The following is a 57,671-nucleotide window of genomic DNA, read 5'->3' as shown; positions in this document are numbered from 1 at the left end:
CAGAAATCAGTGTAAGTTGGTGGCAGATCCGCAGGAAACCATGTTTGAAGTGGCACTCTATAGTGTGAATGGAACCGGTAGTACAGCAGGGATGATTGGTACCTGGAATTCGCCGGCTTCTGATGCCGGTAACCAGTATGGCAGGGCGAATGGATATATAAAAACAACTCCTCTGTTCAGGAACAGTTTTAAAACAGGTGACCTTAGAAAAGATGTGGCAACTGTCACTTATCGCCTGGATGCCTCCGGCGCCAAAGTAGAATACACCGGCAAAAATGACTGGCAATGGACGCCCGGTAAGTGGCGCCGGGATTGGCAGAATTTACCGCCCAAAGATTTGAATAACACAGATGTCAACTGGGTGATTTTGCGTTATGCAGATGTATTGTTGATGAGAGCAGAAGCGGAGAATGAATTGAATGATGGGCCTAACGCAGATGCATATAATGCTATCAACATGGTAAGGAGAAGGGCGTACGGGAAGCCGATAAATACTGCAGATGCTTCAGTAGATCTGCCGCAGGGGCTCAGCAAAGCTGATTTCTTTGACAGACTGAAAGATGAACGTGCATGGGAGCTTTGCTTTGAAGGTACCAGGAGGGCTGACCTGATTCGCTGGAACCTGCTGGGTTCCAGCCTGAAAGCTACGCAGGATGCACTTACTGCGTATCGTGCAGGTTATCCATATATTGCAGGCACCCAATTTGTCCCTAACAAACATGAGTTATATCCTATACCATTGAGAGATATGGACCTTAATCCAAAGTTGGTGCAGAATCCACAATACTAATAATGAGCTATGCTTAAAAAAATAATCAATGGCCTGTTGTTGCTGATGACTTGTTATGAATGTTATGGGCAGCAGTCGAAACGCCCCAACATTGTCCTCATCATGACGGATCAGCAAACTGCTACCGCCATGAGCAACGCAGGTAATATGGATTTGCATACTCCTGCCATGGATAAACTGGCTGCCAACGGCGTAAGATTTACGCGGGCATATTGCGCGCAACCTTTGTGTACACCCAGTCGCACGGCTATTTTTAGTGGCAAAATGCCATTCGAAACGGGCTTTACTGGTAATGCTGAAGAAAAGGACGGGCAGTGGCCGGATAGTGTGTTGATGATGGGGAGAATATTACATAATGGTGGTTACCAGACAGGCTATGTTGGCAAATGGCATTTGCCGGTACCTGCAGGCAATGTCTCCCAGCATGGTTTTGAGTATGTAAAGAATACCAATTTCGGAGATTATAACGATGCCGCCACCCCTTCGTTTTGTGCCAACTTTATCAGGTTAAATAAAGATCAGCCTTTCCTGTTGGTGGCATCATTTCTCAATCCGCACGACATTTGCGAATGGGCACGGGGCGACCTGTTGAAAATGGATATACTGGGAGAGGCACCCGACACCTTGCTATGTCCTCCGCTACCGGGAAACTGGGAGATTCCTGCTAATGAACCAGCTGTTGTGCGGGAGCAGCAGAAGGTAAGTTTTCGTACATACCCCACTGTTAACTGGAATGATGCACAGTGGCGAAAATACCGGTGGGCCTACAACCGGTTGGTGGAAAAAGTAGATAATTATATCGGGATGGTGTTGGCTTCCCTGCAGAAATATGGGGTGGCAGATAATACCATCATCATCTTTACCAGTGATCATGGCGATGGCTATGCAGCCCATAAATGGAACCAGAAGCAGGTCCTGTATGAAGAAGCCGCAAAAGTACCTTTTATCATTTCCCGTTTGCATCAATGGAAACCACGAACAGATGACCTGCTTGTATGTAATGGTACCGATATGATCCCGACTATCTGTGGTCTCACGGGTGTGGCGGCGCCATCCTACCTGAAAGGAGTAGATCTCAGCAAACGAATAGTGGACAGCACACGCACGTTAAGAGAGACACTGGTAATAGAAACAGATTTTGCCGACAATGATGTATTGCTGGGGATCAGCGGGAGAGCAGTGATGAGTGGTCATTACAAATATATAATGTATAGTAAGGGAGAAATAAAGGAACAGTTGTTTGATCTGTCAAAGGATCCGGGAGAAATGAATAACCTGGCCATGCAATCTTCCAACAAAAGGATACTTGGTGCGATGCGCAGCTATCTGAAAAAATGGTGCAAACAAAATAATGATAAATTTCTCGAATACTTATAACCCGGCGTTTGATCATGAAGAAATTACTTGTGCCAATATTTGCACTGCTAACTATTAGTGCGTATGGTCAGCTAAATCCAGCCGTTGTAACGCTGACAGCGGAAAAGCTGCATGCCCGTGTTCGCGAATGGCCTTACCCGGTGAATGGCATCACCGTACCGTCCTGTACACCTTCTCTTTTGTGGCCGGCTACCAATGGTAAAAGTGTGGTGTTGCCCATGGAAAGTGGAAGTGATTTGCCGGAAGATCCGAATATAGGCAACATTGCGTATAAAATATTATTGGCATCTGACAGCACCTTTTCAAGAGATGTTATTGCCGGAGCGCCGCAGCGCTGGGCAGTATATCCACTGCATCAGGCATTGAAGCCTGGCCGCTGGTATTGGAAGTACGCATACTCGCTTAAAGGTGGGCAATGGGTATGGTCGCCCGTTTATGATTTTGTAGTGGAAGCGAAAACTGCTACCATTGTGCCTCCGCCGGTGCAGGAGGTTCTGGAGCGTAACCAGGCGCCTCATCCCCGCTTGTGGAATATGAGTAAGATCGGAGAAGTATTCTATCATAATAACCTGGAAAATCCGGAAGCGAAATTATTTATAACACATGCCGAAAAGTTAATGCGGGAGCCCCTGCCGGCAGAACAGCCTATGCGCGTCATTGATACCACCGGCAAAACATCTCTGGAGAAAAAGAAGATTATTGAACGCATGTATCATGGTTTTGGCGATAAAGTGGGTACACCGGTACGAAATCTTTGTATTGCCTACCAGCTAACGAAAGATGAACGCTTTATTCAGGATGCCCGGCGCCGCGCGCTAAATATTGCCCGCATGGATCCGAATGGATTGGCTACAGGCGATGACTTTACAAGTGGCGCTGTATTAGAGGCCCTTGGCTGGTTTTATGATGCCGGCTATAAAACACTGAGTAATGATGAAAAAGCCTTACTGGAGCAGGTTATCAGGATAAGGGCGAAAAGAGTATATGATCATCTGCCTAACAGATTCGAATTGCATGTGAGTGATAACCATGTATGGCAGATCACACTGCGTAACCTGGCGATAGCTACGGTGGCGGTTTCAACTGAAATTCCCGAAGCACGCGAATGGTTGTCGTACATGTATGAAGTATGGACGGCACGTTTTCCAATACTCGGTACAACAGACGGTGGATGGCATGAGGGCAACGGATATTTTCGTGTAAACTATAAATCTTTTATTTACCTGTCGCAGTTGTTCAGCGATTTCTCCGGCGTAAATTATTTCAATTTACCCTGGATGCAGCAACTGCCTTATTATATGATTTATACGTATCCGCCACGATCTGCTTCTACGGCTACAGGAGATATGTGGGAGAATATTCCGCATATGGTAAAAGGGCAGGCCTGGTTCGCAGATGCGCTGACCTATAAAATTAATAATCCTTATCTGAACTGGTATGTGGCAGAGATCAGGAAAGACCATCCTGATTTCTTCAGGGGAACGGATGATTACCTTTTTTTCCGTTTGTTGAACTATGATCCGAATCGTAAACCAGTTGTAATGGCTCCGCAGGAGTTGCCCAAGAGCAGGAAGTTTGCCGATGTAGGTGTGGTGGCTATGCATGAAGATCTGGGGCGTGACAGCGGGGAATTGAGTAGCTATTTACTAAGTAGTCCATTTGGCTCTTCAGGACATGGACATGCGTCACAGAATGCCATCACGGTAAATTTTAAAGGCAAAACCATTTTCGGAGGCAGTGGGTACTATAGTAATTTCAGTGACCGGCACAACCTGTTGGATTATCGTACGTCTAAAGCATACTGTACTATCCTGGCAGACAGCTTAAGCCAGAAGCTGGGAGAAGAGGGCTATGGATGGATACCACGGGCCATCAGCGGTCGTCATCTGCAATATGCCCTGGGAGACGCCTCTAATGCCTATGGTGATATCGCCAGCTCCTTCTGGCTGGATCGCTTCTCACAAATAAATATTACGCCGGATAAAAGCAATGGCTATGGTGATCCCGGGGTAAAATTATTCCGTCGTCATTTATTACAATTAGCGGGTGGCATCATCATCATGTATGATGAGCTGGAGGCAAAACAGCCCGTTAAGTGGACTACCCAATTTCATACTCCGTATTATACGATTGTGCCCGGGGAGTCCACCGGCAATAACCAGCAGCACTTTACTGTGGCCAATGATGTGGGAAATGTAGCTGTCAGCGTTATTACCAATACCCCGTCTGCATTGGTGGTGCACGATAAATTTGCCGAGCCTGCCGTTAACTGGGCTAAGGTGACGGATGATGATGGGAAAATCAAGGATTTCACATTACAGTCGCATGCAGGCATTACTTCTTCACCGGCAAAACTGTTTCGCTTCCTTACCATTATGCAGGTGAAAAACGGGCAACCGGAGCGGGTAAAAGTAGTGGCAACCGGGAGCGGTTTTTATCAGTGTGATCTGGGTGGATGGTATATCCAGGCACAGCTGGATGGCGACAAGCCACCTGCCATACAGGTAAGCAGTAAACAGGACAGCACTTTCTTCAATTATGGCAGTTTGCCCATTCGTTTTGCGGGAAAAACATATGCTCCGAAAATAGCTGCTAGCACTATGTTGCTGGAAATAACAGGTGACAAAGTGAAACAGATAGAGGTAACCGATGAATTGCCGGATGTACTCGAATATGATCCGGCGCCTTACCGGCAAAAATAGCGGGGTGGATATTCCTTGTGATGTCTTTGGGAATTTTTCCCGGATGTTATTACATTTGGTTGCGGCCCGTGCTTATTGCAATAAAGAGCGCCACCAAAATCGGAATGAGAAGGAATTTGTACTTGTTGTATGGCTGCTGTAGCCTGCTGTTTATCTTATTTACAGAGAGAGGTTATACCAGGGATCAGGTAACGCCCAGGCACTTCAGGAATATTTCTGTCAACAAAGGATTGTCGCAGGGAACGGTATTCGCAGTAATGCAGGATACACTTGGTTTTATGTGGATGGCTACGCAGGATGGCCTCAACAGATACGATGGTCAGCGTTTCACGGTATATAAACCGGTTAAGAACAATCCGCATAGCTTACAATCCTATTACATCAAGCGTATTTTTATTGATAAAAATGGCGAACTATGGATTGGTGGTAACCAGGGAGTGAGTAGTTATCACTACGAGGATGATAGCTTCAGTAACTACCGTATGCCCCGGAAGTCAGGTGAATGGTTTGTTTCAGCTATTACAAGCGATCAGAATAATCGCTTGTGGGCAGCCTCCAGTGCCGGTGATCTTTATTGTTTTGATACACTGGCCAGGGAATTCAGGCTGGTTCCGCTGAACAATGCTTTGGTTGGGTTTAAAAATATCAACCAACTCACAGCCATCGGGCAGGGCTTATTATTGAGTACGGATGCAGGTCTTTTTAAAATGGATCTTCAAACCCATCAGCTCAACAGATGTGACCTGGGCATAGCCAAGCCTTCTGTTAATGATGTGTTTATCGATGACAGCACCTGGTGGATTGCCACAGAAGGTAGTGGGCTGATACGTTTAAATCCCTCTACCGGTAAGGCTGCACAGTTTCTTCATCAACCTGATAACTCAGGACTGGCAGATAATGACGTAAGAAGTATTAATAAGGATGCACATGGGAATATATGGGTAGGCACTTTCAGGGGCCTATCTATCCTGGACCGGAATACTGGACACATCGAAAATTATTTTCATCAGGCTACTATTCCATATACCATTAGTCAAAACAGTGTAAGATATATTTACCGCGATAAACAGCATGGAATGTGGCTGGGTACTTATTATGGCGGTGTTAACTACTATCATGAGTCAGATATTCTCTTCAGTTTACTTAATCAGAATACCGGGCCTGTTTCTCTCAGCGACCAGGTGATTAATGTCATCAGACAGGATAATCGCGGGAATTTCTGGATAGGGACCAATGATAAAGGTCTCAACTACTGGAATCCCGCAAACAATACGATCCACTACTATACCCATACAGAAAATGCGGGCAACATTTTAAGCTCAAATAATGTAAAATCCATTGCATTCGGGCCAGGCGGAACACTGTTGGCAGGAACACATAATGCCGGACTGAATGTAATGGATCCAGCTACGGGAGCAAACAAAATTTTCCGTCATCAGGAAAACGATCCCGGCAGCATTGCCGGTGATATGGTTTATTCTCTGTTAACGGATAGTCGCGGTCATATATGGGTAGGTACGCGATCAGGTCTCGATCTGTTTGATCCGGTGAAACAAACTTTTATCCATTACCTGACAGATCGTTCCGGGCAGCGGCTTACTGCTGATGAAATCACTTTTCTTTTTGAAGACAGCCATGGGGATATATGGATTGGTACCACGAATGGTGTCAATCAATTTCATACGGACAGCAATCAGTTTATTACCGTACCCGGAACTACGTTGAGTAATGATGTGGTGAATTGCATCGCAGAAGACGGCAGGAAAAGAATCTGGATTGGTACGCGGGATGGATTGAATTTATACCAGCCAGCCAGCAGGACTTTTGTAAATTATCATACAGCCAATTATTTACCCGCGGGCGCTATTTACGGTATTCAACCGGATGATGATGGGAACCTCTGGATTTCTACCAGTGCAGGGCTGTTGCGATTTAATCCTGATACACATAGCCGCCAGTTTTTTGATACGAAAGACGGTATTGAGAACAGTCAATTTAACCTCTACGCCTATTGCAAGGCGGCAGACGGCATGTTGCTGTTTGGCGGAACAAATGGTATTTCTTATTTCTACCCGGCCTCCCTGAAGCAACAACCGTTACAACTGGGTATTACCTTTACCGGGTTGGAAGTATTGAATCGTGCTGTATTTCCAGGGGACGGCACCGGCATCCTGGAACAGCATATCAATAAAGCAGCCGTACTTACATTTAGTCATGAAGTCAGACAGTTTAGCCTTCTGTTTAATTCATTCAACTATATATCGGGTAACCGAACCCAATATTTTTATAAACTGGAAGGATTCGATGCGGATTGGCAACAAACAGAAAATATCCCCAAAGCTACCTATACCAATCTGCCTTCCGGCAGGTATATTTTCTATGTGAAGGCAATTGGTCCACAGGGGGAAACCAGTTTAACCAGGAGTATACGTATCAACATCCTGCCTCCCTGGTATAAAAGTACCTGGTTCATTTTGCTATTAGTTGCACTGATGTCTGGTGTGGCGTATCTTATTTATAGAATGTTCCATGAGCGATACCTCACCCGTCAGCAATTGAAAGCTGAAAGAGAAGCGCGCGAAAAAGTGAATTACATTAACCAGGTAAAAATGGATTTTTTTACCAATGTATCCCATGAGCTTCGCACACCGCTTACCCTGATGCTGGCCCCGTTGGAGGAAATCATGCGTCAACCGGATACGGATAAAAGTCTTCGGGGAAAACATGAGCTGATTCTTGCCAATACCCGCCGGCTTTATCAGCTGGTGAATCAGTTATTTGAATTCAGGAAAACGGAAATGGGTACACGAAAACTGGTGGTTTGTAAAGCAGACATTGTGAGCTTCGTGCAGGAAATTTATTTGCTGTTTAAACCATTGGCGGAAAAGCATCAGATCAACTATCAGTTTCGCACATTGGAAACACTGCTGTATACCAGCTTCGATCAGGATGCGGTAGAAAAAATTATATCCAATTTACTGTCTAATGCATTTAAATATACCGTGCAGGGCGACGATATTGTAGTCGATCTTGAAAAAGAAGCGGGTCATATACTTATAAAAATTACGGATACCGGTAAGGGCATCGCGGAGGAACATCAGCGTCAGATATTTGACCGCTTTTACCAGGTGAGTGGGGAAGAGATGAACCTGGGATCAGGGGTTGGGCTGGCTTTTACGAAGCGATTAGTAGAGCTGCATCACGGCACTATTAAGGTAGAAAGTGCTCCGGGCAGCGGCAGCACCTTTACCGTGAGTTTACCATTGTCTGATGAAGCGTATGTGGGAGATCTGCATCATACAGATGCAGGAGAAGAGGAGGACGAAGAAAAGCTATCCGCCATACCACCGCTTTACAAGGAGAAGGAGAATATAACTATCACCGGAGATACAACGCAGCATTCACTGGTGACGAAGGACAATACTGAACTTGGTAGCTTATTGATTGTAGATGACAACGAAGAAATTACCTCTTATCTGTCGGCTTATTTCGGGAAATTTTATCGCGTCAAAGTGGCTTACAATGGGAGGGAAGCATTGGTCAGACTGGATGAGGAGCATCCGGATCTGATTATCAGTGACGTGATGATGCCAGAGTTGGATGGTCTGCATTTCTGCAGACGTGTGAAGCAAAATATTCAAACCTGTCATATTCCTGTACTCCTGCTTACCGCTAAGGCCGAAACTTCCCAACAGATAGCCGGTCTTGAAATGGGCGCGGATGACTATATTACCAAGCCATTCTCTATAGCGTTGCTGGAGGCTAAAGTGCAGGGAATATTACGCATACGCCGGCAGCTGCGGGAGTATTATTCTTCTTCAGGAGAAATTATCCCGGAGAAAATAACCTTCAACAACCTCGATGAAGCATTTATCAGGCAAGCCATTGCTATTGTAGAGACTAACTTGTTGGAATATGATTTTTCGGTAGATAAATTCAGCCGGGAAATAGGTATGAGCCGGTCTAATCTTTATCTGAAATTAAAAGCGATTACGGGAGAATCTGTTACTGCCTTTATCAAGCGGATTAGGTTTCATAAGGCTGTAGAGCTACTGGAGTCAAGGCAGTACACAATTGCCGAAATCTCCATCATGAGCGGCTTTAACTCACCCTCTTATTTTTCTACCGCCTTCAGGCAGCATTATGGTTGTATGCCTTCGGAGTATTTGTCGAGGAAGGATATTTCTTCGGATGAGTAGGACACGATTATTTTGCAGCAATAGCATCTGTGATTTGCAGAGGGCTGGCCATATGGCCAGCCCTGTTTGTTAGTTGCCTATGAGTTCATAGGATTTGTCAGTGAACATGCTTTATTGTAATGTCAGTGTTTCATTGATTTCACGGGCATCTCCGGCAGTATTCATGTATATGGTTACTACGTGGATGATGCCGGTGGTTTTATCGTAGCTGATACTTTTTACTTTAAACGATCCTGCAGCAATCCCTCCTGCCATGGTGGTGTTGGGTGCTACCGTAATGGTACTTCCATCATAGGTGAAAACATATTTCCATCCGTTGGCAGCTAGATTGGCATAGTCTATCTCGATTTGCGCCGCGCTGATCTCTGTGGCGGCCTTATTTCCGCTGAGTGTACTGGTGCCGGCCACTTGCTGGTTGTCTACCGGACCTGTGTAATTTGTTCTGACGCCACTGCTGGTATAATTGCCTGCCAGCGCATTTTCTTTTATTACAGTATCTGCTTTTGCCGCGTAGAAAGTATCGATAGCAGCAGGTTCCGGGAGGTAGGCGGTGGTAATAATAATCTTACTGCCGTACTGGTATCCGGGTAATAAAGTTGTATTATCACCGGCAGCTACTCTTATCTCGTTTGATTTGCCGCTGATATTTTTAAAACCGACTTTGGTAATGGTGCTGTTGGGCGGAGCGGCTGCCCATTCCAGGTTCAGGCCATTTGCAGTGACGGAAGTATGCAATGTAACCCTGTTTCCTACACCTTGTTCGTATTGCGCTCCGTACACGTTTCCGATGGCAAAAACGGGAATAGACATGTTGTTTTTTTCATCATAAGTGCGGACCTCAACGCTGATAGCACCTTCTTTCAGCGGCGTGATGATCATTCGTGCAGTATCATCTGTTTTTCGGTTCACTGCTACTTCCAGGGAATCCTGCCGGTTGTTCCAGAACAAACGGTATTTGGTGATTTTGGGATCGGAGGTGAAAAGCCCGGTGAGCATTACCCTGTTTTTACCCGCCAATATTTTTACGGAGTCCATAATGCCGGGATAGGAGATTTCACCACCGGTCTGGAATCTTTTATAGTCGTCCATCTTGGAGCATCCGGCCCATACCGTTATCGCCAATAGGTATAATGAGTATTTGAATGATTGTTTCATGTAGTATTTTATTTTGTTGAGATTTACATAGATGCTCCCCAGATTTTCAGCTGGGATATAGAGAATCCATAATGTCCCTGCCAGCTGCGCAGCATCCGGAACCGGATATATTTATATGGGGGAAGTCCGGGAGGAAAGTCGAACTCCCAGCCGGCGATGGCTAGTTCTCTGTCGCTGGTAGTTTCCGTACCATAGGCTTGTCCGGAAGGTTTGATGACTTCACAGTCACGTAATTTTGTCCAGCTGGCCCAGTTACCGTCCGGCGTGGGGTTATTGGAGCCATATACTTCAAACAGGTGGGGATTACCTCTGATATAAAAGTTACTACCAATTTCCTCGTAAGGGAATATCTTAAACCGGCTAAGAATAGTGCTTTTGCCGAGATTGATGGTAAATGATACCGGGCCGCCGGCAGATTCATCTGTGAAAGCAGATGGCCATCGACTGGCGCCTCGTCCGTCCCACATCATTTCCTGGTTGGTGGAGTACACAAAAACGGCATCATTGGCCAGCTTAACAGTGCTGAAATTCAGTCTGTCCAGCATTTGCTCAAAGATGGGTTTCAGCGTAGCATACAACGTATCTGTATAGTTCAGGAAACGGTCGCGGATGGCAATCGCAAATTTGGTAGCTACCGTGTCCAGTCCGCGTATATTCCTGTTGATGATACTATCTTCTGTGTAAATATTATCCAGGTTGGAATAAGCACCTTTCCCGGTGGTGTCACGGAGTGGCATGATGACCATCGGATACCTGAATTTATTGATGGCCTGTATATTGATACCTCCAAATGTAGCCACTACTTTCATGTTTCTGAATGTCAGTGTAATGGGAGCGACCAATGGTTGTATCGTAATGGTGACTGGTTTGGAGACTTCCTCACCACGATTTACGGCATAGAGCTGTACCTTGTGTTCCAGGGTATCGCCAAAACCGTCCAGTATCATACGGTTCGTATAATAAGATGCTTTTATCTCCCTTTTCCCGTTTTTTCCTACTTCATAAACGGCCTTCACATAGGCCAGGTCGGGGTTGTCCGGAAGTACATAACTGATTTCAGCATAGCCATTATTATTTTGTATCTGTACATGCGACACCTCGCCGGGAGCACCCTTGCTTTGCTCTATGGGGCCGTGCATTTTCTCTTCTTTACAGGAAGAAATAAGTATAGCCGTTAGCGTTATAGCTGATATATGTTTGATAATATGTCTGGTCATTGGATATTATTTTAATAAGAAGAAATTACCATCCCGGATTTTGTACCAGGTTGGGATTTACGCGCATATCTCCTTCTGCTATTGGCCAGAAATAATCTCTTGGAACAACAAAGCGCTGGGAAAAAAGCGTAATGGTTTTGTAATAGAGGCTGGCATCTGATTGGTTGGTATCCCATCCCTGTATATTTCCGTTCAGCTGTACACCGGCTTCTTTCCATCTTCTCAGGTCCCAGAAACGTTGTCCTTCATAGGCGAACTCAATTCCACGTTCCTGGTGGATGATGGCCCTCATGCCATCTTTGGTGGTATATTTGGCCGGGTTGTTAGCGTATTGTGTCCAGGATGACGCCACTGTTTTTAGGCCTGCACGGCTGCGTACCCGGTTGATATATTCATGTACATCTGCCACTGGTCCCTGCGCCTCGTTGAGGGCTTCTGCATAGAGCAGATAAAGGTCGGCCAGGCGGATTTCCGGCCATGCGTAATTCTCGATATAGACAGCATTGCTGGCCTGCCAGATGAATTTTCGATTTACCAGCTTTTTCGGATAATAGCCGGTAACAGGGATAGAAAGACCACTTCCAAACTGTCCTTTTTTTGATTGTACTGTCCATGTATCATTGTCGGAGTTACTTGGGCTGTTGGTCATATACCAGATGCCGCCATCGAAGCCAAGGGAGCTATAGAAGCGTGGTTCGCGATCGAAGTTGATCCTGGCAGTCTGGTAGTTTTCAATCAGGTTGTATTTTTCTTCCGCAACGGCTGTACGCAGCTGGTTAGGGCTGGAGAAGTTCAGGGTTTTATCTTCCTGAACAGGTACGCCGTTTTTGGTATAAAACATACCAACACTTTTCAAGGTAGGCGCCATCACTGCTATTGATCCGGTATTGGTGGATTGCTCAGGGTCAGTGTGTGCCATGGCAAATGCCTGCAGGGCAATGGTAATAGACGTGGTCAACGGCCATATTACCTCGGTGTTCAGCGGTTCTGAAACGGCGCCTCTTAAGCCCAGTTGAATCCTGGTAGTGTCTGTGATATTAAATTCTGATGCGGCAGGAAATTGATACAAGGTGCGGCCGTTGCTTTCGGCTGCAGTGATGGCTTCCTTGCACGCATCGGCAGCACGCTGCCATTTTTCTATGCTGAAGGCAGGGTTGAAGAGCAATGTACCTGTATTATCCTTGAAGTTGGCAAAATCAGGGTTGCCGTTGTACAATGGACTGGCTGCCATTACCAGTACTTTTGCTTTCACCGCTTTGGCAATTACGCGGGTAAGACGGCCCATTTCTGTCGCATTATTTTGAATACGTTCAGGCAGTTTTGCTGCGGCAGTATCCAGCAAGGCGATAATGTAATCTACAGAAGCATCTACCGGTGAACGTTTTACACGCATTTCGCTGATAGGAGCATCTATCGCCAGATTTTTATCAGCAATAACGATCGGGCCATACTGGCGAAGCAAGAGGTAGTGATAGTAAGCTTTTAGAAATTGTACTTCACCAATCCAACGGGTACGCATATCTATTCCCAGGTCAGGTACTTTTTTCAGGTCCTGCACCTGTTCCAGAAATACGTTGCAATCCCTGATAGCACGATAGTAGGAGTTATCTCCGCTCCAGGTGTTTACATATGCTATTGCTTTGTTCTGATTACCTCTTCCTATATTCCACACATAACTGCTGATCCTTACTGTAGGATATTCCATCCACAGTTCATCAGCTCCCATAAAGGCGGGGTTGCTTTCTACGTTTCCATCTGCCGGCAAATAAGAGTAACAGGTAAATAAATATTTTTCGGCTTCACTCGCAGAGTTAAAGGCCAGGTCTACGGTGGCAATGTTATCGGGAGTTACATCCAGGAATGACTTTTTGCAGGCAGGTAAAAAAGCAGATACCAAACCTACACTCACGAGGCCGTATATAAAGTGTTTATATTTCTTTCTGATCATAACAAGATATTTTGAGAAATTAAAATCCAATGAGCGCACCAATGTTATAAACCCGTTGAACAGGGTAGCCAAGGCCATTGCCTCCCATTTCAGGATCCCATAGTTTGAATTTGCTGAAGGTGAGCAGGTTCATGCCGTTGAGGTAAAGTCGGCCGCTATAGATGCCCACACGCTTAAGTAATGTCCTTGGGAAGTTATACCCCAACTCCACCGTTTTAAGACGAAGGAAGGCGCCATTCTGCATCCACCAGGTAGATGACTGGGTGTTATTGATCACATAGGTGTTGCTCAGGCGTGGCCAGAAGGCATAAGAATTACGGTTATCTTCCGACCAGTGATCCTGGGCTACTGCATCCAGCAAACCACTTTGGCCGCCTGGTATTATTTCGTTTGCGTTCAGTGGATTCTGAGGATTGTTTACAAAAGGTGAAATGGAGGCAGGATTGATGAAGAAAGAACTACGTGCAGAACCCTGGAAGAACATACTGAAGTCGAATGCTTTATACCCGGCAGAGAAACCGAAGCCATATAATATTTCCGGGTATTCCGGTAAGCCGATAGGTACGATATCATCAGAGGTGATTTGTCCATCGCCACTTACATCGCGGTATTTAATATCGCCGGCGGCATAGTCGCCGAATTGCCGTGGTGAGTTTGCAACATCTTTTTCATCAATAAACAAGCGTTCAGCGATGAAGCCAAAGCGTTGTTTCAGTGACCATCCGGTGTGAGAAAGATATTTTTTGCCGGGGCCATAATCCGGTTCTTCATTTACCAATAGTTTGCTGGTAGCATAGGTAAATGTTCCGCGGGCCTGTATCCACAAATCGGTACCGTATGATTTTTTATAGTCCAGCGCCAGATCAATCCCGCTGCTCTGCGCTTCACCGGTATTGGCCTGTGGAGTTACCTGCAAACCCACTGTAGATGGTATATCCGCACGGGTCATCAGGATATTTGATCTTTTATTTCTGTAGCCATCTACGGTTAAAGTAAAGGCATTGAATAAGGTGAGGTCCATACCATAGTTCAGTTGCCTGGATAGTTCCCAGGTTACATTATTATTGCCATAGCGGGAAGTGGAAACACCAGGCCGGGAGTAACCGAAACGTTCGCCGAATAAGGCTCCTCTGAGGGGATCATTGAGATTAACCTGTGAAAGGAAAAAGAAACGGTCATTATCATTTCCTATCTGATCATTACCTACCAGTCCATAAGTTGCGCGGAACTTCAGGTTATCTACCACGTTGCGGAGGCCTTTAAAGAACGATTCGTTGGATACCACCCAGCCGGCACCTATAGATGGGAAGAAGCCATATCGTTTACTTGCGGCAAAACGTTCGGATCCATTGTACCCAAAGTTGAATTCAAGCAGGTAGCGGTCATCGAAGCCATAAGTGAATCTTCCACTGAGACCAAGATTTCTTTTAGGCAGTGATAACTGCAGGTTCGTAACGCCACCGGCCAGGTAGTTAAACATGCGTCCGATCAGCATACCGGTTACGTTATGTTTACCGAAAACATCTCCGTAGTTCAACTGGGTTTCCACATAGGTAGTGGTATTTTGTTTTCTTTCGCCGGGAGTGTAGTCCAGGTATTCCGTAGGTGCTTCATTGCCTATTTGTCCGATGCCGGGAATGTTGTTGTTCAGGTGATTGATGCCTGCTACTGTTTTGCCATCTTCTGAAAAAGCCTGGTAGTAGAAAGGATTATATTGCCTGGCTACATCAAAGGCAGAGTAGCGGGTAGTATACGCCATTGCACGGGCACTCAGTCCTTTGAGGATAGCGCTCATATCCTGCGTTAATTGCAGTTGTGCAGTAAGGGTGCTCTTGTTGCTTTGCTGATATCCGCGTACTGCTTCTGCATAAGGATTGATGTACAGATCCCTGGTAGTGCCGGGTATAATGGAATTACCAAACAGGGGATGTTGCGCATAAGGCAGATAGCTTTGTGGATATATAGCGGGAAATGCTACCGGATTGGCGGTGAGTATGCTGGAAACAATTTTGTTGCCGCCACCAACAGGACCATTATAATCATCGAATTGTCCTTTCAGACTCACCAATGCTTTGGTGGATTTAGTGAGATTGAGCGTAACATTGGACAGCACGGAATAATTGCGCAGCTTGATGTTGCTGTTGAAATCATTAATGGGAGCAACTTTCAGCATACCATTATCGATGTTGTAGGTCATCGCTAGGTAGTATTGCAGTTTGTCGCCACCTCCGCTCACATTCATATTATATCGCTGGTTGCTGGTATAATCTTTCAGCATCTGGCTTACCCAGTTATTGTTGGGATACAGCAGCGGATCATCACCTGCGGCGGTATGGTCTATTTTGTTCTGGGAGTAAGGAGCTATTCCCAGTGCATTCCTGGTAAGAGAGGCTTCGTTGGCCAGGCGCATATAGGTGATGTTGTCTGCCAGTTTAAAATTCTGTGTGTTGGCGGAAGTGGAATTTTCTACCCTGAAGTTGAATTTTGTTTTGCCTGATTCTCCCTGCTTGGTGGTTACCAGTACTACGCCATTAGCACCACGTGCACCATAGATAGAAGAGGCTGTGGCATCTTTCAGGATAGAAAAGCCGGAGATGTCATCTGCCTGCAATCTTGCCAGTGCGGTGTTATCACTCTCAATGCCATCAATCATGATGAGTGGATCTACTTTACCGGTACCGAATGAGCCGATGCCACGAATAAAAAACTGTGCATTGTCTGCGCCAGGTTCACCGGAGCGCTGAAAGGAAATGATCCCGGAAATTCTGCCGGCAAGCATCGTAGTAAGATTACTGGTAGGCCCTTTTATCTCTTTAGGATTGATAGAGGTAACAGAACTTACCAGGCTTGTCTTTTTTTGTGTACCAAAGCCTACCACTACCACATCATTCAGCGTAGAGGAGTTGGGCTGCATTTGGATGTTGATAGCGGAGCGGTTGCCGATAGCCACATGTTGAGGCATATAGCCAACAAAAGTAAAAGTAAGCGTATCTTTGCCAGCAGGTACCTGGATAATATAATGTCCCTTTTCATCGGCGCTGGTGCCAGTTTTGGTACCCTTGATAAGCACAGTGGCACCCGGGATTTTATTGCCTTTTTCGTCTGTAATTTCACCCTGTATACTTTTGGCAGATTGGGCAAAAATCAGGCTAGCGCTCAGTAACATTAGCAGCGGGAGCAGGATACATAACCGCTTATATAATGGCGGTACGTAGTAACGAGAATACATTTGTTTCATTTGTTCATGGTTTGTGGTGGAGGTTTGAATAGATTTTTTTTCTTGTCGGTGGAAACTTAGGACCGCAGATAAGGGCATGGAAAATCCTGCTGCAGCGCCGGGGCGTGCAGTGTAGTTGCTGTGTATCTGCAAACGATCATTTATCGGTGTTTACAGGCAAAGCATTCCATGGCCAGGCATTGCCTGGCATCATGCTGAAGGGTAAGTTTTTACATTCGTGGTTTTTACGCTACAAGGGCATAAACATTATCGGAATCAATTGCGTCAATTGCTGCTGCTTACTTTGTCATCCAATTCGTTTGCTTCACTGTGTTACTAAATTTTATTTGGTTGATACTTTATTTCGTGAAGGTAAATATTAATGCTTGCGAGCATTAAAGGATATTAGCAGATTTATAAACGAATTTAGCAAAAGGAAAAATAATACATAAAGTCGTTTAGCTGGAAGTAAATTCTGTGGCGGATTTGAGCATGGAAAATAAAAAGCGGACACAAATTCATCTGAATTTGTGTCCGCTTTTTTATTTTCCGGAGAGGAAATAGTAGCTGTTTATTCCGTGATATTATAAAGCCGGCAAACTTCTCCATAACTCATCCTGGTATAATCGGCGGTGCGTGCATTGGGGACCCCACCCGGAATAATAATGTACCTGATTTTGTTATTGTTTGAAGGGAGTCCACTTGGTAGTATATCACAGATGACTCTTATTTTATTGAGGAATAAGCCGTATTGAAAGCGATACTGAGTATCTGCTCCGCCTATGTTATAATAAATACTCGGCAGTAATTTGGCGATTCCAGCGCCATCCGGATCCGATATAAACTTAACATATACCAGCACTGTTCCTTTGTCAATAATATCGGCTGTAATTTTAGGTGCGGCGATATCAAAATAGAAGGTCTTTTTTCCCGCTCCAACAGAAGTGGTGGAGTTAGTCCAGGGATTGGAATCCATCCAGGAAGAATAGATGATGTTGGCGGTACCCACTGGTCCGGCAGGTCCTACCGGGCCTGCTGCTCCGGCTGGTCCATCGTCACCTTTTTTACAACCGGTAAATATTAACAGGCCACTGATGGCTATCAGGTAAACTGATTTGATGAACTTTTTCATATCTATTGTTTTATAGTGTTGAATGAGATGAGAAAAATCAGCGTTTGGTGAGTGTAAACGTATTCCAGTTGGCATCGCTTACTAACAATCCTTTTATTGTATCGGCAGATAATACACAAAATTCCCTGTAGGTATTATTGGGTGCGGTCCACTGAATATGTAGGGTACCTGCTTTTCTTAGATAAGTACCGTTTTGCAGATTGGTTTTAAATATTTTGCTGGCCTTTGACAGCGGTTTTAAATCCAGTTGAAAGTCACCATAAGTTCCGCCGGGTGTATAGTTGCCGATCCAGGTGGTGTTATCCAATACCTGGTCAGTAGTTTTATTAAGTGTGCCGGTGAGGAAATGCCAGTCCTGTGCCGCCGTGTTTTTAAATTGAGTGAACTGCTCGTTGTTTACCACGAGGGCACTGAATGCAGCTGCCATGCCGGGAAAATTAAGTATAATGGTGGTTTGTTCAAACCGGTAGGTGCCGGTATACTCACCATAGGCATTGCGCAGCACTACGGCGTTATCAGTGGTGAATTCCATGCTGTAGGGAAACGGAGGTTTGTTCGGGTCCTGGTATTCTCCGGTCCATATCGTATTTTTTAAGGATGTTGGTTTAATTTCAGGTTTCGTGGCGGTATCCTTTTTACAACTGCCTGTGGTAATCAGGAGTACCGCCAATAATACCCAAATAGATAATAGCTGTTTCATGACTTTGTGATTGTGATATGAATAATATTCATTACCGCCTCATGGCTGGATGTTGAAGCGTTTGCATACATCAAGGTAGTTGCTGGTGTCAAGCGGTGCCGCCTGCCTCGCCAATACGCCACCGGGAATGATGACATAGCGGAAGTAAATACCATTTAAGTTACTTGAAGAGTAAATGACGATCAATCCTACTCCATATGTAACTTGTATATAAAAGGAGGGCAGGTTTATATAAGGCAATTGCCCATAAAATCCTGCCCCGTTGGAAAAATAAGTAAGCACCACACTTTTCTCCAATACTTCTTTTGTCAGTTTGGGAACATGCCATATGGCACTGATTCCGCTGAATGTATTGTTCCAGTTTGAATAAATCACATTGGGGCTGCCAACGGGGCCCTGAGGGCCGGTATCACCTTTATCGCCCTGTGGCCCTTCGGGGCCGGTTTTTTCGCAGGAAGCAACTGCCATACTGATAATGGCAGCTGCTATCAGGAGGATTGTTTTCATTACTGATATTTTAGGAGCTAAGAATATTGCACAGGGCAGCATGTTACAGCAGGCTGACATGAACAAAACTGCCCTGTTGGAAATGGTTTTTATTCACTTCTAACGTTATTAGTCGCGATGCAAATGAGGGAGGGAAACAAATGAACGCGGATTATTTTAATTTCCGGTACAACAGATATGCAAAGAGGAGCAGGAGGATTCCGGCAGAGATAAAAAGGGAGATAGAGCTGTCTTTTGTATGGGGTGGTTCCTGTAAAGGGGTGGTATCTCCCAGCAGGATACTGGCAGCCCAGAAATAAGGTAGTTGGTTACTGTTATCATGATCTGCCAGGAATTGCAGTTTGGCCCGCTGCAAGGCGATGTCTTTGGGCAGTCCCTGACTCAGCAGGCGATGGAATTTTTCTGTTAATTCGTAAGTGGCTTTATTGTCAATCTGCCACAGTGTAGTAATAATTGCAGGGATACCGGTAAGGGTGAATCCACGTGCCAGGCTTAGCACTCCTTCTCCTTTGGCGTGTTGGCCAATGCCGGCTTCGCAGGCCGACAGGATAATGAGTGCAGTAACGGAGTCCTGCACCAGTTGGAGTTCTGAGAGGTAAAGGGCAGAATCTGCGAGGTATAGCACCGGCTCTTTATCCTGGTTGCCGGCGCTGGCATGTGAATACAATTGTACGATCCGACTCCCGGGCAAATGAGTGAGAAATTGTTGGCGGGTGGCGGTTGCTGCTGACAGGCAAAGCGGGGTATGATAATATTGCCGGATGTTTTGCAGAGAAAGGTCTGCCCCTGTAAGCGCGGCCAGCTGCAGATGTGGGGCATAACTTACAGGCGCAATACCCAGGAAGCCATGGCTGCCCGCAGTACTTTCCGGCGGTATTTTCATTAAAGAACGGGCGGCATAAGTATAGCTGAAGGCATAACGTTTCACCAGGAAGCTCATGGGGTCAGCAGGGTCTGATTGCAGTACTTCAAACGGAAGCAGGTATTCATCTGGAGATATGATGATACTGCTATCGGAGAGTTGTAATGGTTTGAACAGCTGTTTATATAGCTGATGTGCCAGCAGGCGATAGCGCTGGTATTGCTGTTCCCGCATAGACGCCGTGGTGCATAGTTGCATGAGCTCCAGTACTTCCCGGCTGTTAAAGACTGTTTTCAGCAGTTTGCATTCAGTGGCAGAAATAGACAACATATATACGGAGCTGTCTGTGGTGAAGTACTCCGCCAGTGATTTTCCATGAGCCGATAAATATTTTCGTATATCCGATACGGTATAAACCACCGTGTCATATTTATATTGATAATAAGCGGGGTATTTTTTTTCCAGGTCTTTGATGGCTCTTTCCAAAGCATCACGGGCGCTGAGTAGCTGTGTATAAGTTCGCTGATAGGCAGGTGTATTGGGTTTGATCAAATCCAGTTGTTGCTGCAATGAAATAATATGTATACGCAATGTTTGCTCGTTGGAAATGTCTGCTGTTGACAAATACTTCCTGGCGCCTAATTCATTCAGTTTATCATTCAGTAATACGGCACGGCTTTTTTCAAAGAAATGAAACGCTGCGGTAGTGTTCTGGAGCAGGTAGCAGGTTTCAATGGCCTGTTCATACATTTTCCGGGTCTGGTTTCGCCAGAATAACCTGGAAGGATCGCCATATTGTTTCCAGCGCATCAGGTCAACCGCTTTATCTGCGGCCAGAAATGCGCGCAGGGCATCATGCAGCCACATGCTGTCTTTTGAGGTATGATACATTGCCAGCAGCGATTCTCCCTTGTTGGCTAACAGCGTGGATACATAATAATCATTGGCAATCCCTTTCAGCATTTGATCATCAGGATTGTTCTGCAGGGTGGTATCTGTGAAATGCACAGGTAATGCATTCAATCCTTTCTGATAGTAACGCAGTGCTTTTGGGTACTGATGTAACCGCCAGTAGGCGGAGCCGAGATTATTATATACGCCGGCCAGCACATATGGGTCGCCTGACTTTATGGCCAGCTGTATGCCTTGCTGGTAATAGCGGATAGCGCCAACAGCATCTTTCATTTCATCGTTGTACAGGTAGCCCATATCCAGCATATTCAGGGCACATTGGTCCCAACGCTCCAGCCGTTGATTTACCTTAAATGCCTGCTGATAAAAAGCAATTGCAGCGTTGAACTTTTTTTCCTTGCCCAGGATACCGGCATAGATGGTAAAACAGGTGGCCTGGTGTTCAGGTGGAGCATTGGCAGGTAATATTTGTAAGGCTCTCCGGATGTTTTGCGTGGCGGCTATCGTATCGTTGAGTGCCACCTGTGATTGTGCCTTCTGCGCCAGCAATGCCACTTCAGACAGGGTATCCTGTCTGCGTGCAGCTACGGCTATGCCCATATCGGCGGTTTCAATGCTTTTCTGATAGTCTCCGGTGCCGTAAAGTGAAAAAGCTTTTCTTTCAAATGCCATCATGGCAATGGCTGTTTTCTCCGGGTACTTTACACCAATGAGGATACAGCTATCAAAATAATGAAGCGACTCAGGGTATAGGTAGAGCGTATTATAAAACAAACCAAGGTTGAAATAACTATTGGCCAGAAAGGATGGTTGTGCACCTTTACTATGGCTATTTACATCTATGGCCTCCCTGGTATAGCGAATAGCTTTTACCCAGTCGCCCTGCAGGCGGTAAAGATTTCCCAGGCGATGTACAATCCGTGCATATACACTGTCTTTGGCGGGAAGACATTGCCGGCAAAGTTTTAGCAGCGAGTCCAGCTGCTGTATTTTTGTTTCGTTGCCGGTATCATTATTTTGTTCAATAGCAGTAATACGATCTATGAATACTGCCGGGGCAGGGCATTGGGAAGAGGCATAAAAAGGGCTCAACAGGCAGCAAAGTATCAGTAGCTGCCTGTATAATATTTTCCCGGGGATGATTACCTGCATGCCATCGCGCATACGTTATCTGGGTCTTATAAATCGGCCTTCGCGGACCTGTTTTTTAGCACTTAGTCTGGGTGCTGTTAGCACAGCAGTACCAAGTGCGGTGATGAATTGTGTTTTATTAAGTTTTTTCTTGTATAATGTTTGCTTGCAGATAGCACCTATTTTACCTGTAGCGATAGCAGTAGCGAAAGAAGAGCCGGAGATATACACCTCATTTAATACCAGGGGTACTTTGAACTTCAAAAAGCCATCTGCTGCCAGATCTGCTTTCACTCCCAGATCGACCAGGCTGTCCGAATAATTTTGCGTAGGACTTACCGTAGTGTCGTTAACGGTAGTTACTACCAGGATATTATTATTAGTGCCGCCAAGGCAGGCCGGGAAAAAATGATGGTATTTCAGATCCCGTAAATCTGTTTCCTTAATACCACTTAGTTTGCCTTTATTATCTTCTGCTTCTATTCTGTTGCCGGCGGCAGTTATGAAGAGGATGCCGCGTGCTGCCAGATCTTGTGTAATGAGCGAATCAATAGGGTAGTAGGGAGATGGAAAACTATAGTTACTATAGAATCCCCAGCTCGCATTGATGATTTTTGCATCGTGGCTGGCAGCATAATTCAGTGCGCAAATGATGTCAAATAAGTTGCCATTGCCGTTGCTATCATGTGTTTTCAGCACCATGAGCTGCAGGTTATTACCTGGTCGCCGCTGGAATTCATTGATGATAAACTGGCTGATGATAGTACCGTGAGCCGCTGGATTATTATCCTGGATATTGGCGCTGTGGTCCACAAAATTCCAGCCATGGAGGTCACCTGTGTAACAGTTTCTGTCCACAGCAGGATTGGTCCAAAGGTAGCTGGCAAAACTGATGGTAGTATCTACGCCGGTATCCAGTAAAGCCACGATAACATTATCACCACCGTTATTGGCGGCCGGAGGTAGTTTTCTTTTGATGTCGGCAGGTATATATTGTTCCGTTGGGATGTCTACATGGTAATTCTGGGTGTAATAGGCCAGTGAATCTTCTCCCACACCTTTGGAGCCATTGCCTGTACTGGCACCGCCTTTTACACCGTCTGCATGAACAAACGTATGTATATCGGTGGCCTGCCATAATTCCACTACTGCCGTGCAACTATTACAACGTTGAGTCCGGATACTGTCTGAATTGTTGCCGATATAAGCGTTGATACGGGTTTTGAGCGCGGTGATCTCCGCCGGTGTGGGCGTTTTTTTAAAGTAGATCACCAGTTCGTTGGGTTTGTATTCGGGGGCTTTATACGGACTATCAGTTTTATGCGGTGGCGTCGCTTTATTTTGCTCCGGATACGACTGTTCTTTCCGGGTGGAATCTGATTTTTGCTCGTTAGCCCCACCGTTACAGGCTTGTAGTAAAACGAAAAGCATGCCTGCATAACACAGGTGCATAGGGTTTAACTGAAGAGGTTTCATGTTTACATTTTTTTAAGCCATTGAATAGCTTGTTTGTTGCCGGGCAATTTCCTGTCGCGTACTTCTTCCAGCAAGAGTTTTGCCTGCTGCCGGTCTCCGGGGCTGTTACGTCTCATGAGTGCAAGGGCTTTGTAAAACGGGCCTGGATTGGCATACAGCGGATACTTTATTAACGTATCAAATGTAGCCACTGCTTTGTCGTATTTATTACTGATCAGGTAAACAAGGCCCAAATACCTGGTAGCATCCGGGGCAATAGCTTCCTGTTGGGTAAGCGATTGGAATATTTTTTCGGCACGGTCGTAGTCTTTGTTATTATAAGCGGCTATACCACTTTGAAGACTGTCGCTGCCACTATGCATAGTAACGCTCAGCTGCTGCAGGTCTGTTTGGATATATTGTCCGGCGAGTTGTTGAGGAGAAGGCGCTTTAAAAATAAAGAACCATCCCAGCAGGATTAAAAGACAGGCAGCGGCAGCAGTGATATAATAGAACAGCTTACCACGAGTTTTTTCAGCTGTTGCAGCCACATTGGCTGTTTGTGCATGGCGCTCCGTGAACAATTGTTTTTTCTGTTCATACAACTGTTGCTGTAAGGAATCCCGTGCACTCAGGTAAAAGGCGATCTCTTTTGCAAAGTCGGGATCTGCAACACAGCGTTGTTCAAACGTCTGCTTCTCCGCTGCCGATAAAGCGCCGGAGAAATAATCGTCAATATAGTGCAATGTTTCATTCATAAAACCGGTTGAGCGGTAGCATTTTTTCTTTTAGTTTTTCCATGCACCTACGCCTGCTGACTTTTACTACATCGGCAGAATTATACTGTAATTCCGTAGCAATTTCTTTATCACTGTAACCATCTTCAAACAGCAACAATAGCTGCTTGCACTTTTCCCCCAGGTCTGCCAGGCTTTTTTGTAACAGGGAGCGGTTGCTGTTGTCTATCAGTTGCTGTACAATGTTGCGGGCATTATCCGGCAACAGCGTCAACAGTGAGTCTATGCTGTAAGTTTGATGTACCCTCCCTTTATTAGTCGTTGTTTTTCGTTTTATGTCAACACATTTATTAAGAAATATCTGGTAGGTGTATGATTTTAGGGAAGACCTGCCTTCAAAGCGGGCATGAACGATATTGTCAATGACACTGATAATGGCGTCAGAATAGGCACTGGCGCTTTCCTCTGCAGGGAGACTGTATTTTCGCATGCCTTCTCCAATCAGATAATGGAAGTGGTCATACAATTGTTTTTCATAAATGCGCCTTTGCGGGCCACCTGATTGCAATCCGGCAAGGATTTTCTGTTCCTGGTCATGATATGCTTGCGGGGATGTCATAAGATGAATATAGGAAACGGGGGAATAGTATGCTGTAATATACTGTAAAAAAACAATATTTTTACCCACTCTATCAGCCTATGAAACATATTCTCTTATTATCTATTGCTACTGGGTTATCCGGTTGTAATATTCCGGGACAGGGTTTGTCTATGATGATAATAAGATGAGTAAGCCGGAGCTAGTCAATTTGATCAGCCCCAGCTATCGTTGAATATGGGGTGTTATGGCGTAACATATTTGATCTCGAAGAAACTGAACGCTGCATTCTCTTTTTCACCGCCCATATAGTTGAGACCCGGTCTCGGGCTGCGGTCCCATTGCGGCAGAAAGCCGATGGGGTAAGATTTTTGGTCCGGTGCCAGTTCATTCCAGTTAGTGCCCTGTTTCCAATACATTCTGCAGGTAAAATCGGGGGATACGATCATCTTCAGGTATACAGGCAGCTGCGTTTGTTGAATTTTCTGTTCGTTCAGCACGGCTCTTTTTCCATTTTTCGAAATCCAGCATTCCACTTTATCTCCCCGTACGGCAATGCCCAGGGCAGCTGTAGCATCACCATATATGATCAATCCTTTGGCAGCGGGATTATTATTTAATATCGCCGTACTGATCTCATAGGATGCGCTGAATGGCCGTACCGTAAGTGCTACGCCAGCAGGATTGTTGTCGCTGTATTTTCCGGACAGGTATAACTTTCCATTTGCCTGTTTGAAATCGGGTTGCATGTTTCTAAAGTCCCATTGCCAGAATATTTTTTTTGTTGGTGTTGAAAAATCATAATGGAAAGATGTGTTTGGCTGGCTTTTCAGGGAACTGGAAATATGGCTGAACACCGGCCACTGTTGGGCATCCCAGGATAGGGCCGCTATGATGCCTTCTCTCCCAGTAAATACATTACTGGCTTTATTGTAGGCATGATATATATACCGGTAGTTGCCTTTCGTATCCTGTACAAAGGTGCCATGACCGGGGCATTTCCAATCCCGGCTGTCCGACAACACGGGGTTGGCTGCATCCTCCTCATAAGGTCCTGTGATAGAGAGGGCGCGGGCCACGCGTACATGATAGGTGCAGGATACACCACAACAGTTACCTGCGGAGTAAAAGAGGTAATAATATTTATCTTTCTTTATGATGCTTTGTCCTTCTATACCCATGCGCTGCTCGTCTTTGAGGAGTGTGAAAGGATCACCCGTGAGGGAAAGGCCATCATCAGATAGTTTGCTGCCCAGGATTTCAATGGGTCTTTTATCCAGACCATATGCTTTCCAGGTAATGTATAGTTGTCCGTTGTCGTTGAATACAAATGCATCGATAGACTCATGGCCATATGCAATCAGCACGCCATGATCTTTGAATCCATGATCGGGAAACGCGGAAGTGGCCACGCCGATGCAGGAAACGCCATCACTTTTTCGTTTAGCCGTATAATAAACGTAGTAGGTATTGTGGTGAAAGAAATACTCCGGCGCCCAGAAGGAAGCAACGGTCCAGGAGGGAGGCGTATCAAATAAAAAGCCTGTTTGTTCCCATTGTTGCAGGTTGTTGGACTTGAAAATCGGGAAGTGAGGTCCCCATTCACTGGAAGTACCGATTGCGTAATAGCTATTCCCCTGCCGGATAATGGACGGATCCGCAAAATCGCCCGGAATATTTGCGGGTGCCTGCTGTGCCATGGATGCTGCTGCGTTTAAAATAGTGATGATAACTGCCGTTAAAAATTTTAATTTCATCTTTATAATTCTGGTGGAGACAAAAATAGGCCGTTATGTCTACGCTAATTCATTAAAGCATCTCATTTGTTCGCGTTATAATCTCATTGTTAAACGCGAACGCAGCTACGGTACCGGGCTTACTGTGTGCCCACGTTCGTTTGTGTTGCTATAAAAGTATTATCCGACAGGATATTGTTATAAGGCGCCATATCCTGCATCACCCTCGAAGGATAGCGGGTAGTATCGAATTTACCGGTCCAGTCGGCGTTTTTGCTATCCCCGACCAGAATGCCTGTTACAGCATTTTCAATGCGGTTGAATTTAATTATACAATCGCTGGCAGCAATATAAAATCCTATTTCACTTTTGCCGGCCGCCATACCATACATGAGCCGGATGCCCGTCTTCACATGACTGATCTGGTTATGGGTGATCTGATGCCCGGTTCCGTTTACCCGAATACCACTATTGCCGCCTTTAATGATGTTGCTGTCAATGATACAATCATGTCCACCCCGCATGACTAATTCGCCATCGCAGTCTTCGAAGTAATTCAGGAGGTACATATTATTGCTGCTCTTATTGCTGATCACTTCCGCCTCGCCACTACAGCGTATAAAGCGGTTGTAACGGACCATGCTTTTAGGTTGAAGGGTACCCAGTAAAACCGGGTCCTGGCCTATTTGTACGCATTCACCTCCATTGACTACTTTCCAGGAGACTTTATTTTTATCCCTGAATTCGTTATTTTCTATCAGGGTATATTCCGGAAAAGCATCTTTCGTAATTTTCACCTGTACCTCCTGGTTATCTATATTGCTGGTAAAGGTGCAGTGGTCTACCTGGTTGTATTCGCCATGGCCCGAAACAACTACTAACGGCATAAACTGCGCTTTAGCCACATTCTGACTGAATACGCATGCAGTGATGCGACAATGTTGCGTGTTGTTCAATTCTGCGAGTATGCCTGCCTGTTTGTCTGCCTTTAATATATTACAGGCCAAGAAAGTAATGCCACTGAGTATGGTGTAGCTGCCGGTCAGTTTGAAAATGGGCTGGGCTGCATCTCCGGTGAATATTACTTTACCGGCTGTTTCCGCCATAATGGTAACGGGTTGGGAGGCAGTGCCGCTGGTATTAATGACAAGGGCCCAGGCGGGATAAGTACCATTTGCAATCATTATTTCGTCTCCGGCTTTTATATGCCGGCTGATGTCGTTGAATTCTTTTTCGCTGTGAATAAGATATGTTTTACAGAAAGCGGCATGGGCGCTTAGTAGTAATAAGATGGCAGGCAGTAGTTTTTTCATAAAGCAGACCACCGGGTTTTGCCGGATGAATAAAGATAATTTTTTTGAAGTAATACTTTTCCCAGTTTAAATACCAGCCCTCATCTGTTGTAGTTTTTCGGGGGTATGAGGAGAATATTTGGTTTCGGGATCTGCTACGAGTGCTTTGTCGAGGATTCCTTTATAATGGGAAAATGCCCTGAAGCCGGCCTCTCCATGGTAGTTGCCGATGCCACTGGCGCCTACGCCGCCAAAGGGAAGGTGGCCATTGGCGATATGCATGATGGCTTCATTTACGCAACCTCCGCCAAAGGATATTTCGCTGAGTACTTTTTGGGTGATATTTTCATCTTTCGTGAATAAATATAGCGCCAGGGGTTTAGGGCGTGCCTTGATTTCTTTTATGATGGTGTCCAGGTCTTCAAAGGTCATCACTGCCATGATGGGGCCAAATATTTCGTCTTGCATTACTTTATCCTCCCAGGTAATATGGTGTAGTACGGTGGGTTCAATAAAGCGTTTACTTACATCGTAACTACCACCCACGTATATTTTATCAGGATTAATCAATGCAGCCACCCGTGCGGCGTTGCGCTCGTTAATGATGTTTACATAATTGTCATTCTCTGGTTTATAGTCGGACCGGGCTATTTCTTTGGCTACTTTCTCCAGGAAATTATCAGCTATACTTTTATGGACATATACATAATCGGGGGAGATGCAGGTTTGGCCGGCATTCAGGTATTTGGCCCAGACCAGTCTTTTTACGGATATATCGAGGTCGCTGTCCGGCATGATGATGACGGGGCTTTTGCCACCAAGTTCCAATACTACCGGCGTAAGATGTTTAGCAGCGGCCTGGTATACTATTTTGCCTACCGCGACGCCGCCAGTAAAGAAAATAATATCAAATTGCTGTTCCAACAGCGCAGTGGTTTCCGGTATCCCTCCTTCCACCACTTTGAAGTAGCGGGCTTCAAAATGGGTATTGATGATCCGGGCCATGGCAGCACTGCAGTTGGCCGTCAGTTCACTGGGTTTAAGTACAATGGTGCATCCTGCGGCCATGGCGGCCACTACGGGCGCCAGCGACAACTGGTAGGGGTAGTTCCAGGGGCCAATAATAAGACTTACCCCTAAAGGTTCAGGGATGATATAGCTGTTGGCGGGCTGATTCCGGGTATTGGTGGCTGCGGGTTTTATGGCGGCCCATTTATCCAGGTCTTTGATGGCCACCTTTATTTCTTCCAGTACGGCAGCGAACTCGGTTTGAAAGGTTTCAAACGGGGATTTGCTATAGTCTTTATAAATAGCTGTGGTGAGCATGGCTTCGTTGGCGATCAGGAGGTCGTATAATTTATTTAATTGCGCGACCCTGAATGCAACGGGTTTGGTGGCGTTGCTATTAAAATAGTCCAACTGTTCTTTTACTAAGTTTTCCATATGGTTTATTTATTATAAATAAATAGTATTCGATTAAAGAGATACCCGGAGCGGAGTGCGGTGTAAATTCAGCCGGGTATTTTAGCTGGTAAATATTGACTGGAATCCTTTAAGAACATCGAAGGCAGCCGCTTTGTTCGTAAAAAATAGTTTGTCCATTTTAGCTGAATTGTACCCAACTTTATTTAGATTGTATCCAATTGATTGCATTAAATGCCCGTCTTACTGCACCTTCTGGCGATTTTTTACGTATGTAACATATAATATATCGTAGATATATTAACGCGCTTTATCACTACTTATGTAATGCAACATTCCTATTCCGAAATATTACTTATCAGTCCCTTTTTTTCTAACAACTAAAAACTACAGTTATGTCAATGAATGCGTATGCCTGTACATTACCAGGTCAACCAGCAATTAATGCATTTTTCGAGGAAGTACAATTGAACACATTGAAATGGGCCCAGCGCTTTGATCTGGCGCCACAGTTTAAATCGATTGGTTGGTATACGAAAGCCAGGTTTGGATTACAAGCCGCCAGGGAATACCCCAATGCAACGTACAATCAGATTTGCCTTGCAGGTGATTTGCTCACCTGGTTATTTACGGTGGATGATACCTGTGACCGGGGTTCTGCAGGAGCAGAAGCCGCAGTTGAAATGAAATCGATGTTACATGAGTTCATCGAAATTTTGGAGAACAAGCGGGAACCATCAGATAACAGTCTGAGTATAGGACTGGCCAACATTCTGGAACGATTCCGCGCTACCAGCACACCCTATCTTTATCGTCAGTATTGTAAGCACATGATTGATTATTTAAAGGAGTGTTTCTTTGAAATAGATATGCAGCTGCATAGCTATGTTCCATCTATCGCGAAGTATTTTGAAATGCGGCCTTTTACAGGTTTTTATATTATGTTTCCTTTGGTCGCAATTTTTGAAAAACTGGATTTGCCGGATGAGGTGTATGAACATGAAACTATTGTGGAAATAGAGCTCATTCTTAATCTTCTGGGCTGTCTGGCTAATGATCTGCATTCCATTGCAAGAGAAAAGGATCTTGAAATAGCGGGGTTTAACCTGATATTTATTGCGCAAAGAGAGTTGAATCTGCCACATGAAGAAGCAGTACAGTATGTAATAGACTATCACGATGAATATCTGTTCAAGCTGGAGCAACTCCGCAAAGAAATTCCTTATTGGAATGAAAGCATCAATACCCAACTGGATGAATATATCCAGGGGTTGTATACGATCGTTAAAGGATACGATGACTGGGCTATCCTGGATACCGGACGTTACGAAAGTATATGATGAGGCAAGTGTCTGGACAATTCAAGATATAGTTCTTTGAAATGAACAGGCTTGGTGATGAAGGCATTCGCTCCTGCTTCCATCATTTCATCTTTTAAGAAGGCATCTCCTGATACAATTAAGACGGGGATGCCTTTTAATTCCGCTGTTTCATGCAGGTATTGCAGTAGCTCTTTGCTGTTGAATTTTGGCATATTGAGATCCGAAATAATTATATTAGGCATTTCCTGTTTGATTATTTCTGCTGCGTTTTCTCCATCCTTACACAAGATAGATTGTATACCCATTTCTTCCAGTATTTTAGAAAGAAAATGAGAGCTTAACAGATCATCTTCAATGATCAAAGCAGTGGCGCCGGCAAAGCAATCTTTCCTGAACTGAAAGGCTGTTTGTTGCTTTACTTTTCCGGTACTTATTTCTAAAGGAATATTAAAAGCAATGGTGGTGGTATTAGGATTTAATTCATCAGGTTCAATGGCAATAGTACCTCCAAATAATTCAACAAGGTGTTTGGTGATGGATAGACCAAGACCAGTCCCTTCAACCTGGTTACGCTGTGACACGAAATTATCAAAAATTCTATTAGCTATTTTGGGGTCTATAACACCTTCGTTGCGGACTTTGAAAACAATCTGTTCCTCTTTTTTTTCACAGCTGAATTCAACGATGCTTTTGCCAGATGTGAATTTCACGGCATTCGACAGCACATTGTTGAATATCTTTTTCAACAGGAGGTCGTCACTGTTAATAGGTTGATCCAGCTGCTTATCAAAATTCACGTTGATCATGATGCCCCTTGATGCAGCAAGGTAGCTGTTCATAGCCACGCAGTGGGCAATACATTCTCTTAGATTAATAGGCTCTTTAATAATATTATAGAATCTGCCCGATTCTATCTTCGACATATCCAGCACATGATTGATGGTATTGCGGGCGATATAACAGGCGGCATATAAATCGTCCAGCTGTTTTTTATCCGGCTCCCCATACTTATCCCGTCTGAGTTGAAATAATTGTGCAATGGAGAATATGGCATTTAAGGGAGTTCTTAATTCATGATAGGTTTCCCGCAGGAAAACGCTTTTTCTTTCAGATATTTCTTTCAGCTTTCGTTCAGAAGATAGCAGTGAGTTAATCTGTGCCACATAAGACAGCATCACCAATATTATAAATACGATCAGTGCAATTGTTGTAACATATCGCATGGTTGTTGCAATATTCGGACTTAATCCGATTGGCTGCATCAATTGAAAGTAAGAATTCGTAAGTACCCAGGCACCGAATAGTATTGTTATAATCAGGCATACTATTGTAGATTTTTTCTCCTTATATAAAAAAGAGGAAGCACTTAAGTGAAATATAATGATGGTAATAAATGCTAACAGTAGTCCAAGTGAAATGCCTGATCCTAATACCGTAGACCAATAAGCAATGAAAATAGCATTGACAGTATACATTAGTAAATTAGCCTGGAAATATTGTTTGTACTGGTTTAGCCCAATTACAAAAGCGAAACCCATTACTTCCAACGGAATACCAATGATGAAAAATATCGAATTTTTTAAGAGGTAAAAGTAGCTGCCGATACTCAATACAAGGCTACTTAATATCACTGCCATCACGTTAATAATAATGATCGAACGCTTTTTATCATTTTTTCCCAAACCTTTCGTGCCCGCATATATCGGTATAAGTAATATTTCTTTCAGTGTGTAGGCAGATGTATAGTTATCAGGTTTCATAAACGATTATTACGAGGGTTACATTTTGAATTACGGCTTCCTGGGAATATAAACAAACATGGAAAAAAGTATCCATTAAACAATCTGATATTTCAAAAAAACGCTTTGGATCTGTGCTTGGGTGTCATTTGTTCTATGCATATCGATATGCTTTGTCGCAGGGTAAATCTAATCAAGTAAGCTAAGCTGGATGTTAATTGTATGTTAAGATAGGTAATGTTTATTTAACCATAAAATCAGAAAATGGATAATTATTATATTAATAATTAAGTAATATGTAAGCGTTTAAAACAGTAGCTTTTTAATAAATTCCTGGGAAAATATTACTATACTGGAGGGGGGCATATAAAGGCCTATTGTTACCAGCTGGAGGCACGAAGGAAATACAGATAATTGGGCGCCTGTTGATCATAGATGATAAGTACCTGCATCAATATAATTATGTAGGAGAGGGATTGAACAGGAAACCACATATACGGAAAAAATAATTCTTACTTTTATCAGTTATAGATATTCATTTATGCAGCATCCCTATAAATCCAAAAAGTTATCACTGTTTATCGTTTTGCTTTCCTGCTTCCATATTTTAAATGCGCAAACTAAAGATAAAGACTGTGCGCAATTTATCATGATTGATGCCATTGGCAGTGGAATGCGCCTGGCACTTAGTCCGGATACTGTCACCATCAGTGAAGGGGAAGCGTATTACCTGAGGATTTTACTCAAAAGCTGCAAAGGGGCTATGTATATTGAACGTTACTCAAAATCCACTGGCAATATTGTTTTTAGTGGCAACTATATGGATGCTGTTAAATTGGATACAGTAGATGCCTGGGCGGTAGATCCGGTGACAGGTATTCGTAGTCCCAGGCCTAAGAAAGGCATGCAGTACTTTCCACTAAGGACCGGGTTATGGAAGTATTATAACAACAAAGGAACTTTAAGGAAAGTGGAGGAGTATGTGAATGGTAAAATAGTTGCTACCGGAAAGTAATGTAGCATCAATCAAAATAGGGTCAGGAAATGAAAGCTAAATGAAACAAAGTAAATTTAATTTAATGAGGAGATATTTTTTAGCCGTTTTGCTATTATGTGCTGCCTGCACAGAAAGTAGCCATCAACAAAAAGTCATTTCAGCTACACCAGGTGCTGTCACAGTCACACAGCCAGCAGTTGCTCACTGCGATTTCGTCCGGCTAAAGAATGATTCAGTAAGGCAATTGCATTTCCTGAATAGTGATGGTTCCGTCTGGAAAAAGGTGCTGTACAACGACTATTTTTCAGATAGTTCCATCGCTCCCTACGCCATTAAGCCCGAAAATTTACTGCTGATATTCCGCTGCCTGGGTAAGGAAAATGGCTTATATAAGGTAGTTGTTCACGAAGAAAAAAATATCATCAGATATATCAGCTGCAAGGATAGCAACTTTTTCTCCCAATCCATGCAGGAGAATATTTTAAGTGCCTGTTGTGTTGACTTTGATGCCAAAAGTAATCCCATGCGGGAAAAGCCATCTATTCATGCAAAGCTGGTAGCTGTGGACACCGGCACAGATGCACTAAACGAAATCGTTAAAATAGAAGGGGATTGGCTCCTGATCCAAAAAGACACTACACAGGGATGGATTAAATGGCGGGATGAAAAAGGAACCCTGTTAATTGAAATATTTTATGATGCCTGAGTAACGATCACTTTTTGTACTGATAAAAAATACCAGTATCAAAAATCGTCCACCTGCAAGCTTTTTGTCCGCAGCTTTTTAAACCACTGTTTGCCCAGGTATTGCAGGTGTGAAACAGGTTATAGCTGCCTTTGGCTTCGTAGAAGGCATCGTTGTTATCATAATTCGCTTTTGTGATAATATTCACTGGCATTCCATCTGCTCCCGTCCGGAAGCTATTATTGATATAAGTAATTAAGCGGGCATATTGGGATTTACTTATCATGATGGCATGGCAGCTTTCATTTTCACGTAAACCATGATAATAGGTAGCGTGTATCGCGGAAGTACTCAGGTTAAAGGCAGCTTTAAATGCGGTACTGGCTTTCAGATCGTTCCAGGTAGGTGTTTCAAGATAGAAGCCTTTGTCGCCCCAGCCAAAGGCCAGCAGGGTAGCCGTAGTATCGTTGGCGGTGGTGTTCCGGAAAGGAATGCGCGTACTCCAGTCTATTTGCGGGGTACGTACAGGTACTACAAGATCAGTATGCACCCCGTTAGTAAGAATATAAATAGTAATATCTGCATCATTAACAGCTTCCCGGCTGGTGCTCATACGGGAAAGGGTATACGCCGACAACAGATATACACCTATCAGCAGGAAAATGGTTAACAGGGAATATCCTGCGATTTTAAAAATTTTCTTCAAAGTGGCTACTTTTTTTTATCAATCCGGCAAATTAGGATATTTTCTTATTTTGCGGCCAAATCAGTTTCCCTAACCCTGATTACCGACAGCACTATGTTCCCTTTCTGGAGTAACTATTATTATCTTGTTATTATTTTGCAGATTGTATGTGTGATACATGCGTTGAAAGCTGGCAGAAGAGAATGGTTATATTTTATTGTGTTTATTCCACTGGTGGGAGTAGCAGTTTACCTGGTGCGGGAAATTTTACCGGAGATCAACAGTGGTGAATTTGGAGAGCGCCTGTTGCGGACGATCTGGCCCAATGGACGCATTAAAGAATGGGAGCGAAAAGTACGTATATCCGATACAGTTACCAATAAATTACAACTGGCAGATGCTTATGCGCAGCAAAAGCAATACGATAAAGCCATTGCTTTGACCCAGGAATGTGCGAATGCTTTTACCAAAGATCCGGGCATTCTGTTGCAGCTGGCGCGGCTACATTTCCTGGATGGCAACTATGCAGCATGCATCAGCAATTTCGATAAGGTAAATGCCACGAAGGGGGTGAGAATGAGTAAAGCAGAAGATGAACTGTTGTATGCACGTGCCCTGGAATATACAGGACAACCTGCCAGGGCGGAAGAAGCCTATCAGAAAGTAATACAGGTACATCATTCGCTGGAAGCCATGTATTATTACGGGCTGCTGTTGAAAAAGCAGGGCAGAACCGCCGAAGCGAAAGCTCAGTTTGAGCATACCAGAGAAGAAATCGATCTGCATCCAAGATATATCCGCCGTACTATCCGTAAATGGGTATGGCTTTCCCGGAAGGAGCTGGCTAATATGTAAAAAAGCTCCGGTTGATACCGGAGCTGTCGTCTTACGCTATAAATTACGGCCCTTTTTGAAGGAAGTAGCCTTAAACACAAATCAACATTAAAGAACGTAGTAGGCAGGTGTTTTCACCGGCTCTTCCGGTATGCTATATTGCTCATGCAACATTTGCCGGAGGTCTTTTTCAATATTCCTGGCAATAGTCGTCACCGGTGTATCTGTAGGTTTATTTTCAAATGGATCCTGTAAATTGATCGCCATTTTTTCAATCAGCAGGAATGATGAGGCAATGGCTACCACCAAAGGTATTTCCATGAATCCCAGCACATCTATTAAGGCAAACGGCAATAACAGTATAAAGAATATGAGGGTGAAATGTGTATACAAACTGTAAGTAGCCGGGAATACGGTATTTTTAATACGTTCACATTTACCCATGGCATCACAGAGCCGGGATAGCGTCTGATCCAGCGCTACCTGCTGGTATTGATTAATCCATCCCTGTTCCAATGCGAACTTCAGGTCTTTTCCATGTAAGAGCAACAAGGCAGCCGGTACGTTATCATACTTCATCACATAACTAAGCTCCCGTCTTGATAATAATCTGTCTACACCTTTGAGCGGATCTGTCTTTCGTAACGATTGTCCCAAACTATGGCACCATGCTGCCTGTCGCTTTACAAAGCGTTCCTGGAAAAGTGTCAGGTCTTCCGATTGATAAGCTGTATCCATCAGGCTTAAAACCTGTCGTGTTAGTGAACGTGAGTCATTTACAATGGCACCCCATATTGTTCTTGCTTCCCACCAGCGATCATATGCCTGATTAGAGCGGAACGCAAGGAGCAGGGAGAGTACAGTACCCAACACCATGGGCACGGATATGGGAATCACCAGGTTGGTGAAATCATATTGGTAATAAAGGATGTTAATCGTCAGTGAATAAACAGTCACCAACAGGATTTCAAACCGGATTTTACCAAATACATATTTTAATGGGATATTTTCTTTCAGTAGCATAAAATTGCTTTTATTCTGTGGCCAGCAAAAGTGCTGATATGGTGGATTTATCCGACACAAACCTCCGGCGTTGCAGCTGGATTTTCATCTTTGGATAATTACATTTACTGATCAGTTTTTCCGGATCATAACTTCTTTTAGAAGGTGCATTGTACTCATGATCTGCAGGCTGAATGATCAGGTCTATATTTTGTGCCAGCAGGAAGTTGCGTAATGCTGCACGGGTATTGCCATGGAAGAATTCAATCTTCAACTGGTTAATGGCAGAAGAATATTTATTACGGATAATTTCACACCCATCCTGGAAGTCGTTTGAAATCAGTTCCAGGTGACGGCTGTTGCGGGTATACGTAATAAGGTCAAACAACGAGTCAGGCATCTGCAGCGCATGCATTAATATAATATTAACCTGCTCATACGGATGTTGTGCTACAATACTGTGCACATAACTGAGGGAGCGAAGAGAGAAGTCTGTTGGTATGAGTATATTTTTCATGTCTGGTATCTTTTATAACAACAAAATTATTGCTGTGAAATAAGTAACCAGTAAGAGCGGCGTTAAAAGGTGGTAAGAATGTGGTAAGAATTTGGTAAGAAAAGCAGGCGCTACAATGGCAACTCCACCCTGATCTCGGTTCCGTGGTTTACCTGGCTGTTTACAATGATATCTCCTTTATGCATACGGATGATGTTCATGGCCAGCGGCAAACCAATACCATAGCCTTTAAAACGGGAAGTATTGGAGGCACGGAAAAAGGGGGAGAAGATGTATGGCAGGTCTTCCGGCGGAATGCCAATGCCATGATCTTTGACGATAATAATATTTTTCTTTTCCGTGGCAGCCAGTGCAATAGATACCGGTTGATTGTTGGAATATTTTATGGCATTGATCACAATGTTGCTGAGTGCAAGCTCCAGCAGTTGCTCATTTCCGGGTATCTGTAATTTGTCTTCTTCTTCCGGAAACAGGCTATAATCTATTTCTACCAGGTTGCCGGGATGTAGTTTGTCGATGGTATGTTTTACGGTGAACAATAATTCATCGCTGCGTATCAGGCTCCAGTCCTGCTTTTTACCATCAAAGCCTGTTTGTGCCAGGTGAAGAAGGCTTTTAGTGATATGTTCCAGTCTACCTGCTTCATGGAGAATGTTTTTCAGGGAATAGATATATTTTTCCGGTGTCCGTTCTTTATTGAGTGCCAGTTCTGCTTCACCAATGATGGCGGTGAGCGGGGTGCTCAGCTCATGTGAAGCGTTGCTGACGAAATTGTTTTGTGTTTCGAAGGCTGTTTCCAGGCGGTCCAGCATATTATTAAAAGTGCCGGCGAGGTCATTGATTTCATCGCCACTGTCATCTACGGTTAGCCGTAGGTGTAAGTTGCGTGAACTGATACTTTTTACTTGTATCATCATATGCCGGATAGGCTTCAGAATATATTTGGAGAAGAAAATGCCGGCTGCCACCAGTATTACGCTGGAGGCAACGGAACAGATGATTAATATTTTGCGCAGCCAGCCAAGGTATTCCGCACTGTACTTATTAATGGCCGATACGATAACGATGTACAGGCCCTGTTTGCTCTTGTATAGCACCCCTTCATAGAAACGGTCGCCTTCCCGGTAGGTGGCCTTGTTTTCAAGGCGTACCTGTTCATAGAAGCTGTTGGGAAGGGAAAGGTGTGCATCTTTATATACGGTGCCATCGGCGCCTACCTGGAGGAAATATTCTTTTTCCGAGGGCAGTTTTTCCAGGTGTTCTTCCCGTATTTCATTATAGATAACAGAATCAGATTCGTAGTAGGGGAGCGTAGCTTTGGCAGTAAGATAGGCACGTATTTCCAGGCGTTTGTAGAAATCCTCGAAGGAGTGCTGGTTGGCAAAATAGTATACCAGTATACTCATAATGAGGATAGTGGAGATGGTTAAACCTGCAAATACCATTAATATCTTAGTGCGTATCTTCATCGGCTTTATTTTCCCGGATCATGTAGCCCAGTCCCACTACGGTATGTATCAGTTCTGTGGCGTTATGTTTATTAATTTTTTTCCGGAGATAGTTAATATATACATCCACTACTTTGGTGTTCATATTAAATTCGATGCCCCATACCTGTTCCAGTATTTCCAGTCTGGATAGTACTTTCCTGGGATTCCTCAGCAGGAACTCCAGCAACCGGTATTCTGTGGCGGTGAGAGAAATGTTTCTTCCCTTTCTGCTGGCGGATTTGGTATCCATGTTCAGTTCCAGGTCTGCCAGGGTGAGCACGGCTGCCGATGTAACGGGAACGGGTATATCGATATTTGTTTTTCTCCGTAGCAGGCTGCGGATGCGGGCTTCCAGCTCCTGTAGTTTAAATGGCTTTATCAGGTAGTCATCTGCTCCGCTGTCGAGTCCCATCACAATATTTTCTGTGGTGCCCAGTGCGGTGAGCATGAGTATGGGCACTTCCTGCTTTGCCTGACGCAGGGAGCGGCATACTTCTATACCATTCATGCCCGGGAGCATTACATCCAGTATAATCAGTCTGAATGACGGGTTGTTAAGTGCCATTTGCAGGCCGCTGCTGCCATCCGGCGCCACGCTCACTTCGTAGCCGGCTTCGGAAAGACCGCGCGTAATTACAGATACTACAGCCGGTTCATCTTCTATAAGTAATAGCTTCATGAACGGCAAAGGTAATTACGAATTGCGAATTACAAATTACGAATTACGGATTTGTGTGTAGATATCCGCGTTTACAATCTTCTTTTCAATCGTTAATTTGTAATTTTTAATTCGTAATGCTATTCGAGATGGCGCACGCAGTTAAACAGTTCGCAATGCCAGTTTTCGTCGGAGAATTGAAGTCTTGTGATAGAGGTGTTTTTCATGGCAGGAGTAGGATGCATAGCAGGTAATAAGGCATCCAGCAACTGGCGGATAAAGCTGCCATGACTGATCAGCAGTATTTTTTTACCGGAGTTTTCTGTTAGCAGATCCTGCATAAAGGAACGACCGCGTGCTACCACTGATGCATTTTTTTCCATACCCAGGTCCAGGAGTTTCCAGGAGGTTCCCCATTTACTGACACGTTCCTCTTCGGTGGTACCTTCGATGAGGCCGCCACCTGCTTCGCCTAGTCTTCTGTCTTCTGTCACCGTTTCTATTCCCAATTCCTGCGCAATGATCGCAGCTGTTTGCCTGGCGCGGATCAGGTGACTGGAGTAAACAAGGTCCCAGGTTTCGCCGGTGAGCCGCTGTCCCAGTTTTATGGCCTGCTGCACGCCTTCTTCATCCAGCGGGATGTCTGAATGGCCTTGCAATTTGCCTGCTTTATTCCAGGAAGTGGTGCCGTGACGGATAATAGCGATCTGGGTCATATTGAATCTTTTAGTCATTCCGGGGGACAAATATATACAAATCACTGTTGGGTTAATAGTGAGTTATTCACAATCCTTCGCTAAAGTTGACAAAAAACTCAAAACAAATTGTAGATAATTTATATGTTATATAGGATCATTGTTTGCGTTAATTAATAGGGAAATACCCGGAATCTTTTTTATAAGCTCATTTGCCGTAATAGTGTTTAATAATGATAAGATCAGGGAGTATTTTAAACGTCAATGAAGGATACTCATTGTGGCCCGGTTTGCGTTGCTGATGTAGGTGTCTGATCTTTTTAATAGTAATGATCTTCGGTCATGAATTCCTGTTTTGTAAGTTATCATTACATTTGTTATTATGGAAAAGAGTATTAAACCCAACGAAGAAAAGCCGGTCACAAAAGAAGAAGTGATAAAAGAAGAGCCTATTATCCATGATGGTTCCGGTGGTGCATTTGAAGGCACAGAAATGGTAACAGAAGAGCGGGAAGACAAACCGCGCCCAAAGGGACCAACACCTTACTAAGATATTAACTTTTCATGTTCCGGTCAGTGCGGTATTAAATCCTTAAATTAGTTGTACCAAAAAAGTCATGCTTATGTTATCCTTGGAAAAAATCAGCGAATTATTAGGAAAAGAAAGTGATACCCTGCTGCAACATCAAAGTAAGACTATCAGCAAAGACCTGCTGCATCTGCCAGGGCCTGATACGGTGAATAAAATTTACCAGCCATCCAGTCGTAACCCGCAGGTATTGCGCAGTTTGGGGCAGTTGTTTAATCATGGGCGGCTGGCAGGTACCGGTTACATGTCTATACTACCGGTAGATCAGGGTGTAGAGCACAGTGCCGGCGCATCTTTCGCGAAATACCCCGCTTATTTCGATCCGGAAAATATTGTCAAGCTGGCGGTAGAAGGTGGTTGTAATGCCGTAGCTTCCACTTTTGGTGTGTTATCTTCCGTATCGCGCAACTATGCGCATCGTATTCCCTTTATTGTAAAACTCAATCATAATGAATTGCTCACCTATCCCAACCGGGCCGATCAGGTGATGTATGGTACCGTAGAAGAAGCCTGGAACATAGGTGCTGTTGCAGTAGGAGCTACCATCTATTTCGGTTCTGAGCAGTCTGACCGGCAGATCGTAGAAGTATCCCAGGCATTTGAAAGGGCGCATGAACTGGGCATGGCAACCATTCTCTGGTGCTACCTGCGGAATGATGCTTTTAAGAAAGATGTAGATTATCATTTGTCTGCTGATCTTACCGGGCAGGCCAACCACCTGGGCGTTACCATTCAGGCAGATATTATCAAACAGAAACTACCGGTAGTCAATGGTGGCTATAAAGCGCTGAATACCGGTACTTCTTCCTATGGTAAACTGGATGAACGCATTTACACCGAGCTGACTTCCGACAATCCTATTGATCTTTGCCGCTACCAGGTAGCCAATTGTTATATGGGACGTATGGGATTGATTAATTCCGGTGGCGCTTCTGAGGGGGATGCTGATCTGGCAGAAGCTGTACGCACTGCTGTGATTAATAAGAGGGCCGGTGGCATGGGGCTGATTTCCGGTCGTAAAGCCTTCCAGCGCCCTATGGCAGAAGGAGCGGCTTTGCTGAATGCTATTCAGGATGTGTATTTGAATGAGCAGGTTACTATTGCGTAAGCTGAAAGCGTAAAGCAGAAAGCGATTATAGCGGATATATAAGCGGATAATTAATTACAAATACCTGTTTATATATCCGCTATAATCGCTTTTTGCTTTCTGCTTTACGCTTTCAGCTTCATCGCGTCTGTCCATCACCATGCACAAACCATTTTTCTGTTACCAGTTTTTCAAGTGCAAAAGGACCACGGGCATGCAGTTTCTGGGTGGAAATACCTATTTCTGCGCCCAAGCCAAATACACCTCCATCAGTGAATCGCGTAGAGGCGTTCACGTATACTGCGGCCGCATCTACTTCGTTGAGGAAACGTTCACTCACCGCGGTATCGCGGGAAATGATCGCCTCTGAGTGACGGGAAGAATAGGTTTGTATATGTGATAGTGCTTCCGATGTACCGGACACTATTTTTACCGAACATTTAAGGGATAAAAACTCACGACCAAAATCTTCAGGTTGCGCAGCAAAAAGATGCGGATAATTATTTTGCTGCAGCAGTTTAAAGGCTAACGGGTCCGCATATACGTCTACTGCATAAGGCAGCAGCTGCGGCGCCAGTAGTGCCAGGAAGTCGGCCGCTACGGCTTCATCTACCAGTACAGTGTCCAGCGCATTACATACAGAAGGGCGGGATACTTTAGCATTGGTAACAATGTTGGCAGCCATGGAGAGGTCAGCTGTTTTTTCCACATAGGTATGACATACGCCGGCACCGGTTTCAATCACCGGTACCCTGGAATTGGCCCGTACAAATTCTATCAGTTGCTCCGAGCCACGGGGAATAATGATGTCGATATATTTTACGGCTGTGAGCATTTCCGTCACCAGGTTACGGTCTGTAGGAAGCAGTTGTACCGCATGTTCATCTACCTTAAACTCCTTTAATACATCCTGTATCAGTTGTACCAGGATGGTGTTGGTATGAAAGGCATCGGTGCCACCGCGCAGTACACATACGTTGCCGGAGCGGATACAAAGCGCCGCCACATCTACGGTTACATTTGGTCTCGATTCATAAATCACGCCTACTACGCCGAGTGGAACGGTTTTCTTTTGCACCAATAAACCATTGTCCAGCTTCCTTTCCAGGACCAGTACATTGGCAGGATCCGGCAGGCCTGCAATCTCTTCCAGGCTGGAGGCCAGATCACGGATACGTGCGGTGGTGAGCAGGAGCCTGTCCTTTTTCGGATCTGCATCCGGCATACGGTCCAGGTCTTTTTTGTTTTCGGCGGTAATGTTTTCTGACTGTATCAGGATCACCGCCGCCAGTCGGCGCAGCAGGGCCTCTTTTTGTGCATCCGGCAAGGTACGTATAGATACGCCTGCCTGTTGCGCCTTTTCCAGTAAGGGTTGTATAGTCTCCATGATGTTATTTATTTTTTAAGCCGGGAAAAATTCCCCGGGGAGCGTGATACACTACAACAGCACAATATCATCGGCATGGGCCACTTCGGTGTTCTGTGCTTTATGTTTGGTATCGAGTACATCAGAAGATATTTTCGCCCTGCCTACGGCGATGGCGATATTGTCTTCATTCACGATTTCTATGACTTCCCCGCATTCAAATTTTTCGAGTACGGATTGTACGCCTACTGCCAGCAGGCTATGTCGCTTTTCCAGGGCTTGCTGTGCACCGGAATCTATCTGTATCCTGCCGGTTACCAGGCTGCCACTGGCCAGCCATTTTTTGCGGGCGGGCATACTGCAGGGCTGCGGGAGGCATAAGGTACCTGTTTTGCCTGCAATGGCATTGAGTATACCATCTTCCGTACGGATACCAAATATCACTACCCTGATGCCCATCCTGGTGGCGAGGCGGGCAAAGGTGAGCTTGGAGACCATGCCACCCAGGCCAAGACTGGATTTTTCTTTATCGGCCAATCCCAGGGCTGCTTTGTCAATTACATCTATCTGTGGTACTACCTGGCCGGATCTGTCCAATACACCTGCTACAGAGGTGCTGAACAACAACAGGGAGGCGCCAAAGCCTACCGCAATGAGGGTGGCCAGTTCATCATTGTCGGAGAACTTGAGCTCCAGGCTGCTCACCACATCGTTTTCGTTGGCGATAGGAATGATATTGCTGGCCCACAATTCTTCGTAGGTGCGCTTCAGCTGCAGGAACTGGTCCCTGTCGGAAAAGTGCTGCCGTTCGCACAGACTCTGTGCCACAGCAATATTATAGGGCGCAAAGTAGCGGCTGTATTTATTCAGTAGCAGCGGATTACCCACAGCTGCAGCGGCTTTACGCTCGCTGATGGTGCCATTGTAATGGCGCAAAAACTGTTTCCCCGCAGCTACTGCTCCGGATGATACCAACACAATATGATGATCTGCATGTAAAGCTGCCACCTGCCGTGCAATGCCGGCAATCACCGTTTCATCCAGGTCACCATTCTGATGGGTGATGGATGCCGTCCCAAATTTTATAACAAGTATCGGTTTGCTCAATTTCGTCTGTATTTGGAGCCTAAAATAATATTAAGAAGATGAAATTCTAAATGTAAAATTGAAGTCGACTGCTGAATTATGCTTTATATTAGGGAGTATATATTTATTAATGACCATATGATGAAAAAGAGTTTAATAATTACATTGGCTATGGTGGCGTGTTTGGGCGGTTTTCTTCCTGGTGCTTCCGCACAGCAATCCCTCCGGCAACAAATTGCCACTATTGCCGGAAATATATCAGGAAAGGTTGGGGTATACGCCCGGGTACTGGAAACAAAAGATACGGTATCGTTTAACCGCGATGAACGGTTTCCGATGCAGAGTGTATACAAGTTCCCGGTAGCTATCGCTATTTTGCAGCAGGTAGATGCACACAAAATGCGCCTCGATCAACCCGTGAAAATCCTCAAATCAGACCTTACTACCTCCGGGCATAGTCCCATCCGCGAAAAATATCCGGAAGGCAACGTCACGTTAACCATCAAAGAACTGCTGGAATATAATATCTGTGAAAGCGATGGCAGTGCCTGTGATATCTTTTTTAAATTACTGGGTGGTCCTGCAAAGGTCAACGGATATATTCACGGATTGGGTGTAAAACAGATCAATATTGCTACTACAGAAGAAGCGCAGGTACAGAAGGAGCAGCCCATGGTGCAATATAAAAACTGGTGCACACCAATTGCCATGACGCAGCTATTGGAGAAGTTTTACAGCACACCGGTATTGTCAGACAGCAGCAGGAACTATTTACTGCACCTGATGACGACTTCAGGCCCTGGCGCTAAAAGACTGAAAGGATTATTACCCGCCGGCACTGTAGTGGCACATAAAACCGGTACCGCCTGGACAATCAATGGGCAGACTGCCGCACACAATGATGTGGGCATTATTACCCTGCCGAATGGAAATCATATAGCCATCACCGTATTTGTGTCAGACGCCGGCGCCACCGAGCAGGAACGGGATGCTACCATTGCAAAAGTAGCTAAGGCAGTATGGGATGCATATGCCCATTAAAAAAATGATGGGGGAATAGTTGCTGGTTCGTTAACAATTCCTGAATATTGCAATTGATTGGTAGTCCCTTTTAAGCCCGGCCTTGAATGTAATGTAGCCTTACCGGGTGGAACTATATAGAAAAACCGTAACAAACAAACCCGCACACTTATGTTTATTGTTTACCAGATCAGATCCGTAGAACATACGCGAAAACACTATCCGGGATTAGCATGCCCTTTACCCAATAGTGGTGGTGATGGTGTTACCATCGCAGTATTGCAGCGATACGTATGGTTTGTAGGACCTATGATGCCTTCTCTGAAATATGGTGTAGCATTTTGTGACAACGGAGAAAGAATCCCGGCAGCCAAGTGGACGCCCGAAATTACTGCGAAATATAAAGAGCTGAAGGCAACGACCAAAACACCACTTCGCATGTGGAGAGGGATGATCGTGATTCCAGCCTTCATTCTTGTGCTGGCGGTGGTTGCCCAGGTCGCCAAACATAGAAAGTCGACCAGCGACAAAGAGTTGGCAACTTACGTAGCCGATCCGCACCCCGGAGATATTTTTTACGCCAGCACGGGTGGCACCCTGGTACGCAATGAAAACAGCGCCACTACTACCAATAACGTGTATGCGCTGTTTAAAGTTATTAAAATAGATGGCGATAACATCGTTCTTGCGCAGGGCAATGCCAGCAGGGTAAGTACCCCCGACCACTTTATCAATGAATTTGAATCCGGCTTCTGGAATGATCTGAAAAAAGAAACGACTTCGTTCGGTGAAACGCCTGTCACCATTTCTCTTCAAAGCCTGAAGCAGTATAATTTCTTTTCCATAGTACCGCATAAGGAAGATGATTCACCTGGCAGGATCTCCAAAATTGTCCGACCTGATAAATAAACATACCTGATGGAACAAGAACAGCCCCGGAAAAAAGTAACGTATCATGACAGCGATTATGAATACGTCAACAGCATGTCTAAAAGCCCCTGGCCTACGCTGATATGGACGATCATTATCAGTGGCGCACTTTTTACCTTTGCTATTATGCGGTACCGGGAAATGGTAGCCTGGGAAGCGAGTGGTGGCAGTATGCGAATGAACAGTATAGAGAAGCTTTGTTACGACATGGCTGGTACCTGGCTATTTCCGGCTGTGATAGCAGTTATAGCTGCAATTGCACTCATTGCCGGCATCGGGCAGTTTCTTCGCAAGCTCCGGTTAAGACGAGAATAGCATGGTATGCAGCAAAATATACAAAACATGGAGCAGTGGGCTGCTGCTGGTATTGCTGCTACTATCAGCAGCGCGGATCTTTGCGCAAAAAGTAAATATGAGTAAAAACAATACCTTAACTATCGGCTGCTATAGTGCCAACCAGATGGAAGTAGCAGAAGAGTTCTGTTTGTTTGAGAATCACCGCTTTATTCTATCAGCTATGGCGCGGTGGACCAGTTTACAAAAGGCACCTGGCAACAGGAGCACGATACGCTTTATCTGACTTCAGATAAAGCGGCGCCGAAATATATTATTCAGGCATCGAAGGATACAAAGATAGCATCGGGAAAAATATTGCTGGTGTTTGCATTCAACTATCAGCATGTACCTTATCTTGTTTTTGATTTTTCTGCGCATCCTGCGATGGATGCGATGCCAGCAGCGAAAGAAACCAAGGATGGATTTGAGGTGTTGCTGGATCAACCTTCTTACCGGCATCTGAATATATTGCACAGTATGTATGATACTGCATTTTTTGATTATCCACTGCCACCGGATGTAAACAAGCTACACATCGCACCGGGAGAGGGATTAGGCAGATTGCAATTTGACCGCGAAGCATTTTTGATATCAAAGGAAAAGCTGGTAAGTGCTACCAATAAAGATCACCTGTTTATATTTTCAGGAAAACCACCGGAGGCGGTAAGCTTTTAGCTTTTAGCTGTTAGTAAATGCAGCGGAGATTAACATTTGTTGGTCTTTGCTGCATTTACTAACAGCTAAAAGCTAATGGCTAACAGCTTACTTCATATACTTTTTATACTCATTTTCGATATCTGTCAAATCTATTTTACTGAGTTTGTTGCCATCATATATCCATGCTTCCCAGTTGTATTTAGGATCGCTTAAGTCAATGGTGGCAGCATTGCCGGTTTTAGACTGAAAGTGCATTTTGCCGCCGGTAGGTTCCATTATTTTTACACCTTTCCCTTCCAGGAAAATACGTGCATCGGCCATGTAGTTTGAGTTATCATCGGCGATGGTAAAAAAAGCTTCTTCCCCGTTTTCTTTTTTTAATTTTGCCAGTTGGGCACTATCAGGTGAATAAAGAATAGCGCATGGATGCGAAATTTTTTCAGCGCCAGCCGCAGATACGGTTGGTTGTGGTGGCGCAGCGGCAGTCTCGATTTTTTCTTCCGGTATTTTACTTTCATGACAGGCCGCGAAAGTAAAAAGCGCGATAGGTAATAAAAGTTGATTTTTCATGGCTTTCATAGCAATAGTTTGTTTGGCATATTTGATTATACAGCTGTTGGGCTGTCCAACACATGTAAGCTATAAAGATAATATAAAAATATGCGGAGTACAACTATTGTGAAGTCATCATGAAAGGATAGTCAATAAGACCTGTGGCGCCACCTTCATAGAAAGTACTTTTGTCTGCGGCTGCTAACGGATATTGATCTCTGAAACGCTCCACCAGATCAGGATTGGAGATAAATGGTCTTCCGAATGCAATAAGATCTGCTTCATTTCGTTGCAGTGTTTTTTCTGCGCTGTCGGCGGTGAAACCACCACCTAAAATTAACCAATTATTAAACTGTTGTCGTACTAAACTGATGTAATTTCCGGGGATAGGTACACTACCATTTGTTGACTGATCTGAGAGGTGAATATATCGTATATCCATGCTGTTTAGTTTCGAAGTCAGGTATAGATGTGTGGCAATTTCTTCTTTATATAATGTCAGGCCATTCAATGCAGCAAAGGGAGAGAGACGGATGCCTACCCGGTCGGCGCCAGCAACTTCTATGCAGCCTTTTACGATGTCTAATAAAAAGCGGCTACGGTTTTCTATACTGCCGCCATATTTATCAATACGTTCATTGGTAAGTGGATGCATAAACTGTTCAATCAGATAACCATGTGCGGCGTGTATTTCAACACCATCGAAGCCTGCTGTCAGCGCATTTTTTGTAGCCTGTACATGTAATGCAATCATTTCTTCCACAGCAGCAGTGCTCATCGCTACCGGCGTTGGCATAAGCTGTGGTCCCTGTGCGGTGTCTACACTACCTGTTGCTGTTACTGCGGAGGGAGCCACCAATGGGCCGCCACCAGGGAGGTTGAGCGGGTGGCCTAATCTACCGCAATGTACCAACTGCAGAAATATTTTTCCGTTTTTTGCATGTACTGCATCCGTTACTTTTTTCCATCCGGCTATTTGTGCATCATTGTAGATGGCTGGCAGATCGCTGTACCCCATACCATTGGCACTGATCACGGTGCTTTCTGCAATCAACAGTCCTGCACTGGCACGTTGACTGTAATAAGTAGCTACAATATCATGTGGTACACCATCGGTGGCTCTTCTTCTGCTCATAGGCGCCATCACTACTCTGTTGGCAAGAGGTAGTGATGCTGCGCTGATCGATTCCAGTAGTTTCATCTTTGTGCTTTTTATGCTACAAAGTTATTGGTGGCGAATGGGACGCAACAGGTATAATCCGGGGGGATTACTGTAATTTTGCAGGTTATGGAAGCACGGAATTTGTACACGCCTTTTGAATTATTGCAGGGGAATATGTCGGACTGGGATCCCCGTCCGCAGGTGTACTATTTTTTCGAGATCATACAGATCCAGGAGGGGAGTGGGTTTCGGACGGTGAATAAAAACCGGTTCCCTTACCGGAAAGGAAGCATCTTTTTGTTTACGCCGCGTGATTGTCGTGGATTCGAAGAAGAGACGTCTACCCGTTTTGTATCGGTACGTTTTTCGGAAATGTTTGTTGGTCATTCTCATACGCCGCAGGAAAAAGAACGTATAGGAGCGTGGTTGCGTCAGTTGGAGTATCTTTTCTTTTACCATAACCGGCAGGAGCAGCTACTGATCAGGCAGGATAATGATTGTAAAATGATTACTGCATTGATTGGCAATATGGTGGAAGAATATGAACAGAAACATCCTTATTACCAGGAAAATCTGCAGCATTATGTTACGTTGTTGTTGAATATTGTGGCCAGGAATGTGGCGGCAGATATTAATATAACAGGGGAGGAAGATTGTGCGTTACTGATCAACCAGATCATGTTGTATATCCGTCAGCATATTTATGAACGGGAGATGCTGAAGCAGGAGGTCCTTTCGTCAAAATTCAATCTTTCCCAGAACTATATCGGGGAGTTCTTTAAAAAGCAGACGGGGGAGAGCCTGCAGCAGTTCATTATTAATTATAAGCTGAACCTGGTGCAGTTACGGGTGTCTTACAGTGATCTTACCATTGGAGAAATCGCCGATGAGCTGGGGTTTACAGACGAAAGCCACCTGAGCCGCTTGTTTAAGAAATATTACGGGGTAACGCCATCGGCTTACCGGAAAGAGGGGCGGAAAAACGAGCTTCAAAAAAATATTCATTGAAATATTTCGATATTTGGAAAATAGTATTACTTTTGTTCTATGGATTTAGCAGTTATAGAAAAAGCAGCAAATGCCATCGCCGACAAGCACCGATTATCTATTTTAATGGAGGTTGTTAAGAAGGGCAAGCTGATTTGTGGTGATGTATGTGAGTTTACGTGTTTATCGCAACCCACTGTATCGCACCATGTGAAGATCCTGGTTGAAAGTGGCGTGCTGAATTCTTCAAAAAATGGCAGAATTGTGGAATTAACGCTCAATAAAGAGATGATGAAGCAATTGTCGATGTTCTTTTTACAATTAAGCTGAGGGACTACCGGGCGGGTTTACCAACGGCTTTTTTTATAGGTTAATACATTGAAATGTTTAAATTAATGAATTGATAGAGAAGATTTTCTCTTTTTTTTGAAGTAATTACATTGATAAACTTAAATAAATCAATAGGATGGAACTATTACAACACAAAACCGCTGTCATCACGGGCGGTAACAGCGGTATAGGATATGCAACAGCAGCAGATTTTTTGGCGAAAGGCGCAAAGGTATTAATCACAGGGCGTAGACCAGAGGCTGTACAGCAGGCAGTGGCTACACTTGGCAAGGACGTAGATAGTTTTATTGCGGATCAGGGAAGAATAGAAGACTCAAAACAATTGGCGGAGTATGTGCGTGACCGTTATGGTAAGATAGATATCCTGTTTGTGAACGCCGGGATAGGTACATTTGCCAACATTGCAGATGTAACAGAAGCGGAATTCGACAGGATTATGGACATTAATCTGAAGGGCGCATTTTTTACGGTACAGCACTTACTCCCGTTAATTAACGACGGCGGCACCATCATCCTGTTATCCTCTGTGAATGCACACTCGGGCATGCCGGGAACAGCGGTGTACAGCGCCAGCAAAGCAGGATTGAACTCACTGGGTCGTACTTTATCAAGAGAATTAGCCAGCAGAAAAATCAGGGTGAACATCGTCAATCCCGGTCCGGTGGATACACCTATTCTAGAAAAGGCAGGGATCTCTAAAGATGCGTTCAACGAAGCTCATCTGGCACAAAGAATGCCGATAGGCAGAATGGGCCGTCCGGAAGAAATAGCCAAACTGGTATCCTTCCTCGCGTCCGACGATGCATCGTTTATCACCGGCGTAGAATACAATGTAGACGGCGGCCTTAGCGTACATCCATTAATCGCCTAATTTCTCAAAACACTTATTCATGTCATCATTGAAAGATAAAATAGTTGTTATCACTGGCGGTAACAGCGGCATAGGTTATACAACAGCAGCATCATTTTTAGCAAAGGGAGCAAAGGTATTGATAACAGGTCGTAATCCGGATGCCATACAGGAAGCTGTATATACACTCGGGCACCCTGCAGAAGGTTTTAAAGCAGATCAGTCAGATTTGAATGATGCGAAACGGTTGGCGGAATATATACAGGGACGTTTTGGAAAAATAGATGCGTTGTTTATAAATGCGGGTGTGGCGAAACTGGCACCGTTTGAAACGGTTACAACAGACTTATACGATGAATTAATGAATGTTAATTTCAAAGGCGCCTTTTTCACCATACAGCACTTATTGCCCCTCATCAATGATGGGGGTTCTATTACCCTGCTATCTGCGCTGAATGCGTATTCCGGCACTCCTAACGGAGCGGTATTATCTGCCAGCAAAGCAGCGTTAAACTCTTTAGGCAGAACATTATCGAGGGAGCTGGCCAGCCGGAAAATACGGGTTAATACCGTGAATCCCGGCATCATTGCCACTCCATTACTGGAAAAGGTAGGCATGCCGGATGTTTTTAAAACACATCTGGGCAATATCACTCCCCTGGGCCGGTTAGGCAAAGCGGAAGATATCGCCAACATGGTCACCTTCCTGGCTTCTGATGAAGCCTCATTTATTACTGGTGGAGAATATAATGTAGACGGTGGACTTATGGTACATCCGTTGATCGGTTGATAAATGATCCTGGGCGTTGCCGTGTGCAGCATTGTGTAAATGCTGCACCAGCAGCAAGGACATCAAAAAGAATTTCTTTGTTGATTTACAGTTAACGGTTGTTTAGGATGTTAATCCCATTGGTTGTCTGCCGGATGCCGCTTGCTATACAGGTATCTGGCAGCAGCTTTTAAGAATTACGAATTAGGAATTACGAATTACGGGTTTGTGGGGAGATAGTAAACGTGTATATCTCCTCACAAATCCGTAATTCGTAATTCCTAATTCGTAATTTTTTTGATCAGTTTCCCCAGTGTTTTTAATCCATCATCTACCTGTTTGCTCCAGGCATTACCAAAACTGATACGTAAACAGTTATTGTATTTGTTCTGCAGCGAAAAAATTCTGCCGGGGCAGAAGCCGATCTTATGTTTCAGGGCCTGCTGGAACAATTCAAATGTATTGATGGATTCATCCAGCTCTATCCACAGCACACAACCTCCCTGTGGTCTGGAGATGCGGGTGCCTTCCGGGAAATATTCGTTGATCGCCTGAGAGTACCGCAAACATTGGGTATGCAGCATTTTCCGCAAATTGCGCAGGTGAAATTCGTAGCGGCCAATTTCAAGGAAATGTCCTACCGCCGCCTGTGGCAGCGAAGCACATGCAATGGAGTGATTTTGTTTCATCAGCAATACCTTTTCCTTGTATTTTCCCGGCATAGTCCATCCTACGCGATAGCCCGGCGCCAGTGATTTGGAAAAAGAATTGCAGAGCAATACGTGTCCGTATTTATCAAATGTTTTGCAGTTGGCAGGACGTTGTTTGGAGAAATAAAGGTCTCCATATATATCATCTTCTATCAGGGCAATATCGTATTTCACCATCATGTCTACCAGCACCTTTTTATTTTTGTCCGGCATACAGGAACCCAACGGGTTGTTGTAGTTGGTTACAAAAAGACAGGCTTTGATTTTATGACGGGGTATAGCTTTGTCGAGGTACTCGAGGTCTACTCCATAAATCGGGTGGGTGGGCACTTCCAGCACTCTCAGCCCCAGACTTTCTGCCAGTTGCATGGAGCCATAATAAGCGGGACTTTCAATCGCAATGGTATCGCCAGGTTGTGTAACGGCTGTGAGGCACAAAGTGAGTGCATCCATACAACCACTGGTGGTTACGACATCTTCTGCCGTAAAAGCGCCGCCCCAGGCTAACGACATCCGCGCAATTTGTCCGCGTAACAGCGCATTGCCCTGCAACTCTTCATAGCCGATTCCGTTATTGGGCAGGTTGCGGAGTGCGTGTACCACGGCTTTCGCCATTTTAGCAGCAGGCAGCAGCTCTGGTGGTGGGGTTGCTACAGAAAAATTCAGGATGTTGGGGTTTCTGTGGTGACTGAATACTTCCATCACCATATCACTCACCGTTGCTTCGCTGGCTTTTTTTACCGGTGCACAGGTATTGGGCATAGCGGGCATGCGCCGGGAGGCGAAGCGGATATAATAGCCCGACTTAGGTCTGGATTCAATGAGACCCTTTGATTCCAGGTGATAATATGCCTGGAAAGCGGTGGTTAAACTGATCCCCTGCTGCTTGCTGAGCATGCGCACAGAAGGCAGTTTTTCCCCTATTTTCATCACATCTTTTTCTATCAGCTGTTCTATGTTATCAGCTACCTGCAGGTACAGGTGATCGGCGGTTTTTATCATGGCAATGCAAATCTGATCTGGTCAAAAGTACAAATTTGGCATCTGTTTTTATTTTATTTTTTTCGGGAGAAGTCATTTTAGCTGTTTGCCAATAAGGCGGCCGAGCGTCTGGACTGCCCATTCCTGGTCATCATTCCAGGGGTTGGAATTAGTAAGCCGGATACAGTTACGATATCGGTCCTGGCTGGAAAACAGGGAGCCGGGCGTGAAGGTAATACCTTGCTCCACCGCCGCTTCATGGAGCTGCCAGGTATTGACTTTAGAGGGCAGCACGACCCATAAACTGATGCCTCCGTTGGGGCGGGTCAGTTGTGTCTCTCCCGGAAAATATTCCTGTATGGCCTTCGTGATCTGCATGGTTTGCATGTTGAGTGCCTGTCGCAGGGATTTAAGATGAAGGTCCAGTCGTTGCTGATCCAGAAATTTTGTCAGTACCAGTTGCGGTAACAGGCCTGTGCTGGCAGAAGTCATGAATTTAAGTTGAGCAATTTTTTCATGGTAGCGTCCTCCAATTACCCAGCCAATGCGCAAACCGGCGGCAATGGATTTGGACCAGGAAGAACAATACAATACCAGTCCTTCTTCATCATACGATTTAACTGTTCGGGGCCGCTCCGGCGCAAAGTGCAGATCTCCATATACATCGTCTTCTATTAACGGTACCTGGTATTGCTGCAATAGTTTCGCCAATTGTTCCTTGTTGTTATCCGGCATACAGCTGCCAAGGGGATTATTGTAGTTGGTGACGAACAGGCAGGCCTGTACTTTCTTTTGTTTAAAGGCATCTTCGAGTTTATCGAGGCTAACGCCGGTCACCGGGTCGGTAGGTATCTCCAGTGCTTTCATACCCAGACTTTCAATGCCCAGCAGCAGGCCGAAAAAAGTGGGTGATTCTATGGCAATGGTATCGCCGGCTTTGGCCACTGCACGCAAACATAGTACTGCTGCTTCAATGGCGCCATTGGTCACGATGATTTCGTTAGGTGATACCGCACGTCCCCAGTTGAGGCAGTGCCTGGCTATATGGCGCCGGAAAGGCTCGTGGCCGGTAATATCACCGTAAGGGATATACGAAGTATCGAGCTCGCGGGCACAGAGCTGAAGCGCTTTCTTTAGCTTGACGGAAGGCAGCAGGGAGGTATCCGGGGAGGCGCCTATCAGTGAAATGGTTTTCTGCGACTGACTTGTTTTCCTGAACATGGCCAGCTTTTCGTTGATCTGTACTTTGCCCGCCGTAGGCAGCGGATTTGATACCGGTGGTAGTTTAGGCCGGATATTATGTGCATAATGAACAAAGTATCCTGATTTTTCTCTTGCTTCCACCCAGCCTTTTTTTTCCAGGTGGGTGTATACCTGTAATGCGGTACTGATACTGATACCATGTTCCTGGTGTAACGACCGAACAGACGGAAGTTTGTCACCTACGGTATATACGCCGCCGCTGATCATTTGCTGAATTTTTTCCGCCAGTTTCAGGTATATAAACCCGTTATTTTTTTTCATCTCCCTAAAGGTAATCTGTTATGCTTTAATATTCGTAATTCTGTATCTGTTTTGGTGGTGTTTTTTGCTGTTATTTTGTATCCACAAATCACTATCATGACAGTTGTTAAACGGATCGCTTATACATTGGCTCAACTTTGCCGGGAGTGGAAATTTCCGGAGGCGCAGGCAACTCTTTTTCACGAGGATGCGGTAAACGTAGAACCGGACGGCCGTATTACCACAGGGCTGCCGGCTATCATGGCTAAAGAGCAGCTGTTCCTGGACAATATCCTGGAGCGGCATCTGCTGGAAATATCGGAGCCCATAGTAGCGGACGACTATTTTGCGTTGCAGCTGCTGATGGATGTTACCATCGTCAACATCGGCCGGCGAACGAGAAACGAACTATGCGTGTATCATGTAAAAGATGGTAAGATCATCCGCGAACAATTTTTCTATTAAAACATTCACTTAATAAACACCTACTATTATGGAAGCAAGAATGGACATTTACAAGCTCGTACCGGGAGCGTTGAAAGCCTTAACGGGGTTACAGGATTTTATTAATTCTATTGGTCTCGATAAGACTTTATCTGAACTCATAAAAATCCGCGCCTCCCAGATCAACGGCTGTGCTTTTTGTTTGAACATGCACACCAAAGATGCCCGCAAAATGGGGGAAACCGAGCAGCGTATTTATGGCTTGAATGCCTGGCATGAAGCGCCTTACTATACCGACAAAGAACGTGCAGCGCTGGGGCTCACAGAATCGGTAACACTGGTAAGCACTACCCATGTACCGGATGATGTATACAATGCTGCGCTGGCAGTATTTACACCGGAAGAGGTAGCGCAAATTACACTCGCTATTGTGATGATCAATGCTTGGAACCGGATCGCCATTACAGCGAGGGCTCAACCGATAGGATAATTCCGCGAATTGTTGTCTTTATCCAGGATTATACTGATTAAACTGATTTTTGCTTTTGATGAGTTTGAATGATTAAGTAGTCATTTAAAAATCGGGGAAAACAAAATCAGTATCATCAGTATAATCCTGGATAAAGACAAAAAATAGCAAGAAATCGCAGTTGTCTCCAATTTGCATTGCTTAATTTTGAGTATGGCTTTGCAGAAAATATTAATTCCCATTCGTGAGGCGCAGCACTTTTCTTTTGAGGAGTGTCTGCGCTTCCTGGGAAGATCAGACAGGGAATGCTTACATTATATCCGTAATGGAAAAGTGCAACGGATGCTGTTATCAGAAGGCGAACCTGTGGTAGTGGAAATTGCACCCGGCCGGAAGCCCGATCACCTGGAAGTGACGGTACTGGCGCCATTGGGAGTAGCAATAGCAGAAGAACCCATTAAGAAATTTATTACGCACTGGTTACACCTGGACGCCAGCCTGCAATCTTTTTACGATTATACAGAAACAGACCCGTTGTTAAAGGGATTGGCGCAGGAATACCATGGCCTGCGGCTGATAGGGATGCCCGATCTGTTTGAAGCTATCAGCTGGCCTATTATAGGTCAACAGATCAACCTCGCTTTTGCTTATACACTCCGTCAACGTTTTATTACCAACTTTGGTTATCATGCCGTGGTAAACGATACTGATTTTTATTTATATCCGCATCCGGCGGTGGTAGCGGCTTTGGCGCCTGAGCAATTGGCGCCGATGCAGTTTTCCCGTAGCAAGGCATTGTACCTGGTAGAAACGGCTAAACAAATGGCGAATGGTTATCTGACCGAAGCGGTGCTGGACGTCATGAGTTATGAGGCTGCATTGGAAAGACTGGTAGCCATCAAAGGAATTGGCAACTGGTCGGCCAATTATGCGCTGATGAAATACCGTCGTTTTCCACAATCTGTGCTGCTGGAAGACGTTGGTTTGCAGAATGCTATAAAAAATAGATTAGATTTGGAAAGCAAACCTTCCATGACTGCATTACAGGAATACACCCGGCCATGGAAGGAGCATGCTGCATATGCCACTTTTTATTTGTGGAGGTCCTTATTACCCCAATAGATTATTAGCATGGAAGAAGGAGTATATCATCTACGTATAGACACCCCCGTTGGTCCGTTATTAATCAGCGGAACTGCTCAATTCATTAATGCAGTATCTTTCACGGAGGAGCCGGCGGTTGATTTTCCGCAGGCACCTGCTTTATTGCTTGATTGTGCACAGCAGCTGTATGAATACTTTGCCGGCGACCGTAAAGTATTTGATCTCCCACTTTCACAGGAAGGCACCGAATTTCAGCAATCTGTGTGGCAACAGCTATTAGCTATTCCATTCGGACAAACGATTTCCTATCAGCAGCTGGCCCGCCGGATTCATAATCCTAAAAGTATTCGTGCAGTAGGTACTACCAATGGAAAAAACAGGCTGGCTATCATTGTGCCCTGTCACCGGGTGATAGGCGCCAATGGCACGCTGACCGGCTATGCCGGCGGTATCTGGCGTAAACGCTGGCTGATAGAACATGAAAGAGTAGACTTGTTTACCGGATTGCTCTAGTCGCACTGTTTTTCCGTGTCGGAAAAACGTCTCCAATCTGATATCCTCAAAATTTACAAAACTGCATCTGTTTTAACACCAATAATTGTCTCAATTTTGACCCTGAATTACAATCGATAACATATCAACGTCGCGTAACCATGGATTTGAAATTGCAGGATGATCTGAAACATACAGATCAGCTATTACAGTTAACCAAAGACTTTAGCAGTAGGTTTTTATCCTCTATAGATAAGCTGGCAGCCGATAAGCAGGTAGAGATCAATGGTGAAGTGTCGATTCCTGATGCGGGAATCGGCGGGGGCGCTGCATTGGAAATGTTCCGGCAACGGTATGGTCATGGTATTACTGCTGCTGCGGGCCCACGCTACTGGGGCTTTGTAACCGGAGGCGTGACGCCTGCTTCCCTGATGGGGGATTGGCTGACTTCCGCTATGGATTTGAATTCATCAGATAAAAGTTCAGTTGCTTTTTACATAGAAACGGAAACCA

The 57,671-nt window shown here is 44.8% G+C and carries 51 protein-coding genes (2 of these 51 only partly in view); 24 read left to right on the top strand and 27 right to left on the bottom strand.

Going from position 1 to position 57,671, the window contains the following annotated elements; translation table 11 throughout:
• The 4 genes from AB4Z08_RS19485 to AB4Z08_RS19470 all read left to right on the top strand — a co-directional run.
• A protein-coding gene (locus AB4Z08_RS19485) for a RagB/SusD family nutrient uptake outer membrane protein (protein ID WP_441575440.1) crosses the window boundary here: on the top strand, positions 1 to 790 show its final stretch. The gene continues 848 nt to the left of window position 1, outside the view; the window shows 790 of its 1,638 coding nt (coding positions 849-1,638); its start codon lies off the left edge, out of view; the stop codon is at positions 788 to 790.
• 9 nt (positions 791 to 799) lie between these two features.
• The gene (locus AB4Z08_RS19480; protein WP_441575439.1) at positions 800 to 2,167 is read left to right on the top strand and encodes a sulfatase family protein; all 1,368 of its coding nucleotides are present in this window, start codon (positions 800 to 802) and stop codon (positions 2,165 to 2,167) included.
• A gap of 14 nt (positions 2,168 to 2,181) precedes the next feature.
• Positions 2,182 to 4,869: a DUF4962 domain-containing protein gene (locus tag AB4Z08_RS19475; RefSeq protein WP_441575438.1), complete on the top strand. Its 2,688-nt coding sequence runs from the start codon at positions 2,182 to 2,184 to the stop codon at positions 4,867 to 4,869.
• 104 nt (positions 4,870 to 4,973) lie between these two features.
• Positions 4,974 to 9,068 (top strand): two-component regulator propeller domain-containing protein, encoded by a 4,095-nt coding sequence (locus AB4Z08_RS19470; protein ID WP_441575437.1) that lies wholly within the window; start codon positions 4,974 to 4,976, stop codon positions 9,066 to 9,068.
• Positions 9,069 to 9,179: 111 nt separating this feature from the next.
• Here AB4Z08_RS19470 and AB4Z08_RS19465 read toward each other — a convergent pair whose 3' ends face one another.
• The 14 genes from AB4Z08_RS19465 to AB4Z08_RS19400 all read right to left on the bottom strand — a co-directional run bounded on the left by AB4Z08_RS19465 (position 9,180) and on the right by AB4Z08_RS19400 (position 29,110).
• Positions 9,180 to 10,223 (bottom strand): DUF4998 domain-containing protein, encoded by a 1,044-nt coding sequence (locus tag AB4Z08_RS19465; RefSeq protein WP_441575436.1) that lies wholly within the window; start codon positions 10,221 to 10,223, stop codon positions 9,180 to 9,182.
• A gap of 23 nt (positions 10,224 to 10,246) precedes the next feature.
• Entirely contained in the window at positions 10,247 to 11,440 is a 1,194-nt protein-coding gene (locus AB4Z08_RS19460) for a DUF5000 domain-containing lipoprotein (protein ID WP_441575435.1), read from the bottom strand.
• 25 nt (positions 11,441 to 11,465) lie between these two features.
• Complete coding sequence (locus tag AB4Z08_RS19455) at positions 11,466 to 13,388, bottom strand: RagB/SusD family nutrient uptake outer membrane protein (RefSeq protein WP_441575434.1); 1,923 nt, start codon at positions 13,386 to 13,388, stop codon at positions 11,466 to 11,468.
• A 19-nt stretch (positions 13,389 to 13,407) separates the two neighbouring features.
• The gene (locus AB4Z08_RS19450; RefSeq protein ID WP_441575433.1) at positions 13,408 to 16,626 is read right to left on the bottom strand and encodes a SusC/RagA family TonB-linked outer membrane protein; all 3,219 of its coding nucleotides are present in this window, start codon (positions 16,624 to 16,626) and stop codon (positions 13,408 to 13,410) included.
• 550 nt (positions 16,627 to 17,176) lie between these two features.
• Positions 17,177 to 17,737, bottom strand: coding sequence for a collagen-like triple helix repeat-containing protein (locus AB4Z08_RS19445; protein ID WP_441575432.1), 561 nt, complete (start codon positions 17,735 to 17,737; stop codon positions 17,177 to 17,179).
• 37 nt (positions 17,738 to 17,774) lie between these two features.
• Entirely contained in the window at positions 17,775 to 18,437 is a 663-nt protein-coding gene (locus AB4Z08_RS19440; RefSeq protein WP_441575431.1) for a hypothetical protein, read from the bottom strand.
• A gap of 39 nt (positions 18,438 to 18,476) precedes the next feature.
• Positions 18,477 to 18,944, bottom strand: coding sequence for a collagen-like triple helix repeat-containing protein (locus AB4Z08_RS19435; RefSeq protein ID WP_441575430.1), 468 nt, complete (start codon positions 18,942 to 18,944; stop codon positions 18,477 to 18,479).
• 151 nt (positions 18,945 to 19,095) lie between these two features.
• Positions 19,096 to 21,882: a CHAT domain-containing protein gene (locus tag AB4Z08_RS19430; protein WP_441575429.1), complete on the bottom strand. Its 2,787-nt coding sequence runs from the start codon at positions 21,880 to 21,882 to the stop codon at positions 19,096 to 19,098.
• A gap of 3 nt (positions 21,883 to 21,885) precedes the next feature.
• Complete coding sequence (locus AB4Z08_RS19425; RefSeq protein WP_441575428.1) at positions 21,886 to 23,325, bottom strand: S8 family serine peptidase; 1,440 nt, start codon at positions 23,323 to 23,325, stop codon at positions 21,886 to 21,888.
• 2 nt (positions 23,326 to 23,327) lie between these two features.
• On the bottom strand, positions 23,328 to 24,062 hold the full coding sequence (locus AB4Z08_RS19420; protein WP_441575427.1) for a hypothetical protein: 735 nt from the start codon (positions 24,060 to 24,062) through the stop codon (positions 23,328 to 23,330).
• Positions 24,055 to 24,660 (bottom strand): RNA polymerase sigma factor, encoded by a 606-nt coding sequence (locus AB4Z08_RS19415; RefSeq protein ID WP_441575426.1) that lies wholly within the window; start codon positions 24,658 to 24,660, stop codon positions 24,055 to 24,057. Before AB4Z08_RS19415 ends, AB4Z08_RS19420 begins: the two co-directional genes overlap by 8 nt.
• A 224-nt stretch (positions 24,661 to 24,884) precedes the next feature.
• Positions 24,885 to 26,396, bottom strand: coding sequence for a glycoside hydrolase family 43 protein (locus tag AB4Z08_RS19410; RefSeq protein WP_441575425.1), 1,512 nt, complete (start codon positions 26,394 to 26,396; stop codon positions 24,885 to 24,887).
• 119 nt (positions 26,397 to 26,515) lie between these two features.
• Positions 26,516 to 27,688 carry a chondroitinase-B domain-containing protein gene (locus AB4Z08_RS19405; protein ID WP_441575424.1) on the bottom strand — a complete coding sequence of 391 codons (1,173 nt, stop codon included), beginning with the start codon at positions 27,686 to 27,688 and terminating at the stop codon, positions 26,516 to 26,518.
• Between the two features lie 66 nt (positions 27,689 to 27,754).
• Complete coding sequence (locus tag AB4Z08_RS19400) at positions 27,755 to 29,110, bottom strand: aldehyde dehydrogenase family protein (protein WP_441575423.1); 1,356 nt, start codon at positions 29,108 to 29,110, stop codon at positions 27,755 to 27,757.
• A gap of 374 nt (positions 29,111 to 29,484) precedes the next feature.
• Between AB4Z08_RS19400 and AB4Z08_RS19395 the strand changes: the two genes are divergently transcribed.
• Positions 29,485 to 30,429, top strand: a complete 945-nt coding sequence (locus tag AB4Z08_RS19395; RefSeq protein WP_441575422.1) for a terpene synthase family protein — start codon at positions 29,485 to 29,487, stop codon at positions 30,427 to 30,429.
• Here AB4Z08_RS19395 and AB4Z08_RS19390 read toward each other — a convergent pair.
• Entirely contained in the window at positions 30,414 to 32,171 is a 1,758-nt protein-coding gene (locus AB4Z08_RS19390) for a hybrid sensor histidine kinase/response regulator (protein ID WP_441575421.1), read from the bottom strand. The two genes, AB4Z08_RS19395 and AB4Z08_RS19390, sit on opposite strands and share 16 nt — an antisense overlap.
• Positions 32,172 to 32,691: 520 nt before the next feature.
• On the opposite strand from AB4Z08_RS19390, the gene AB4Z08_RS19385 reads away from it, so the two are divergent.
• Both AB4Z08_RS19385 and AB4Z08_RS19380 read left to right on the top strand, forming a co-directional pair.
• On the top strand, positions 32,692 to 33,165 hold the full coding sequence (locus AB4Z08_RS19385; protein WP_441575420.1) for a hypothetical protein: 474 nt from the start codon (positions 32,692 to 32,694) through the stop codon (positions 33,163 to 33,165).
• Positions 33,166 to 33,229: 64 nt separating this feature from the next.
• Entirely contained in the window at positions 33,230 to 33,853 is a 624-nt protein-coding gene (locus AB4Z08_RS19380; RefSeq protein WP_441575419.1) for a hypothetical protein, read from the top strand.
• 7 nt (positions 33,854 to 33,860) lie between these two features.
• Here the strand turns inward: AB4Z08_RS19380 and AB4Z08_RS19375 are convergent, their stop codons facing one another.
• Positions 33,861 to 34,538, bottom strand: coding sequence for a TIGR02117 family protein (locus AB4Z08_RS19375; RefSeq protein ID WP_441575418.1), 678 nt, complete (start codon positions 34,536 to 34,538; stop codon positions 33,861 to 33,863).
• Positions 34,539 to 34,631: 93 nt separating this feature from the next.
• Here AB4Z08_RS19375 and AB4Z08_RS19370 point away from each other — a divergent pair, with 93 nt between their 5' ends.
• On the top strand, positions 34,632 to 35,372 hold the full coding sequence (locus AB4Z08_RS19370) for a tetratricopeptide repeat protein (RefSeq protein WP_441575417.1): 741 nt from the start codon (positions 34,632 to 34,634) through the stop codon (positions 35,370 to 35,372).
• A gap of 87 nt (positions 35,373 to 35,459) precedes the next feature.
• On the opposite strand, the gene AB4Z08_RS19365 is transcribed toward AB4Z08_RS19370, so the two are convergent.
• The 5 genes from AB4Z08_RS19365 to AB4Z08_RS19345 form a co-directional block, all read right to left on the bottom strand.
• The gene (locus AB4Z08_RS19365; protein ID WP_441575416.1) at positions 35,460 to 36,374 is read right to left on the bottom strand and encodes a bestrophin family protein; all 915 of its coding nucleotides are present in this window, start codon (positions 36,372 to 36,374) and stop codon (positions 35,460 to 35,462) included.
• Positions 36,375 to 36,384: 10 nt separating this feature from the next.
• Complete coding sequence (locus AB4Z08_RS19360; RefSeq protein ID WP_441575415.1) at positions 36,385 to 36,870, bottom strand: hypothetical protein; 486 nt, start codon at positions 36,868 to 36,870, stop codon at positions 36,385 to 36,387.
• 110 nt (positions 36,871 to 36,980) lie between these two features.
• Positions 36,981 to 38,339 carry an ATP-binding protein gene (locus AB4Z08_RS19355; protein ID WP_441575414.1) on the bottom strand — a complete coding sequence of 453 codons (1,359 nt, stop codon included), beginning with the start codon at positions 38,337 to 38,339 and terminating at the stop codon, positions 36,981 to 36,983.
• Entirely contained in the window at positions 38,323 to 39,039 is a 717-nt protein-coding gene (locus AB4Z08_RS19350; protein WP_441575413.1) for a response regulator transcription factor, read from the bottom strand. The genes AB4Z08_RS19355 and AB4Z08_RS19350 overlap by 17 nt, the downstream gene beginning before the upstream one ends.
• Before the next feature lie 119 nt (positions 39,040 to 39,158).
• Positions 39,159 to 39,734 carry a histidine phosphatase family protein gene (locus AB4Z08_RS19345; RefSeq protein WP_441575412.1) on the bottom strand — a complete coding sequence of 192 codons (576 nt, stop codon included), beginning with the start codon at positions 39,732 to 39,734 and terminating at the stop codon, positions 39,159 to 39,161.
• 361 nt (positions 39,735 to 40,095) lie between these two features.
• Between AB4Z08_RS19345 and AB4Z08_RS19340 the strand changes: the two genes are divergently transcribed.
• Positions 40,096 to 40,263, top strand: coding sequence for a hypothetical protein (locus AB4Z08_RS19340; RefSeq protein WP_441575411.1), 168 nt, complete (start codon positions 40,096 to 40,098; stop codon positions 40,261 to 40,263).
• Between the two features lie 73 nt (positions 40,264 to 40,336).
• Entirely contained in the window at positions 40,337 to 41,410 is a 1,074-nt protein-coding gene (locus AB4Z08_RS19335; RefSeq protein WP_441575410.1) for a class I fructose-bisphosphate aldolase, read from the top strand.
• A gap of 118 nt (positions 41,411 to 41,528) precedes the next feature.
• Here the strand turns inward: AB4Z08_RS19335 and AB4Z08_RS19330 are convergent, their stop codons facing one another.
• Positions 41,529 to 42,776 (bottom strand): glutamate-5-semialdehyde dehydrogenase, encoded by a 1,248-nt coding sequence (locus AB4Z08_RS19330; protein WP_441575409.1) that lies wholly within the window; start codon positions 42,774 to 42,776, stop codon positions 41,529 to 41,531.
• A 51-nt stretch (positions 42,777 to 42,827) separates the two neighbouring features.
• Positions 42,828 to 43,862 carry a glutamate 5-kinase gene (proB, locus tag AB4Z08_RS19325; RefSeq protein ID WP_441575408.1) on the bottom strand — a complete coding sequence of 345 codons (1,035 nt, stop codon included), beginning with the start codon at positions 43,860 to 43,862 and terminating at the stop codon, positions 42,828 to 42,830.
• A 120-nt stretch (positions 43,863 to 43,982) separates the two neighbouring features.
• Between proB and bla the strand changes: the two genes are divergently transcribed.
• The 5 genes from bla (at position 43,983) to AB4Z08_RS19300 (ending at position 46,802) form a co-directional block, all read left to right on the top strand.
• Complete coding sequence (gene bla / locus AB4Z08_RS19320; RefSeq protein ID WP_441575407.1) at positions 43,983 to 44,882, top strand: class A beta-lactamase; 900 nt, start codon at positions 43,983 to 43,985, stop codon at positions 44,880 to 44,882.
• A gap of 150 nt (positions 44,883 to 45,032) precedes the next feature.
• On the top strand, positions 45,033 to 45,770 hold the full coding sequence (locus AB4Z08_RS19315; protein WP_441575406.1) for a hypothetical protein: 738 nt from the start codon (positions 45,033 to 45,035) through the stop codon (positions 45,768 to 45,770).
• A gap of 9 nt (positions 45,771 to 45,779) precedes the next feature.
• The gene (locus AB4Z08_RS19310) at positions 45,780 to 46,106 is read left to right on the top strand and encodes a hypothetical protein (RefSeq protein ID WP_441575405.1); all 327 of its coding nucleotides are present in this window, start codon (positions 45,780 to 45,782) and stop codon (positions 46,104 to 46,106) included.
• A gap of 1 nt (position 46,107) precedes the next feature.
• Positions 46,108 to 46,371, top strand: a complete 264-nt coding sequence (locus tag AB4Z08_RS19305; protein ID WP_441575404.1) for a hypothetical protein — start codon at positions 46,108 to 46,110, stop codon at positions 46,369 to 46,371.
• Positions 46,317 to 46,802, top strand: coding sequence for a hypothetical protein (locus AB4Z08_RS19300; RefSeq protein ID WP_441575403.1), 486 nt, complete (start codon positions 46,317 to 46,319; stop codon positions 46,800 to 46,802). Before AB4Z08_RS19305 ends, AB4Z08_RS19300 begins: the two co-directional genes overlap by 55 nt.
• Positions 46,803 to 46,889: 87 nt before the next feature.
• Here the strand turns inward: AB4Z08_RS19300 and AB4Z08_RS19295 are convergent, their stop codons facing one another.
• Entirely contained in the window at positions 46,890 to 47,354 is a 465-nt protein-coding gene (locus tag AB4Z08_RS19295; protein WP_441575402.1) for a hypothetical protein, read from the bottom strand.
• Between the two features lie 103 nt (positions 47,355 to 47,457).
• The gene (locus AB4Z08_RS19290) at positions 47,458 to 48,537 is read right to left on the bottom strand and encodes an alkene reductase (RefSeq protein WP_441575401.1); all 1,080 of its coding nucleotides are present in this window, start codon (positions 48,535 to 48,537) and stop codon (positions 47,458 to 47,460) included.
• A gap of 87 nt (positions 48,538 to 48,624) precedes the next feature.
• Between AB4Z08_RS19290 and AB4Z08_RS19285 the strand changes: the two genes are divergently transcribed.
• The 4 genes from AB4Z08_RS19285 (at position 48,625) to AB4Z08_RS19270 (ending at position 51,476) form a co-directional block, all read left to right on the top strand.
• The gene (locus tag AB4Z08_RS19285; protein WP_441575400.1) at positions 48,625 to 49,506 is read left to right on the top strand and encodes a helix-turn-helix domain-containing protein; all 882 of its coding nucleotides are present in this window, start codon (positions 48,625 to 48,627) and stop codon (positions 49,504 to 49,506) included.
• Positions 49,507 to 49,545: 39 nt separating this feature from the next.
• Entirely contained in the window at positions 49,546 to 49,815 is a 270-nt protein-coding gene (locus AB4Z08_RS19280) for an ArsR family transcriptional regulator (RefSeq protein ID WP_134643411.1), read from the top strand.
• Positions 49,816 to 49,951: 136 nt separating this feature from the next.
• Positions 49,952 to 50,707 (top strand): glucose 1-dehydrogenase, encoded by a 756-nt coding sequence (locus tag AB4Z08_RS19275; RefSeq protein ID WP_441575399.1) that lies wholly within the window; start codon positions 49,952 to 49,954, stop codon positions 50,705 to 50,707.
• Positions 50,708 to 50,726: 19 nt separating this feature from the next.
• Complete coding sequence (locus AB4Z08_RS19270) at positions 50,727 to 51,476, top strand: SDR family oxidoreductase (RefSeq protein ID WP_441575398.1); 750 nt, start codon at positions 50,727 to 50,729, stop codon at positions 51,474 to 51,476.
• A 260-nt stretch (positions 51,477 to 51,736) separates the two neighbouring features.
• On the opposite strand, the gene AB4Z08_RS19265 is transcribed toward AB4Z08_RS19270, so the two are convergent.
• Entirely contained in the window at positions 51,737 to 53,167 is a 1,431-nt protein-coding gene (locus AB4Z08_RS19265) for an aminotransferase-like domain-containing protein (protein WP_441575397.1), read from the bottom strand.
• 72 nt (positions 53,168 to 53,239) lie between these two features.
• On the bottom strand, positions 53,240 to 54,670 hold the full coding sequence (locus AB4Z08_RS19260) for an aminotransferase-like domain-containing protein (protein WP_441575396.1): 1,431 nt from the start codon (positions 54,668 to 54,670) through the stop codon (positions 53,240 to 53,242).
• A gap of 96 nt (positions 54,671 to 54,766) precedes the next feature.
• On the opposite strand from AB4Z08_RS19260, the gene AB4Z08_RS19255 reads away from it, so the two are divergent.
• The 5 genes from AB4Z08_RS19255 to AB4Z08_RS19235 all read left to right on the top strand — a co-directional run.
• The gene (locus tag AB4Z08_RS19255) at positions 54,767 to 55,114 is read left to right on the top strand and encodes a SnoaL-like domain-containing protein (protein ID WP_441575395.1); all 348 of its coding nucleotides are present in this window, start codon (positions 54,767 to 54,769) and stop codon (positions 55,112 to 55,114) included.
• Between the two features lie 28 nt (positions 55,115 to 55,142).
• Positions 55,143 to 55,583 (top strand): carboxymuconolactone decarboxylase family protein, encoded by a 441-nt coding sequence (locus AB4Z08_RS19250; RefSeq protein ID WP_441575394.1) that lies wholly within the window; start codon positions 55,143 to 55,145, stop codon positions 55,581 to 55,583.
• Positions 55,584 to 55,775: 192 nt separating this feature from the next.
• Complete coding sequence (locus AB4Z08_RS19245) at positions 55,776 to 56,684, top strand: DNA-3-methyladenine glycosylase family protein (RefSeq protein ID WP_441575393.1); 909 nt, start codon at positions 55,776 to 55,778, stop codon at positions 56,682 to 56,684.
• Between the two features lie 9 nt (positions 56,685 to 56,693).
• Entirely contained in the window at positions 56,694 to 57,179 is a 486-nt protein-coding gene (locus tag AB4Z08_RS19240) for a methylated-DNA--[protein]-cysteine S-methyltransferase (RefSeq protein ID WP_441575392.1), read from the top strand.
• Positions 57,180 to 57,319: 140 nt separating this feature from the next.
• Positions 57,320 to 57,671, top strand: partial view of a pyridoxal phosphate-dependent decarboxylase family protein gene (locus AB4Z08_RS19235; protein WP_441575391.1) — the 5' portion only. It continues 1,064 nt past the right edge of the window; 352 of the gene's 1,416 nt are visible here — the first part of the coding sequence; its start codon is at positions 57,320 to 57,322; its stop codon lies beyond the right edge, outside the window.

Source organism: Chitinophaga sp. RAB17 (assembly GCF_052114225.1).
GTDB lineage: Bacteria > Bacteroidota > Bacteroidia > Chitinophagales > Chitinophagaceae > Chitinophaga.
This window is presented reverse-complemented; position numbering and strand designations above follow the sequence as displayed.

Coding starts and splice junctions, on each gene's coding strand:
- AB4Z08_RS19270 (WP_441575398.1), top strand. CDS start 50,727: ATGTCATCATTGAAAGATAAAATAGTTGTTATCACTGGCGGTAACAGC.
- AB4Z08_RS19420 (WP_441575427.1), bottom strand. CDS start 24,062: ATGAATGAAACATTGCACTATATTGACGATTATTTCTCCGGCGCTTTA.
- bla (WP_441575407.1), top strand. CDS start 43,983: ATGAAAAAGAGTTTAATAATTACATTGGCTATGGTGGCGTGTTTGGGC.
- AB4Z08_RS19310 (WP_441575405.1), top strand. CDS start 45,780: ATGGAACAAGAACAGCCCCGGAAAAAAGTAACGTATCATGACAGCGAT.
- AB4Z08_RS19360 (WP_441575415.1), bottom strand. CDS start 36,870: ATGAAAAATATACTCATACCAACAGACTTCTCTCTTCGCTCCCTCAGT.
- AB4Z08_RS19380 (WP_441575419.1), top strand. CDS start 33,230: ATGAGGAGATATTTTTTAGCCGTTTTGCTATTATGTGCTGCCTGCACA.
- AB4Z08_RS19250 (WP_441575394.1), top strand. CDS start 55,143: ATGGAAGCAAGAATGGACATTTACAAGCTCGTACCGGGAGCGTTGAAA.
- AB4Z08_RS19280 (WP_134643411.1), top strand. CDS start 49,546: ATGGATTTAGCAGTTATAGAAAAAGCAGCAAATGCCATCGCCGACAAG.
- AB4Z08_RS19255 (WP_441575395.1), top strand. CDS start 54,767: ATGACAGTTGTTAAACGGATCGCTTATACATTGGCTCAACTTTGCCGG.
- AB4Z08_RS19265 (WP_441575397.1), bottom strand. CDS start 53,167: ATGATAAAAACCGCCGATCACCTGTACCTGCAGGTAGCTGATAACATA.
- AB4Z08_RS19315 (WP_441575406.1), top strand. CDS start 45,033: ATGTTTATTGTTTACCAGATCAGATCCGTAGAACATACGCGAAAACAC.
- AB4Z08_RS19465 (WP_441575436.1), bottom strand. CDS start 10,223: ATGAAACAATCATTCAAATACTCATTATACCTATTGGCGATAACGGTA.
- AB4Z08_RS19400 (WP_441575423.1), bottom strand. CDS start 29,110: ATGGAAAACTTAGTAAAAGAACAGTTGGACTATTTTAATAGCAACGCC.
- AB4Z08_RS19260 (WP_441575396.1), bottom strand. CDS start 54,670: ATGAAAAAAAATAACGGGTTTATATACCTGAAACTGGCGGAAAAAATT.
- AB4Z08_RS19475 (WP_441575438.1), top strand. CDS start 2,182: ATGAAGAAATTACTTGTGCCAATATTTGCACTGCTAACTATTAGTGCG.
- AB4Z08_RS19445 (WP_441575432.1), bottom strand. CDS start 17,737: ATGAAAAAGTTCATCAAATCAGTTTACCTGATAGCCATCAGTGGCCTG.
- AB4Z08_RS19285 (WP_441575400.1), top strand. CDS start 48,625: ATGGAAGCACGGAATTTGTACACGCCTTTTGAATTATTGCAGGGGAAT.
- AB4Z08_RS19290 (WP_441575401.1), bottom strand. CDS start 48,537: ATGAAACTACTGGAATCGATCAGCGCAGCATCACTACCTCTTGCCAAC.
- AB4Z08_RS19405 (WP_441575424.1), bottom strand. CDS start 27,688: ATGAAAAAACTACTGCCTGCCATCTTATTACTACTAAGCGCCCATGCC.
- AB4Z08_RS19240 (WP_441575392.1), top strand. CDS start 56,694: ATGGAAGAAGGAGTATATCATCTACGTATAGACACCCCCGTTGGTCCG.
- AB4Z08_RS19470 (WP_441575437.1), top strand. CDS start 4,974: ATGAGAAGGAATTTGTACTTGTTGTATGGCTGCTGTAGCCTGCTGTTT.
- AB4Z08_RS19355 (WP_441575414.1), bottom strand. CDS start 38,339: ATGAAGATACGCACTAAGATATTAATGGTATTTGCAGGTTTAACCATC.
- AB4Z08_RS19350 (WP_441575413.1), bottom strand. CDS start 39,039: ATGAAGCTATTACTTATAGAAGATGAACCGGCTGTAGTATCTGTAATT.
- AB4Z08_RS19440 (WP_441575431.1), bottom strand. CDS start 18,437: ATGAAACAGCTATTATCTATTTGGGTATTATTGGCGGTACTCCTGATT.
- AB4Z08_RS19275 (WP_441575399.1), top strand. CDS start 49,952: ATGGAACTATTACAACACAAAACCGCTGTCATCACGGGCGGTAACAGC.
- AB4Z08_RS19340 (WP_441575411.1), top strand. CDS start 40,096: ATGGAAAAGAGTATTAAACCCAACGAAGAAAAGCCGGTCACAAAAGAA.
- AB4Z08_RS19430 (WP_441575429.1), bottom strand. CDS start 21,882: ATGCGCGATGGCATGCAGGTAATCATCCCCGGGAAAATATTATACAGG.
- AB4Z08_RS19345 (WP_441575412.1), bottom strand. CDS start 39,734: ATGACCCAGATCGCTATTATCCGTCACGGCACCACTTCCTGGAATAAA.
- AB4Z08_RS19365 (WP_441575416.1), bottom strand. CDS start 36,374: ATGCTACTGAAAGAAAATATCCCATTAAAATATGTATTTGGTAAAATC.
- AB4Z08_RS19455 (WP_441575434.1), bottom strand. CDS start 13,388: ATGATCAGAAAGAAATATAAACACTTTATATACGGCCTCGTGAGTGTA.
- AB4Z08_RS19330 (WP_441575409.1), bottom strand. CDS start 42,776: ATGGAGACTATACAACCCTTACTGGAAAAGGCGCAACAGGCAGGCGTA.
- AB4Z08_RS19245 (WP_441575393.1), top strand. CDS start 55,776: ATGGCTTTGCAGAAAATATTAATTCCCATTCGTGAGGCGCAGCACTTT.
- AB4Z08_RS19460 (WP_441575435.1), bottom strand. CDS start 11,440: ATGACCAGACATATTATCAAACATATATCAGCTATAACGCTAACGGCT.
- AB4Z08_RS19295 (WP_441575402.1), bottom strand. CDS start 47,354: ATGAAAAATCAACTTTTATTACCTATCGCGCTTTTTACTTTCGCGGCC.
- AB4Z08_RS19435 (WP_441575430.1), bottom strand. CDS start 18,944: ATGAAAACAATCCTCCTGATAGCAGCTGCCATTATCAGTATGGCAGTT.
- AB4Z08_RS19390 (WP_441575421.1), bottom strand. CDS start 32,171: ATGAAACCTGATAACTATACATCTGCCTACACACTGAAAGAAATATTA.
- AB4Z08_RS19410 (WP_441575425.1), bottom strand. CDS start 26,396: ATGAAATTAAAATTTTTAACGGCAGTTATCATCACTATTTTAAACGCA.
- AB4Z08_RS19395 (WP_441575422.1), top strand. CDS start 29,485: ATGTCAATGAATGCGTATGCCTGTACATTACCAGGTCAACCAGCAATT.
- AB4Z08_RS19305 (WP_441575404.1), top strand. CDS start 46,108: ATGGTATGCAGCAAAATATACAAAACATGGAGCAGTGGGCTGCTGCTG.
- AB4Z08_RS19425 (WP_441575428.1), bottom strand. CDS start 23,325: ATGAAACCTCTTCAGTTAAACCCTATGCACCTGTGTTATGCAGGCATG.
- AB4Z08_RS19415 (WP_441575426.1), bottom strand. CDS start 24,660: ATGACATCCCCGCAAGCATATCATGACCAGGAACAGAAAATCCTTGCC.
- AB4Z08_RS19335 (WP_441575410.1), top strand. CDS start 40,337: ATGTTATCCTTGGAAAAAATCAGCGAATTATTAGGAAAAGAAAGTGAT.
- AB4Z08_RS19385 (WP_441575420.1), top strand. CDS start 32,692: ATGCAGCATCCCTATAAATCCAAAAAGTTATCACTGTTTATCGTTTTG.
- AB4Z08_RS19450 (WP_441575433.1), bottom strand. CDS start 16,626: ATGAAACAAATGTATTCTCGTTACTACGTACCGCCATTATATAAGCGG.
- AB4Z08_RS19480 (WP_441575439.1), top strand. CDS start 800: ATGCTTAAAAAAATAATCAATGGCCTGTTGTTGCTGATGACTTGTTAT.
- AB4Z08_RS19370 (WP_441575417.1), top strand. CDS start 34,632: ATGTTCCCTTTCTGGAGTAACTATTATTATCTTGTTATTATTTTGCAG.